The organism is Aurantimonas sp. A3-2-R12 (assembly GCF_036016755.1).
Classification (GTDB): Bacteria; Pseudomonadota; Alphaproteobacteria; order Rhizobiales; family Rhizobiaceae; genus Aurantimonas; species Aurantimonas coralicida_A.
The window spans coordinates 57,672-115,043 of the sequence record NZ_JAYXIH010000005.1 but is presented as its reverse complement, the minus strand read 5'-3'; the positions used below and the strand labels follow the sequence as shown (position 1 = coordinate 115,043).

Sequence of the window (57,372 nt, the reverse complement as noted above, 5' to 3'; positions counted from 1 at the left end):
CCCTATAAGGAGCGTCGTATCCGCAAACCTCGCCGGAGAGCGGCCACGCACCGATGCTCCGCGTTACCGTTCGATTCATAATAATTGTGAAGGCGGGGAACCAGAATGTCGCGCCAGGCCTTGTGCCCAAAAGAAAACACATTGCAGGTGGCGCACATGTTTACGAAGACCGGAATGACGATCTTGGCCCTTACCTTCGGCTCGCTGACCCTTCCCGCTTACGCTCAGGATGTGGTTGGCTCGGATCAGTTCGAGGCGCCGGTCGAAATGGCGTCGCTTCAGATCGCTCCGAGACAGCCTGGCGAGACGGCTTCGATCCCGGTTCCCATGCCGCGGCCCGATATCACCCAGGCGGCGCAACCGCAGCAGGAAATCCGCCGGACCGCCAGCGGCATTCGCATCGTCGGCCCTCGCTTCTTTCCGGCAGAATAGGACGCGTCACCGGTTTGTCGTCGGCGCGCGTCGGCCAAAGCCGAGAGTAGTCCGTTATACATCAGGGAGAGGAATGGAGGCCTCGGAGGGAATCGAACCCCCGTACAAGGATTTGCAGTCCTCTGCGTAACCACTCCGCCACGAGGCCTCACCGGCGCCGTACCTACGGATTCCGTTGGATTTCCGCAAGGCCGGAAATGCCCATTCGGGAAATCTGACCCAAGCGCCATGCTGACCGAGCGGTCGCGATACTTCGGCTCCGGTGTGCGCGTGATGTCACAGACCCCCCATCCAGCGCCATCGTATCACGCGCAGGCCGCCGTCGTATCGCACACCGGCACCAGATCCTTTGTCTCTTGGCTTGCCAACCGTCGGGATTGGGCGCACGCCTAGTCAATCCGCGGCCCAGCGTCTCGACAGACAGAAAATGATTCGGAACAATTCGCGAGCGCCTTCCGCGCCTGCCATCCCCGACGCTGCCGACATGCTCATCCGTGCGGCGCGCACGGATGATATCGATCGGCTGGTCGAGATCGAGGTGGCTGCTTTCGATGTCGATCGCATCTCGCGCCGCTCGTTTCGCAATCTCGTCAGCGCGGACAGCGCCATCGTGCTGGTCGCGGAGGATGGCGGACTTGATGCTCAAGCCTGCCGGGTCGTCGGCTACGCGGCCATCCTGCTGCGTCGCGGCACGGGGCTTGCGCGGCTCTACTCTCTTGCCATCGCACCGGATGCGTCGGGGCGTGGAACCGGCCGGAAGCTGCTCGAAGCGGCCGAATCCGCGGCCTTCGATCGCGACCGCATCGCCCTTCGACTTGAGGTTCGCGAGGATAATGCCGCCGCGATCGCGCTCTATCGCTCCCGCCATTTTCGCTCGATCGGACGCTATCTCGACTATTATGCCGACCACATGCCGGCACTTCGCTTTGAGAAGACCCTGCGCGGCGACCAGGCGATCGACACCGGTGTCCCCTATTACGAGCAGACGACGGATTTCACCTGCGGCGCCTGCTGCCTGATGATGGCGCTGGCACGGGATGTTCCCGGTTTTGTGCTGGAGCCGGTGGCTGAGATCCGCCTCTGGCGCGAGGCGACGACGATCTTCATGATGTCGGGGCCCGGCGGCTGCGAGCCCTATGGTCTGGCGGTGGCGGCGCATGAAGCCGGGCTCGGCGCCGAAATTCATGTCTCGGAACCGGGCGATCTGTTCCTGGAAGGGGTTCGCAGCGCGGAGAAGCAGCGGGTGATGGCGCTTGCCCAGGAAGATTTTCGCCGTCGCGCCGACGCCTATGCGATTTCGGTCACCATTCGCCCGTTTACCCTCGTTGAACTGCGGGCCGCGATCGCCGCGGGCAAGACCGCCGTGGTGCTGATTTCTGGCTATCACATGTTCGACAAGAAGGTGCCGCACTGGGTGCTCGCCCATGGCGACGATGGCCGCCATATCATCATCCACGATCCCTGGGTGGCGGACGAACGCGGCGAATCCGTCGCCGACGCCGCGAGTCTTCCAATTCCATACGAAACATTTGACCGGATAGCGCGTTTCGGCAAGGTCGGCCTCCGCGCGGCCGTTTTCCTCTCCCGGCGCGAGGCTTAAAAGGTCGTCCGATGTCTCAATGGGTCGTCCTCGTCGGGCGCGCGTCCGATCTCGACAACGGCGCGACGCCGCACAAGGTCATGACCAGCCGCGACTATCTTGCGCGATCCGGCCTGTTCCGGGGGCAACGGCCCAAGGTCATCAACCTGTCGCGGTCCTACGCCTATCAAAGCAGGGGATATTACGCCTCGCTCCTCGCCGAGGCCCGCGGTCACCGCATCATCCCCTCGGTCGAGACGATGATCGACCTGTCGGAAAAGAAACTTTATGAAAACGCCTTGCCCGAGCTCGATGCCGTGCTGTCGAAGGCACTCGACAAGGGCGAAGCACCGACTGCCCCGATACGCATCTATTTCGGCCACGCTGACGACCCCCGCCTTGATCGTTTCGCCAAGCTGATCTTCGACTGGTTTCGAGCGCCGGCCCTTGAAGTCCATCTGGAGCCCAAAGCAGGACGCCCGCGAATCCGGCGCATCGGTTTTGCCTCGATCGGCAAGCTCGACAGCGCCGAGACGGCGCGCCTGCTCGTCGCCATGGAGCGGTACACCGCGCGCCAATGGCGCGCAGCCAAAGCCAAGACTCCGGCGAAATATGCATTCGCCACCCTCTACGACCCCAAGGAAGACATGCCGCCGTCTTCGGTGGATACGCTGCGGCACTGGGCGCGCATCGCGGCCCGGCTCGGCGTCGATGTCGAACCGATCGGTCGCAAGGATCTGCCCCGGCTGGCCAATTTCGATGCCTTGTTCATCCGCGAGACGACCTCGATTTCCAATCACACCTACCGGTTCGCTCGCCGCGCCATGCAGGAGGGCATGCCGGTGATCGATGATCCAATCTCGATGATCCGCTGCACGAACAAGGTCTATCTCAACGAATTGATGGCGGCGAATGGTGTCGCCACCCCGTCATCGGTGATGATCGGGGGCAAGGAGGACTTCGCCAGGGCGGCGGACGAGCTCGGCTTTCCGATGGTGCTGAAGATCCCCGACGGGTCGTTCTCGCGAGGCGTGAAGAAGGTCGACGACGTCGCCGGTCTGGTGACGCTGGCGAATGCCTGGCTGGAGGATAGCGACCTTCTGATCGCCCAGAAATTTATGCCGACGACTTTCGACTGGCGGATCGGGGTGCTCGGCGGCGAGCCCTTGTTTGCGGTCCAGTACCTGATGGCCAAGAGCCATTGGCAGATCATCAACCACGACAATGGCGGGCGACCCTTGGAGGGTGGGTTCAGGGCGTTCTCGCTCGGCGATACGCCCCCGCATGTGCTGGATGCCGGACTGCGGGCAGCCCGCTGCATCGGCGACGGACTCTACGGCGTCGATCTCAAGGAGACCGACGACGGGATTTTCCTGATCGAGGTCAACGACAATCCGAACCTCGAGCATGGGGTTGAGGATTTTGCTGAGAAGGACGAGGTCTGGACTCGGCTCACCCGGTGGTTCATCGACCGCATCGAGCGTTGAGGCCGGTCGCCGAAAGTGTGCGTCGCGAGCGGGATAACCGCCGCTCCTTGGCCCGCGCCGAGCCGGAACCGCGCCGCCATCGCCCAGAGGCCGGTCCGCCTTGCGCGCGGCAAGAGCCGCGACTATGGAAACGGGGCGGCCGCAAGGCGACGATGCGGCGAGACACGAGGATTTCGACCATGGATTTCGAGACCGCCCGCACGAAGATGGTGGACAACCAGATCCGCACCACGGACGTCACCCGTCACGACATTCTGCGGGCGTTCCTGCAGGTGCCGCGGGAAGAGTTCGTGCCCGCCTCGCGCAAACCGCTTGCCTATATCGATGAGGATCTGCCGATCGGCAACGGCCGCTACATCATGGAAGCCTCGCCCTTCGCCAAGCTCCTGCAACTTGCCGCGGTCACGCCCGACGACGTCGTCCTCGATGTCGGATGTGGTTCCGGTTACTCCTCGGCGGTCCTGTCGCATCTTGCTGGCTCGGTGGTCGCTCTGGAAGAGGATGCCGACCTTGCCGCGTCCGCGGGCGACAATTTGGCGCGACTCGATTACGTCACCTGCGTCGTGGTCGAGGGAAAGCTGGAGGATGGCTACCCGTCCGAGGCTCCGTATGACGTGATCTTCTTCGAGGGGGCCGTCGAGCGCTTGCCGGACACATTCTTTCAGCAGTTGCGCGAAGGGGGGCGTCTCGTGGTCGTCGAAGGCGTCGGAAACGCCGCCTCGGCCAGGCTCTATTTCAAAGACGAGAACGGCCTCGTCTCGGACCGCTTCGGCTTCAATTGCAGCGTGAAGCCGCTGCCCGGATTCGACAAGGCGAGAGAATTCGTCTTCTGATCACATCGTCGTGGCAGATATGTTTCGTTTCACGATAAAGCCACTGGAAATTCAGGTCCGCACTTGATCAGACCGTTACAATACTGATCAAATACCGTCGGTATGGAATGGCGTAGCGGGAAACGTCTGCGAGGGATTGTTCGCGGGCATGCTTTTCTCGACCCCATCCGCGGTATGGAGTCATCGGGTTGCGTAGTATCTGGATTGTCGCCGCACTTGTCGCCGGTACGTTCTTGTCAGTTCCCGCCATGGCCGAGACCCTCACCGGGGCATTGGCCAAGGCCTACGCCAACAGCCAGGGCTTGAATTCGGCGCGGGCGCAACTGCGTGCCACCGACGAGAATGTTCCACAGGCGCGGGCTGGACTCAGGCCGTTCGTCAGCGGTGTAGGCTCTGCCAACGCGACCCGAAGCCGGACGACCTTCGGCGACGATATTTCGTCGCAGACGGCGCGGTCGGAATCAATCGGCTTTGGTATCCAGTTGAACCAGACGCTGTTCGACGGCTTTCAAACCCCCAACAACGTCGCCGCGGCGCAGGCGCAAGTTCGCGCCTCGCGGGAAAACCTCGCCAATACCGAGCAGAATACCCTGTTCGACGCGGCGACCGCCTATATGGACGTGCTACGCGACCGGCAGATCGCCGCGCTACGCCGCCAGAATCTCGGATTTCTGCAGGAGCAGGTGCGGGCGTCGCGGGCGCGCTTTGAGGTGGGCGAGGGAACGCGCACCGACGTAGCACAAGCCGAATCCCAGCAGGCCCTCGCGACGGCGCTGCTCAACAGCGCGCTGGCGCAGGTCGCTTCCAGCGAGGCGACCTATCTCGATGTGGTGGGCAATCCCCCAACGAATCTGAAGCCGGGCAGAACCCCGGCGGGTTACATTCCGAAGTCGCTCGATTCGGCCGTCGCCATATCTCAGCGCGAGCATCCGGCGATTTTAGCGACGCTGGCCGTCGTCGACGCGGCGGCCTTTCAGGTCAAGTCGGCCGAGGGCGCGCTGCTGCCGACTCTGAGCCTGACCGGCCGTGTTGATGATACCTATGCGCTGAGCGAAACCCATGGGGGCAACCTGCCCGGCGTCAATACGTCGCTCGGCCGTCCGAACGTCAATACGCAGAACCAGGTGTCGGCGACCGTGGGCGCCCAATTGACGATACCGATCTACCAGGGCGGTCGTGCGAGTTCCAAGGTCCGCCAGTCCAAGGAAGTGCTCGGCCAGCGTCGGATCGAGGTCGACGGAACCCGCGATCAGGTGAGAACGGCGGTGGCGAGCGCCTGGGCACAGTTGCAGGCCGCCCGTGCCAACGTCGCCGGCTTTCAGGCGCAATCGCGGGCCGCTCGCCTGGCCCTGGATGGTGTCATCGAGGAGCGCAACGTCGGCCAGCGGACCACGCTCGACGTCCTCAATGCTCAAGGCGAGGTGATTTCGGCGCAGATTTTGCTCGTCGGCTCGCAACGCGACGAGGTGGTGGCCGGCTATGCAGTGGTCTCGGCCACCGGCCGGCTGTCAGCCGAGCGGCTCGGCTTGGCCGGCAAGACCTACAAGCCGGAAGAGCATTACGAGCAGGTCCAGGACCAATGGTACGGTCTGAGAACGCCGGACGGGCGGTAGACACTCCGCGTACGTGTCGCGGCCGAGGCCGCCATCGCGACAGCCTCGGCCAAGAAGCTGGTGATAGTTTCCCCAAAAGGGCTCGCGGGATTCACGCCGGGGCTCTTTCCATTTAGGCTTCGCGCATGATTCGATCGATAGGGTCGACCCTTGTCGCGGAATTTGCGGGAGCGTCCCATGAGCAATGCCCTTTCGGCCCGTGAGCCGTCGATGGACGAAATCCTGGCCTCGATCAGACGGATCATCGAGAGCGGCGACGAGACCGTTATCGCGACACAAGCGCCCGATCTCGAGCCTTTGCACGGCGAGCCGGCAAACGCCGCCGGCAAGGCTGCGGAGCTGGCGGCCGATGCGGTGGTCTGGAGAGCCGAAACGCCATCCGAATCCGACGACGCGTCTGTCGCTTCGGGGGCGATTGGAGACGAGACGGCCAAGCCACCGAGCGCCGGTGCCGCCACACCCGCTGCCGACGGCACAACTGCGCCGGGACGCCCCCGGCTGGGGATCGTGCCGCCCGTCAAGCCGGTGGATTCCATGTTTGCCGAGCAGCCCGGCGAGGCTGGCGCCGAACAGTCGACCGCGGGGCTGAAGGTCGACCCCGTCGCCGAGATGGGTAGCTTGCCGGATCGGCAGACGGCCGAGGTGATGCAGGGTGAGGATGGTCTCGTTGAGTCCGGCGAGGATTCGTCACTGTCGACCGCGCGGCTGCGCGCGGTGTCGTTGGCCTCCGTATCCGAGCGCCGCATCGAGGCGGTGCGCGCCGGCGCTGTCCCGTCTGAAGCTTCGGAGCCGATCGAAGAGGGCGATGACGATTATCTTGGCGCCCTGTCAAACGCGATCGATGCAGAGGGCGACGAGGGCGAGACCGTGGACCCGCTGCCGGATGGCGACCAGACGATTGGTTTGGACGATGACGAAGATGCGGTGGGCGAGTTCGACGAGGAGGGGTTCGCGTCCGAACTGATCGAGAACGCCAGCCAGATTGCGGCTGAATCGCAGGTGGAAGGGCAATCGGGCGCGGTGGAGGTTGCGACCGCGTCGTCGCCGGCTGCCGCTACAACGGAAGCGGCCGCACTCGACCTGCCGGCAGGTTCCAAGGAGGCAAGTTCGGCGAGCGGTCCGAGCCTTCACGGAAACGCGGCCAGCGCACCGATCCACGAACTGATCTCACAGGAAACGGGCAGCCGCGTCGCCGCATCCTTCGACAATCTCGCGCGCGTCATTCGCGAGGAACATCTGGATTCCATCGACGAGACGGTGGGCGAAATCCTGCGGCCGATGCTGCAGGAGTGGCTGGACGACAATCTGCCGAGCCTGGTCGAGAAGCTGGTCCGCGAGGAAATCGAGCGGGTCGCGCGCGGCGGCCGCCGCTGATCGCGCCGACGAAGGCTGTTTTCCGGGGTCCCGGGAGTGTCGCGAGCCGCTCTTCGTTGACAGCCGCGAAAGCGAGGCTGTAACCGGAAGGCACGCTTCAACGCCCTCGGGCAATGCCCCGTGCCGGGGCCACCGGACATGTGATGATTGAAAAGACCTACGACGCCGCGGCGATCGAGCCACGCATTGCCGAACGTTGGGAGAAGGCCGACGCCTTTCGAGCCGGGGCGGGAGCTGCCGAGGGCGCGGAAGCCTATTCGATCGTGATACCGCCGCCGAACGTCACCGGCTCGCTCCATATGGGGCATGCCCTCAACGATACGCTGCAGGACATCCTGATCCGCTTCGAGCGCATGCGAGGGAAGAATGTTTTGTGGCAACCGGGCCTCGACCACGCCGGCATCGCCACGCAGATGGTGGTCGAGCGGCAATTGGCCGAACGCAAAGAGCCGGGTCGCCGCGACATGGGCCGCGACGCCTTCATCGATAGGGTCTGGCAATGGAAGGGCGAATCCGGCGGCACGATCCTCGAGCAGCTGCGCCGGCTTGGTGCCTCCTGCGACTGGTCGCGCGAGCGTTTCACCATGGACGAGGGGCTGTCGAAGGCGGTTCTCTATGTGTTCGTAGAGCTCTATCGTAAAGGGCTGATCTACAAGGATAAGCGGCTGGTCAACTGGGACCCGAAGCTGCTGACGGCGATCTCGGACCTGGAGGTCGAGCAGAAGGAGGTGGCGAGCCACCTCTGGCATTTCCGCTATCCGCTGGCTGACGGCGTGAGCTACGAGCACCCCTACAATCTGGACGATGAGGGCAACCGCGTCGCTTGGAAACCCTCCGACGGCGAGCCTGCGGGACACGAGACGCGCGATTATCTGGTGGTCGCGACGACCCGGCCCGAGACCATGCTGGGCGATACCGGCGTCGCCGTTCACCCGGACGACCCGCGCTACAAGGACCTTGTCGGCAAGCATGTCATCCTGCCGCTGGTCGGCCGCCGCGTACCGATCGTCGCCGATGAATATCCGGACCCGGAGGCCGGCACCGGCGCGGTGAAGATGACGCCTGCCCATGATTTCAACGATTTCGAGGTCGGCAAGCGGCATGATCTGCAGCAGATCAGCATCCTGACCGTCGCCGCGGCGGTCACTCTGGCCGAGAATCCGGACTTTCTCGATGGCGTCGAGCCGTCGGACGATCTCGACCGCACGATCACCGAACTCGACGGCAAGGACCGTTTTGTCGCGCGCGATATGATTGTGACGATGATGGAGGAGCGAGGCTATCTCGACCGGGTCGAGAACCACGCGCATACGGTGCCGCATGGCGACCGTGGCGGGGTGCCGATCGAGCCCTTCCTGACCGACCAGTGGTATGTCGACGCCAAGACCTTGGCCGAGCCGGCGATCGCCAGCGTGCGCGAGGGTCGCACCAAATTCGTCCCGAAGAACTGGGAAAAGACCTATTTCGACTGGATGGAGAACATCCAGCCTTGGTGCATCTCGCGTCAGCTCTGGTGGGGCCACCAGATTCCGGCTTGGTACGGGCCGGACGGCGAAATTTTCGTCGAAAAGAGCGAGGAGGAAGCGGTCGCCGCCGCGCTCGCCCACTACGTTATGAACGGTACGATCTCCGATGACGAGGCCAAGGCGATGGCGGCCGATCCGGCCCGCCGCGACGGCTTCCTGCATCGCGACGAGGACGTTCTCGACACCTGGTTCTCGTCGGCGCTGTGGCCGTTCTCGACGCTGGGCTGGCCGGAGAAGACGCCGGAGCTTGCCACCTACTATCCGACCAGCGTGCTGGTCACCGGCTTCGACATCATCTTCTTCTGGGTCGCCCGGATGATGATGATGGGGCTGGAATTCATGGACGAGGAACCGTTCCACACGGTCTATGTCCATGCGCTGGTCCGCGACAAGACCGGCGCCAAGATGTCGAAATCAAAGGGCAACGTCGTCGACCCGCTCGATCTGATCGACGAATATGGCGCCGACGCGCTGCGCTTTACGCTGGCGATCATGGCCGCGCAGGGCCGTGACGTGAAGCTCGATCCGCAGCGCATCGCCGGCTACCGCAATTTCGGCACCAAGCTCTGGAACGCTACCCGTTTCGCCGAGATGAACGGGGCGCTCCACGGTGCCGCGCTCAACCCGGCGCCACTGACGCTGCCGCTGAACCGCTGGATCGTCACCGAACTTGGCCGCACCATCGCCGAGACCGAAGCGGCAATCGGCGCCTATCGCTTCAACGACGCGGCGGCAACGCTCTATCGCTTCGTCTGGAACCTGTTCTGCGACTGGTACGTGGAACTCGCCAAGCCGACGCTCGGCGGCAGTGACGAGGCGGCGGCGAACGAAACCCGGATCGTCATGGGATCGGTGCTCGACCGCATCTACGCGCTGTTGCACCCCTTCATGCCGTTCATGACCGAGGAATTGTGGGCGACGACGGCGGAGACGCGGCCGTCGCTGCTGTGTCATGCGGCCTGGCCATCGCTCGATTTCGCCGATCCGGACGCCGCCGACGACATCAACTGGCTGATCGCCGTGGTGTCCGAGATTCGTTCGGTTCGCGCCGAAATGAACGTGCCGCCGGGCGCGCAAGCGGCGCTGCTGGCGATCACGCCCGACGCGGCGACGGCCGCGCGGCTCGACCGGCACGGCACGGCGCTGAAACGACTGGCCCGGCTTGCCTCGATCGAGACCAGCGATGGCGCCCCCGACCAATCCGCCCAGATCATCGCCGGGGGCGCCACCTTTGCCCTGCCGCTGGCCGGCATGATCGACATCGCGGCCGAGCGGAGCCGGCTGGAGAAGGCCGAGGCCAAGGCATTGGCGGAGATCGAGCGGATCGACCGCAAGCTGTCGAACCAGAAATTCGTGGCGAATGCGCCTGAAGAGGTCGTCGAGCAAGAGCGGGAGAAACGCGAGGCCTATCGGCTCGAAGCCGAAAAGCTTGCCGCCGGACTGGAGCGGCTGCGGTAGCCGCTGCGCGGCGGAGTTCTATCGCTCCGGCGACGGCGAATCGCTCTCGCGTTCGATATAAGCCAGGCTCACTTGGATCACGAAGCTTGTCACATTTTTGGCACGCTGGCAGACGGAAATCTTGCCACCAGCGGACCGAAGCAACAACGCGCATTGCGCCAGGTCGAATCACGTCCGCGGTGGATCGCGTAAATTACAGGAAATCCAACGCGTCAAGGCCAATTTCTAAAGTCGCGCCTGACCCCAGGTCATCCTGTTGCGCGACAGCCGCAAGTTGGGTCCGGATGTTAGCAGGTACGTTACGTCAAACGAATTTCTCGTTTACGTTTGCGTCAACTCCCTGGGCATAAGCTCTTTCCATACGGGAGCTTGAAACGGGGGGGGACCACGATGACATTTCGGAACCTGATGGCCTGCGCATCGATCGCCAGCGTGGCGTTGACGACGACGGCGCTGGCGGGCGGATTTCAGCGCGGCACGGCCGACACGGATATCCTGTATGAATCGGGACCGTTCTCGATGCGGACCGGTCTGATCTATGTGAATCCGATGCGTGGGTTCGAGTCGATCAACGGCCAGAGCGGCGATTTCGGTGACTACGCCCAAGCTTACAACATTCCGACCTACGCGGTCGGTTTCGGCGGCGAAAATTTCGGATGCGCCGGTACCTACATCATCTCCTTCGCAGCAGATTCGGACTACACGGGCTCGCCCGGCGGCGCGCTTCCTGCCGGGCCTACGGCTGGATCGCGCACGCTGGCCAACGAGTTCGACTCGAACGAGTTTGGTATGACCTGCCGCGTCAGCTACGCCAGCGACATGGGCCGGTTCAGCCTGCTTGGCGGCGTGTTCGCCGAAGACTTCAATTTCCAGGGCAGCAGCGCTTCTTCCGTCCCGACGGGCCGAACCACTCCGCCGTCACTCGGGTCGCTGCCCATTTTCCTCCCGGTCCAGACCACTGTGGATACGCGCGGTGACTACGAATTCGGCTATCGGGTGGGGCTTGCCTATGAAAAGCCGGAGATCGCGCTGCGCGCCCAGGTTCTCTACCGCTCGGAAGTGACCCACGACACGTTTTCCGGCACCGGTACGGTAGCCGCGGCGGGCAACGCCTATGTCATCGGTGGCGGCGGCCAGCAGGTGGTGATTCCGAATGTCGCGCCGCCTGTCGGCACGCCGCTGGCTGTCGGCACGTCGAGCTTCAACGAGGTCACGAGCCCACAGAGCCTCTACATCAATGCGCAGACCGGCATCGCCGAAGGCACGCTGTTGCTCGGATCCTTCCGCTGGACGGACTGGAGCACCAACAAGTCGGCTATCAGTTCCATCACCACCGGTGGCGTGACCCGATCGAGCGTCTCGCCCTACAACTGGCGCGACGGCTATACCGCCTCGATCGGCATCGGCCGGGCCTTCACCGACGAGATCGCCGGCGCGGTCTCCATCGGCTACGACCGCGGTGTTTCGACTGGCTCCGAGACGACCTACACCGATCTCTACACCGTGGCCGGTGGCGTCTCGTTCAAGGCCAACAAGTGGAGCGAGATCCGCGTTGGCGGCCTGGTCGGCTACTGGACCGATGGCGCGCAGTCGATCAGCGACGGCGCCTATTTCAACGGCACCGTCGGTAACGACATCGTGCTGGCTGGAAATGCTTCGATCAAGCTGAATTTCTGACGCCGGAGCGGGGCCTTCCACAGAGCTTCATGGCAAGAGCGAACGACGAAAGGCGCGTCCGATGGGCGCGCCTTTTGGCGTTTGGCGCTCACTATTCGCTGCGCGAAATCGCCGCTGTGGGATCGCGGCAACACTATTGCAGGAGTGCATCGATTATAGTCGCCGGCGACACACAACGCCCCGTTGCCGCCACAAAACGCCGTCACCTCAACGGGTGTGGCCTGGGTCTGGTCGCGCGGCGGGTAAAGAGTACGAGGGGACGATGGACGCGCACGCAATCAACAAGAACAAGCTGCCCAGCCGACACGTGACCGAAGGTCCGTCGCGGGCACCGCACCGCTCGTATCTTTATGCGATGGGCCTGACCAAAGAGGAAATCCATCAGCCGCTGGTCGGCGTCGCCTCGTGCTGGAACGAAGCCGCGCCCTGCAACATCTCGCTGATGCGCCAGGCGCAAGTGGTCAAGAAGGGCGTCACGTCCGCCAAGGGCACGCCCCGCGAATTCTGCACGATCACCGTTACCGACGGGATCGCCATGGGCCATCAGGGCATGAAAGCGTCGCTGGTCTCCCGCGACCTGATCGCCGATTCCGTCGAGTTGACCATGCGCGGTCATGCCTATGATGCGCTGGTCGGGCTGGCCGGTTGCGACAAGTCGCTGCCGGGCATGATGATGGCGATGGTGCGTCTGAACGTGCCGTCCGTCTTCATCTATGGCGGCTCGATCCTGCCCGGAACGTTCCGGGGCCAGCAGGTGACGGTGCAGGACATGTTCGAGGCGGTCGGCAAGCATTCCGTCGGTGAAATGTCCGACGCCGACCTCGACGAAATCGAGCAGGTCGCCTGTCCGTCGGCCGGTTCCTGCGGCGCGCAGTTCACCGCCAACACCATGGCGACCGTGGCCGAGGCGATCGGCCTGGCGCTGCCCTATTCCTGCGGCGCTCCGGCGCCCTACGAAATTCGCGACAAGTTCTGTTACGCCTCCGGCGAGATCGTCATGGAACTCCTCGCCCGCAACATCCGGCCGCGCGATATCGTCACGAGAAAGGCGCTGGAGAACGCCGCGGCGGTGGTCGCGGCCTCGGGCGGCTCCACCAACGCGGCGCTGCATCTGCCGGCGATCGCGCATGAATGCGGCATCGAATTCGATCTGTTCGACGTCGCCGAGATCTTCAAGAAGACCCCCTATGTGGCCGACCTGAAGCCGGGCGGCCGCTATGTCGCCAAGGACATGTTCGAGGCCGGGGGTATTCCGCTGTTGATGAAGACGCTGCTCGAGCACGGCTATCTGCATGGCGATTGCCTGACAGTCACCGGCCGCACCATCGCCGAGAACATGGCGAAAGTCGCCTGGAATCCGGATCAGGATGTCGTGCGCCCGGCCGACAAGCCGATCACGGTGACCGGCGGCGTCGTGGGCCTCAAGGGCAATCTCGCGCCCGATGGCGCGATTGTGAAGGTCGCCGGCATGAAGAACCTGAAGTTCTCCGGCCCGGCGCGCTGCTTCGATTCCGAAGAGGCCGCTTTCGAGGCCGTCTCCAAGCGCGACTACAAGGAAGGCGAGGTTCTGGTCATCCGCTACGAAGGGCCGAAGGGCGGTCCGGGTATGCGCGAGATGCTGTCGACGACGGCGGCCTTGTACGGGCAGGGCATGGGCGACAAGGTCGCGTTGATCACCGATGGGCGGTTTTCCGGCGCGACGCGCGGCTTCTGCGTCGGCCACGTCGGGCCGGAAGCGGCCGTCTGTGGTCCGATCGCGCTTCTGCGGGACGGCGACATCATCACCATCGACGCGGTCGACGGCACACTGGACGTCGGCCTGTCGGATGACGATATGAAACAGCGGGCCGAGGGCTGGCAGCCACGGGAGACCGACTTCCAGTCCGGTGCCATCTGGAAATATGCGGAGCTGGTTGGAACGGCGCGCCACGGCGCGGTGACCCATCCCGGCGGAGCCGCGGAAAAACACTGCTATGCGGACGTCTAGACTGATCCTTTCGGTTGCGCTTGTCGCCACGGCTCTGGCCGGGGGCGGCGGGCGGAGCCTTGCTCTCGATCCGGCGGCGAAGGTCGATCCCGACGCCGGATCGCTGGAGCTGTTCTCCTTCGGCTTCAAGGCCTATAAGCGCGGCGAAAAGCTGGAGGCGTTCGAGGCCCTGCGCTTCGCCGCCGACAAGGGACATCCGGGCGCGCGCTGGAAACTCGGCAAGATGTATGCCGAGGGCGACGGCGTTCCGGAAAACGATTACGAGGCCTACAAGATTTTCGAGCAGATCGTCCGCGAGCAGGACGAGGACGGGGGCTTCTCCAACGCCGCATATGTCTCGAGCGCTGTCGTGGCGTTGGCCGACTACCTTCGGCGAGGGATTGCCAACAGCCCGGTCGCGGTGGATCTGCCGCGTGCCCGCCAGTTTTATTTTCACGCCGCCTCGTTCTTCGGCGACGCCAGGGCGCAGTTCGAACTCGGCCGCATGACCCTTCGTGGCGAGGGCGGCAAGGCCAATCCGCGTCAGGCGGCGCGTTGGTTGAAGCTTTCGGCCGACAAGGGGCATGTCGGCGCGCAGGCGCTACTGGGCTATTTGCTCTTCGACGGCCAGAAGATCTCGCTTGCCGCCGCGCCGGTGCGCGGGCTCGCAATGCTGACCATCGCGCTGCGGCGGGCATCCCCGCCGGATCAGGAATGGATTCGCGGGCTCCAGGAAGAGACGTTTTCGCTGGCCTCGGAAGCCGACAGGCGCACGGCGCTGGCGTATGCCGAGCAGCAGATGGCGTCCGCCGCGGGCGTCGTCAGCACCAAGAACTGAGCGTTCCCGCGCGACCACTTAGAATCGCTGGCGCTTTTACGATCCAGGCTGGTCGGCGAGTTCGATGATGACCGGGACGTGATCGGACGGCTTTTCCCAAGCCCTGACATGCTTGTCGATGCCGACGGAGACGAGACGCTCCTGTGCCTCAGGCGACAGCAGCAGATGGTCGATGCGGATGCCGTTGTTCTTTTGCCAGGCGCCGGCCTGATAATCCCAGAACGTGTAGGTGCCGGCCGCGTCGCTCGAGGCGCGCAGAGCATCTGTCAGACCCAGATTCGTTAGGCGCCGGAAGGCGGCGCGGGTCTCCGGCTGAAACAGCGCGTCGCCGAGCCAATTGTCCGGAAACGCCGCGTCGGCGCGCTGCGCAATGACATTGTAATCGCCGGCGAGCACCAGCGGCTCCTCGCGCTCCAGCGCGGCCCGTGCATGGGCGATCAGCCGCTCCATCCACGCGAGCTTGTAGGCGAATTTTGGCGTGTCGATCGGGTTGCCGTTGGGCAGGTAGAGCGAGGCCACCCGGAGCGGGCCGCTGTCGGTCTGCCAAACGCCTTCGATGTAACGCGCGTGCTCGTCGCTGTCGTCCCCCGGCAGGCCGCGACCAACCGCGGTCGGCGCCGTCTTCGAGAGCAGCGCGACGCCGTTGAAACCCTTCTGGCCGTGGGTTTCGACGTGGTAGCCGCGCTCCTCGATGGCCTGGCGCGGGAAATTCTCGTCGACGCTCTTGATCTCCTGCAGGCAGGCGATGTCCGGCGAACGCTCGTCGAGCCAAGCGAGGAGGGCGTCGAGGCGGGCCTTGACGCCGTTGATGTTCCAGGTAGCGATCAGCATCCTGGGGCGTCAGACCGAGAAGCTGGTGCCGCAGCCGCAGGACGCGACGGCGTTGGGGTTGCGGATCTGGAAGGACTGGCCCATCAGATCGTCGACGAAATCGACGACCGCCCCTTCCATATAGGCGAGCGAGACCTGATCGATCAGAACGCGCGCGCCGTCCCGCTCCAGAACCACATCGTCCTCTTCGTGTCCGCTGGTGAGGTCGTATTTGTAGGAAAAGCCCGAGCAACCGCCGCCTTCCACCGAAATGCGAAGGGAGTCGGCATCGTCGGTCTTCGAGAGGATCGCCGCGATACGTCGGGCCGCGGCCTCGGAAACGGTGACGGTATGGGTCGCTGTTTGGCTCATCTTGGCGTCCGGCGCGGATCAAAGGACCGCACCGCTCCTTGTTCGAGAACTGCCACTTAAGTATGGACCGGGAGGAAGCCGGTCAATCGGGACGGATCGTTTCCGCATGGATGAGACAGATTTCGCGCGGATCGGAATGGGTGGCTTGGGTCGCGCCGCCTATGCTGTGCGGCCGGAAGGCTCCCGCGGCAGGCTCTTCGCCGAGCCCTCAAGCCCCACCCGCACACCTTACCAGCGGGACCGCGACCGAATCGTCCACTCCACGGCGTTTCGCCGGCTGAGCCACAAGACTCAGGTTTTCGTCGCCGATGAAGGCGATCATTTCCGCACCCGACTGACCCATACGATCGAGGTGTCGCAGATCGCCCGCGCCTTTGCCCGCGCGTTGCGGCTCGATGAGGATTTGACCGAGGCGATCGCGCTCGTCCACGATTTCGGCCACACGCCTTTTGGCCATGCCGGTGAGCGGGCACTTGATCGCCGGATGCGAGCCTATGGCGGCTTCGACCACAACGCCCAGTCGCTCAGGATCGTTACGGCGCTCGAACGCCGTTATGCCGAATTCGACGGGCTGAACCTTGCATGGGAAACGCTCGAAGGGCTGGTCAAGCACAACGGTCCGCTGGTCGGTCCGAATGCTCCCAAGCAAGCGCCAGTGCCGAAGCCGATTGCCGATTTCGATGTGCTGTTTCCGCTCGATCTCGGCGGATTCGCCAGCCTCGAGGCGCAGGCGGCGGCGATCTCCGACGACATCGCCTATAATACCCACGATCTGGACGATGGGTTACGGGCCGGTCTCATCGACATCGCCGATCTCGGTGAACTGGAATTGGCGGGATCGATCCTCGACGATGTCCGGGCGGCCTATCCCGGCCTCGACCATGGCCGAATGGCTCACGAAATCCTGCGCCGCCATATCACCCGGATGGTCGAGGACGTGATCGGGACCGCGCTCGCCGGCATTGCGGGTCTCGCGCCGGCCGATGTCGATGCGGTGCGCGCGGCCGAGCGGCCGCTCGTCACCTTTTCGCCGCCGATGGACCGGGCGGTGAAGCAGACCAGAAAGTTTCTGTTTCAGCGCGTCTACCGCAACGATCACGTCATGCGGGTCATGCAGACCGCCGAGGGGATCGTCGAGGATCTGTTCGCGCGTCTGTTCGAACGACCTGACCTGATGCCGGGTGAGTGGAGCCGCGATGCCGACCGACTGCCGGAGGAGAAGCGGGCGCGCCGGGTCGCGGATTATTTGTCCGGGATGACCGACACATACGCCTTGAGCGCGCATCGGCGCCTGTTTGACGCGACGCCGCAATTGCGTTAGCCGGCCATTCCTCTTTACACAGCAGACGGTAAGACGCCCGGGCCGCGAATGCAGTCACCGGGCGCGCGGCCATGTCGGCCCGCCGGAACCAGTCGAGGCCAAGCATGAACATCTTCGCCGATTTCGAAGATAGGGTGAGAAAAGCGGTGGAAGCGATTCTGTCGGAACGCGAAACCGCTTTACCGGATTTGTCGCGGGTTACGGTGGAGCCGCCGCGCGACGCCAGCCATGGCGATCTTGCCACCAACGCCGCGATGGTCCTGGCCAAGCCGCTCGGCGTCAAGCCGCGCGAACTGGCGACCGAGATCGCCGCGCGCCTCGCCCGCGATCCGGACGTCGCGACCGCCGAGGTCGCTGGGCCAGGCTTTATCAATCTCAGGCTGCATCCGGGATTTTGGACCGGGCATCTCGCGGCTATTCTGAAAGCCGGCGGCGATTACGGCCGGGGGCCGGGGACCGGCCGCAAGGTCAATGTCGAATATGTCTCCGCCAACCCGACCGGTCCGATGCATGTCGGCCATTGCCGCGGCGCCGTGGTCGGCGACACGATCGCCAACATCATGGCCTTTGCCGGCGACGCGGTCACGCGCGAATACTACATCAACGATGCCGGCGAGCAGGTGAACGTGCTCGCCCGTTCGACCTTCTTGCGTTACCGCGAGGCTCTGGGCGAGACGATCGGCGACATCCCGGCGGGACTGTATCCTGGCGATTATCTCAAGCCGGTCGGCGAAGCGTTGAAGGCGGAATTCTCGGACCGCCTGCTGACGATGGACGAGGCCGAGTGGCTGCCGCTCGTCCGCAATCGCGCCATCGACGCGATGATGGCGATGATCCGGGCCGATCTGAAACTGCTCGGCATCGAACACGAGGAGTTCTTTTCCGAGCGGACGCTGCACGCCGACGAGGGCGGAAAGATCGCCTCGGCGATCGAGGATCTGCGGGCCAAGGGCTACATCTACCAAGGCACGTTGCCGCCGCCCAAGGGGCAGGCGCCGGAGGATTGGGAGGATCGCGAGCAGACCTTGCTTCGCTCCACGGAGGTCGGTGACGATCAGGACCGGCCGCTGGTGAAGTCCGACGGCCGCTACACCTATTTCGCCGCCGATGTCGCCTATTTCCGCGAGAAATTCGAGCGCGGCTTCGAGGAGATGGTCTACATTCTGGGCGCCGACCACGGAGGCTACGTCAAGCGCCTCGAAGCGGTGGCGAAGGCGATTTCCGGCGGAACGGCTGAGATCGACGTGGTGTTGTGCCAACTCGTGAAGCTGTTCCGCGACGGGGAGCCGGTGCGTATGTCGAAGCGCTCGGGTGATTTCGTGACGCTCGCCGAAGTGGTCGAGGAGGTCGGCCGCGACCCGGTTCGTTTCATGATGCTATTCAGAAAGAGCGACGCGCCGCTCGACTTCGACTTCCAGAAGGTGACCGAGCAATCCAAGGACAACCCGGTCTTCTACGTGCAGTATGCCCACGCCCGCTCGGCGGCGATCTTTCGCCAGGCGGCGGAGGTGGGGCTTCCGCTGCCCGATTTCCCGACGCTCGATGCCGGCGTTCTCGCCGGGCTTTCGGACGAGGGCGAGCTGGCGCTGATTCGCAAGCTCGCCGAGTTTCCTCGCCTCGTCAAAGCCGCGGCTGAGGCCAAGGAACCACACCGTCTGGCCTTTTATCTCTACGACCTCGCTTCGGCTTTCCACAGCCAGTACAATCGCGGCAAGGACTTTCCGGCCTTACGCTTTGTTAACTCTGAGGACGGCATGATAACTCAAGCGCGACTGGCGCTGGTCAAGGCCGTGGCGGTTGTTCTCGAAACCGGACTCGGCTTGATTGGTGCCGACGCACCGGAAGAAATGCGCTGATTCATCACGCTTTGGTCAAGTTCCTCTCCTAGCGGTTGATGACAGGGGCCGGCAGCCTCCGGAATGAGGGGAAGGGCAGGGTATATGTCGATGGCGGATACGACGAGTTCCAATCACTGGAGCGATCAGCAGGTCGACAATATCGAGGATGATCCTTTCGCCGAACTGTCACGGCTGATCGATGAGCCATGGGGCACGGAGCCAGTCAGCGACCGGCCGGACCTATCGGCATCTGCGCTGCAAGGCGGGGGAAACAGCATGTCCGTCGGCGGGGAGAGTGGCTTCTCCGCGCCCGAGGCGCTGAGCCGTCCGGCCGACGATGCGGCGGATTCGCTCGATCTCGACGTGGATGACATGGTCGGCGCGCTCGATGCGGAATTGAATGCATCATTTCTGGAGGAGGACGCGCGCGAATCGATGCAGCACTCCGTCCGATCCGCTGCCGCTATCTCCAATCCGCAAGTAATCGCGCCACAGGTGGCGAATCGGCGTGTGGAAGCCAGCGCTGGCGGTTTCTCCATGCAGCCGATCGAGGCGAGACCGGCCAGCGACCTGGAGGTTGCGTTGCGCGGCCTTTCGGCGCCGGTCAATCCTCGCGGAATCGCTTTGCAGCACAGTGAAGCCTTTGCACCGGCGCGGCACGATACGTCGCCGTCGTCGGACGTCGCCGACAAGCCCTTCGACGATTTCGATGAATTGATCGCCAGCGAACTCGCCGCAATGAATCCGGCGCCTCGGCCGGTTCCGGCGACGCCTGCCCCCGTCGACGGGGCGGACGCGGATGCTGGCGCGCCCCAAGGCCATGCAACTGCGCCGGTCCGGCATTCGAAGGCAGGTGAGGATGCTCCCGTCGCCAAGGTGCCCGCCGCCAAGATGAGAGGCGGATCTGCCGCCGCCGATACGATTTCAGCAGCATTCGCCCCGGCTGCGGCCAGCCGAACACGCTTTTCGCCCCGGATGCCCGGACTCGCCGCCAGCGTTGTGGCGATCGCCGTCGTTGGTGCCGCGGCGGCCTATTGGGTTTCAGGCGATGTTGTCGTTGGCTCCGGCGATCTGTTGATCGTGCGGGCTGATACCGACCCGGTCAAAGTGGCTCCGAAGGATCCTGGTGGCCGGGCAATCCCGAACCAGAACAAGGCGGTCTACGAACGCGTGCAAAGCGCCGACGCCGACATCGTCCCGGCGCAACAGACCCTCGTCACGGCCGCCGAGGAGCCGGTCGATCTTCCAGGCGTCGATCTGAACCCGATCAGCAGCGCGCGCGCCGCGGAGCCGGAGCGCATCGCCGATGCGGCGAATGACGGCTCGCCGATCGCGGTGCTGACGCCCCGCCGCGTGCGCACCATGACGGTTCGACCGGATGGAACGCTCGTCATGGCGAATACGGTTCCCGAGACCTCCATGGACGATATGCGCGGCAATGGAGCAGCGCTGATCGAGGCGTCATCCCGCTCGGTGGTTCCGGCCGAGGCGAACGCCAGCGTCCTCGTTCAGCCGTCGTCGGGCGTGCCCGTGCCGGCCATACGACCGGGAAGCGACAATGCCGCCCCGGTCAGGGTTGCCGCGGTAACGACACCGGAACCGATGTCGTACGCGGGGGGCTCGACGGCCGTTGCCGCCGTGGAGACGAGCGCGCTTGAAACGGTGGGATCGATCGCAGCCGCTCCCGCGACGACGCCGGCCCCCGCAGCCCAGACCCCGGGCGCCGACGGCTATTTCGTCCAGATCTCGTCGCAGCCAAGCGAATCCGCCGCCAAGCAGACGTCGCAGACGCTCGGGCAGCGCTATGCCGAGGTCATCGGCCAGCGTGATCTCGTGATCCAGTCGGCGGACATCCCCGGTAAGGGGACCTACTATCGCGTGCGGATCGCGACCGGCTCGAAGTCCGAGGCGTCGACGCTATGCACCGAGTTGAAATCGGCCGGCGGCAGCTGCTTCGTGGCGCGCTGAGCGCCAGCGCTGTCACGCTTGTCGGCGGGGCGTCCAGCCCGGCCGCTTTTACCCATGACCATATCGAAGGACGGACCGGCCGCACAGCCGCGCCGTCCGCTCTTGCATCGGAGATACGGATGAGCGGATCGAAGGCCTGGATCGCAGCCCCGGCGGCGCCTCGACTGAGCGCAGACGAGCGCAGGTTCTTCGCCGACGAGAGTCCGTGGGGGTTTATCCTCTTTGCGCGAAACGTCACGGAGGCATCCCAGCTTGAGGATCTGGTCGCGGAACTGATCGAGCTTGGCGGCCGAGCGACAACGCCGATCTTCATCGATCAGGAGGGCGGGCGGATTCAGCGTTTGAAGCCGCCGCTCGCGCCACAATATCCGCCGGCGGCCACGATCGGAGAGGTTTATGCGTCCGATCCGGAGGCCGGGCAACGTGCCGCCTGGCTGCAAGGCCGTCTGCTTGCCGATGATCTGATGGCCTACGGCATCAATGCCGATTGCATTCCATGCGTCGACGTGCCGACGGCGGATGCGCACTCGGTGATCGGCGACCGCGCCTATGCGACGAACCCGGAAGCGGTGGCGACGCTTGGCGGGGCCGCCGCGGACGGCCTTCTCGCCGGTGGCCTGTTGCCGGTGATGAAACATATTCCCGGCCATGGCCGCGGCAATGCCGACAGCCATCTCGCGCTGCCGGTGGTCGCCAACACGCGCGGTGAGCTGTCACGCACCGACTTCGCCCCATTCCACGCGCTTCGAAGGCTGCCGGCGGCGATGACCGCGCACATTCTCTACAGCGCCATCGATCCGGTGCATCCGGCGACCTTGTCGTCTACGGTCATCGAAAGCGTTATCCGCGAGGAAATCGGGTTCGACGGCCTGTTGATGAGCGATGACATCTCGATGAAGGCGCTCGCGGGCGATCTCACCGACCTCAGCCGCAGGGCGCTCGAAGCCGGCTGCGACGTGGTCCTGCACTGCAATGGCGATTTCGACGAAATGCGAAAAGTCGCAGCCGCGGCGCGGCCGTTGTCCGGCGACGCCCAGCGGCGGGCCGTTGAGGCGGAATCGGCCATTTCGGCTCGCGGGACGGGCGGCGATATGCCGGCATTGCGAGCCGAATACGACGAATTGGTGGGGGCTTCCGTCTGACGCGGAACCACTGGAAGAGGCTGCGGTTGTCAGCCCGAACCTTTTTCCTGCGAAAGAAAATCGGTCACGCATAGGAAATCGGATCGCGTCGATCCTATTTCATCTGGATCTGGGCGGTAGACGTCGCAAGCGTGTCGGGTAGACCGTCGAACGCGGTTGCCGTTCCAGTGGCGACCGGTTACCGAGGTCGCGAATTAGCGGGCCTCAAGGCTTCGCTGGACGAACCGACGGACAGGCCGAAGCGTGCAGGACCACCAGAGCACAGCCACCGCTCCATCGACAAAGGGCTCCGGACGCACCAGTGCCGGCGTCAGCTTCGCCGCGCGTCTTGCCTTCGAAGACATCGTCCACACCGTTGGGTCGACCACGATCCTGTCGGGGATCAACCTGGCGGCCGAGCCTGGCGAAATTCTCTGCCTGCTCGGGCCCTCCGGCTCAGGCAAGACGACGATGCTGCGAATCGCTGCGGGAATTGAGCGCCAGAGCGCCGGCCGCCTGATGCTCAATGGCCAGGAGATTGCCGGTCCCGACGCGTTCGTGCCGCCGGAAAAACGCGGTATCGGCCTGATGTTTCAGGATTTTGCTCTGTTCCCGCACATGAGTATCGCCGAGAATGTCCGCTTCGGCCTGACGGCGCTTTCGGGTGCGGCGGCGAAGAAGGAGGCGATGGTGGCGCTCGAGCGGGTCGGGCTTGCCGACGTCGCCCGCCAATATCCGCACACCCTGTCGGGCGGCGAGCAGCAGCGGGTGGCGTTGGCCAGGGCGCTGAGCCCGCGCCCGACGGTCCTGTTGATGGACGAGCCATTTTCCGGCCTCGACAGCCGTCTCAAGGATGTCGTGCGGACCGATACGCTGCAGATCCTGCGCGAAAGCCGCGCGACGGCGATCATCGTGACGCACGACGCCGAGGAGGCGATGCGGATGGGCGACCGAATCGCGCTCCTGCGCGACGGTCGGCTCGTCCAGGTGGGGACCGCCGCGGAACTCTATAGCCGCCCGGCCGATCTTTTCACGGCCGGCTTTTTTTCCGAGCTTAACGTCATCGACGGGGAAGTCCGCGGGGGCCGTGTCGTCACGGCGCTCGGCCCGGTCGCGGATTCGCCTTTGTCTGACGGTACGCCGGTGACGGTGGCGTTGCGCCTCATGGGCTTGCGCCTGGAGGAACAGCCGAGCGGCGTCCTCGGGCGTATCGTCGCCCGCCGTTTCCTCGGCGGTGTCGACCTCATGACTGTCGCGATCGAGGGGCTCGATTATCCGCTCCGATCGCGCATGCGCGCCGGAATCGTACCGGACGGTAAACGCGATGTCGTTGTTTCCGTTGATTTGCAAGACGTTATCGTGTTTGAAAAGACCCCAGATCATCGTTAGCTTGGCGGGAGCGAACGGCTCACGCGTTCCATGGAGAATTGTTATGGGTAGCTTCAGCATTTGGCATTGGCTCATCGTCCTTGCGGTCGTGCTGCTCCTGTTCGGTCGCGGCAAGATTCCCGAGTTGATGGGCGACGTCGCCAAGGGCATCAAGAGCTTCAAGAAGGGCATGTCGGACGAGGACGCCGAAAAGGCAGAGACGGCGCAGGAGCGCCGGACACTCGATCACACCGAGGGCGACGTGGTACGGCACGAAGTGGCGACGAAGAAGACGGTCAACTGATCGTCTGATCGTTCTGCCGTCTGGCGACCGGGCCCTGTCCGTGCCCGCTCGCCATTTTTCCTGGTTGTCGCTCTCGAGGCCTTGCGATGTTTGATATTGGTTGGGCCGAACTGATGATGGTCGCCGTGGTCCTGGTGGTCGTCGTCGGCCCTAGGGATCTGCCAAAAATGTTGCGCACCTTCGGGCGCACGACCAAACAATTGCGCTCGATGGCCGGGGATTTTCGCCGGCAGTTCGACGACGCGTTGCGCGAAGCCGAACTCGATGACGTGCGTTCGACGGTGAGCGATATCCGCAAGCTCGATCCGACCAAGGACGTGCGCGCGGCGATGAACCCGATGAAGGCGGTCGGGGATGAGATTCGGTCATCGCTCAAGGCGGCGGCCAGCGCGCCGGAACCAAAGGTTCCAAGCCCGACGGCTCCGGCGATAGCGGAAAAACCCGACAAGGCTGGCGCGACCGCAAAAACCGAAGGCTCCTCGGCGACGCCTGCTTCGGACGCAAAGCCGGCTGCAACCTCCGGTGACGCAAAAATTGCCCCGGTCAAGCGCGCGACCAAAGCCAAGCCTGCCGCCAAGGCTAAGCCTGCGGCCAAGGCCAAAATCCCCGCCAAGGCCAAGCCGACTGCGAAAAAGACAACCGAGGACGTCGCGTGACACGCACTGACAGCGATATCGAGGCCTCTTCGGCTCCATTGATCGACCATCTCATCGAATTGCGAACGCGGTTGATCTGGAGCATCGCCGGATTCCTCGTAGCATTCATTTTCTGCTTCTTTTTCGCCAAGCAGATCTTCAATTTCCTCGTCGTCCCGTATCAGACGGCGACGATCTGGGCCGGGATCGACGACCGCCAGGTCGAACTGATCTACACCGCGCCGCAGGAATTCTTTTTTACCCAGGTCAAGATCGCGGCCTTCGGCGGCTTCTTCATCGCCTTCCCGCTGATCGCGGCGCAGATCTACAAATTCGTGGCACCCGGTCTTTATCGCGAGGAAAGGGGCGCTTTCCTGCCGTTTCTGGTGGCCACGCCGCTCCTGTTCCTGCTTGGCGCGGCGCTGGTCTATTACTTCTTTACCCCGATGGTGATGTGGTTCTTCCTGTCGATGGAGCAGTCCGGCACCGAGGAGGGGCAGGCGGCCATTCAACTCCTGCCGCGCGTGTCGGAATACCTGTCACTGATCATGACGCTGATCTTCGCGTTCGGATTGGTGTTCCAGCTTCCGGTGGTTGCAACCTTGCTGGTCAGGGCCGGGATCACCTCCGCCGACGGTCTCGCCTCGAAGCGCAAATACGCCATCGTGATGGCATTCATCGCCGCCGCGATCTTGACCCCGCCCGATCCGATGTCACAGATCGGCCTTGCCCTGCCGACGATCCTTCTCTACGAGGTGTCGATCTTTGCGGCGCGGATGATCGAGAAAAAGCGGGCCGAAAAACTCGGTGAGAGCGAGACGTAAGGCCGACCTCGACGTCTTGGAACCGGTCCCGTCGCTTACCGGTCGGGAACGGGGATTACATGCTCGACATCAGATGGATACGCGAGAATCCGGAAAAACTGGATGAAGCGCTCGCGCGCCGGGGTGCCGCGCCGGCTTCGGCCGAGCTGATCAAGCTCGACGAGGCCCGTCGCGAGCATCTGACGCGGCTTCAACAGCTTCAGGGCCGGCGCAACGACGCCTCGAAGGCCATTGGCAAAGCCAAGGGCTCAGGCGATTCCGGCAAGGCCGACGAACTCATTCGCGAGGTCGCCGAGATCAAGGCGGCGATCCAGGAGGGCGAGGAGACCGAGCGGCGTATCGACCAATCGCTCGATGATGCGCTTGCGCGCATTCCAAACCTGCCGGCCGACGATGTTCCGGTCGGGCTGGACGAGAGCGCCAATGTCGAGATTCGTCGGTTTGGCGACAAGCCGGAATTCGGCTTCGAGCCGAAGGAACATGACGAACTCGGCGAAGCGCTGGGCATGATGGATTTTGAACAGGCGGCGAAGATCTCCGGCGCACGCTTCACCATCCTGCGAGGCGGGCTGGCCCGTCTAGAACGGGCGCTCGGGCAATTCATGCTTGATCTCCATACCGGCGAGCACGGCTACGAGGAGGTGGCAACGCCGCTGCTGGTGCGTGACGAGGCGCTGTTCGGTACTGGCCAGCTGCCGAAATTTTCCGAAGACCTCTTCCACACGACCGCCGGGAGCTGGCTGATCCCGACCGCCGAGGTGCCGCTGACCAATCTCGTGCGGGAACAGATTATCGACGCGGCCGACCTGCCGACGCGGGTGACGGCGCTGACGCCATGCTTCCGCTCTGAAGCGGGCTCGGCCGGCCGCGACACGCGCGGCATGTTGCGCCAGCACCAGTTCTACAAGGTCGAGTTGGTATCGATCACAGCTGCCGAGACCTCCGTCGACGAGCACGAGCGTATGACGGCTTCGGCCGAGGAAGTGCTGAAGCGCCTCGGCCTGTCATACCGCGTCGTCACGCTGTGCGCGGGCGACATGGGATTCTCGGCGCGCAAGACCTACGATATCGAGGTCTGGCTGCCGGGGCAGGGCGCCTATCGGGAAATTTCCAGCTGCTCGGTCTGCGGCGATTTCCAGGCGCGGCGCATGGGAACGCGCTACCGTACGGACGGCGAAAAATCGCCGCGCTTCGTCCACACGCTGAACGGCTCCGGCGTGGCTCTCGGGCGCGCGTTGATCGCCGTGATGGAAAATTATCAGAACGCCGACGGAAGCATCACCGTGCCCGAGGTGATCCGACCGTATATGGGTGGAATCGAACGGATCGAGAGGCCGGCCTGATGCGACTCCTGCTCACCAATGACGATGGCATTCACGCCGAGGGCCTCCAGGTCCTGGAGCGGATCGCCCGGACGATGAGTGACGATGTCTGGGTCGTTGCGCCCGAGACCGACCAGAGCGGCCTGTCGCACTCGCTGACGCTTTCCTCACCGCTGCGTTTGCGCAAGATTTCAGAAAAGCGGTTCGCCCTCTCCGGCACACCGACCGACTGCGTCATCATGGCGGTCAAGCGGCTGATGGATTCTCCGCCGGACATGGTGTTGTCAGGGGTCAATGCCGGCCAGAACATTTGCGACGACGTCACGTATTCCGGTACCGTGGCCGGGGCCATGGAAGGCACGATGCTCGGGCTGAAGTCGGTGGCGCTGAGTCAGCAATTCACCCGTGGCGGCGACCGTGAGACATTATGGGAGACGGCCGAGCAGCACGCCCCGGCTGTCCTCGATTTGCTTGCGGAGTATCAGATTCCACCCGGCCATCTCGTCAACGTCAACTTTCCGGCGGTGCCGGCCGATGCGGTCCGCGGGGTGGAGGTCACCCGCCAGGGCAAGCTCGACTATTCCCTCGGCATGGAAGAGCGTCGTGACGGCCGCGGCTTTCCGTATTTCTGGCTGACCTTCGGGCGCCAGGCGGGGGAGGAAGTCGAGAGTTCCGATATCGCGGCTTTGTCTGCCGGAAAAATCTCGGTGACGCCGCTCCATCTCGATCTCACCGCCCACGCGCTGCGCGAGGGTCTCGGAGACTTGTTTCGGTGAGGTCGGAGGGCCGGGACCGCGAGGACCTCGCGGCATTTCTCCTGAGCCTGCGCACCCGGCGGATTGCCGATCCCAAGCTGCACGAGGCGATCGAAACGGTGCCCCGGCGTTTCTTCCTGCCTGACGGCATCGACAATGCTTATGAAGATCGGTCGGCGCCGCTCGATTGCGGGGAGACCATGCCCGGCGCGCTTTTCGCGGTCCGGCTGGTGTCGGCGCTGGAGATCGAGGCGGACCATCGGGTCCTAGAGATCGGAACCGGCAGCGGCTACGTCACTGCGCTGATAGCGCGTCTTTGCGCCCATGTCACCTCGTTCGATCGCTACAGGCGGCTGGTGGAAGCGGCGAGCCGGCGCTTGAAACTGGTCGGTGTGAGCAACATCTCCCTGTTTCTCGAAGACGGCAGCGACGGCTTCGCCGCCGGGGCACCCTTCGATCGGGCGATTGTTCACGCTGCCTTTCCGACCGTGCCGCGCCTGTTTCTCGACCAAATCCGTCCGCACGGGGTGCTGATCTGCGCGCTCGGCGAGGGAGGTGGAGAACAGGCGCTGGTGCGCCTGCGCAAGGTGGGCAGCCGCTTCGAGCGCGAGGATCTCGGTCCGGTCCGCTACCAGCCGCTGGTGTTCGGCACGGCCGAGATGCTGTAGCTGGGCCGTTACTTTCAAGCCGCTCGCTGGGGCTGCTCCACAAGAAATAACGTCGGCCGCCCGGTGATTTAACCCGGCAGTAATATTAACGCGCTTCAATGGTCTCGAGAGTAATCCCGCGTGCTCAAGGGACGACGATGCGAATCAATGTGCTGAAATCTCTGCGACTCCCGATGGCTCGCTCCGTTGCGGTGGTCGCCCTGGTGGGGTTTGCCGCTGGATGTAGCTCCGATGTGGCGCGCTTCGATGACGGCTTCTACACTGGAGCCGTCCCGCAGATGCCCACCCGCACGGCGGCTGTCAGCCAGCCCTATCCGGGTGATGTCGATCGGATGAATACCGCCGGTATCAGCCGCTCATCGGGATATGCGCCGTCGTCCAGCCGCGCACCCACCGCTTCTGTGCAGCGCAACACGCTGCCGCCGCCACCGCCGCCCGCCTATCAGGCCTCCACTCCCGCCTACCAAGCCTCCACTCCCGCCGCCGTGGCGCCCTCTGCGTCCCAGCCGACGACACGGGGCACGCCAGCATCGACATTGGGAGACCAGGCGGCGCGAATCGCCCAGCCCGCGCCACGGCACTCCGAGAGCGGTGCGAAAGTGACGGTCGAAAGTGGTGACACGCTGTTGTCGATCGCACGGCGCACCGGCGCTTCGGTTTCCGACATCAAGCGTGCGAACGGTCTCGACGACAGCACGATTCGCATCGGTCAGACGCTCACCGTCCCCGGTGCAAATGTCGCTGCGACGAAGGTCGCCAGCGTGGAAGCCAAAGCAGCTGCGCCAACGAAGGAGGTCGCCAAGCCGCGGACCGAGAGCGCCGCGCCCGAGCCCTATACGCCGCCGGCGACAGCCGAGAAGGCTGCCCGCCCGTCTGCCGAGACCGCCTCGAAGCAACCGCAGCCAGTGACCACCGTCAGCCAGGAAGTCGAATCCACGGTCGCGGCCATCGCGCCCGATGCGACCGGCATCAGTCAGTTTCGCTGGCCGGTCCAGGGTCGGGTGATCAGTCGTTTCGGTGAAAAGGTGGGGTCGCGACGCAACGATGGCCTCAACATTTCCGTGCCGCGCGGCACTCCAGTCAAGGCGGCCGAGAACGGTGTGGTGATCTATGCCGGCGACGGCCTCAAGGAATTCGGTAACACCGTTCTTGTGAAACACGACGACGGCCTCGTGACCGTCTATGGCCATGCCGACTCGATCTCCGTCGAGCGGGGCGCCAAGGTGAAGCGTGGCCAGGAAGTCGCCAAATCCGGCATGAGCGGTGACACGGACGTTCCGGTTCTGCATTTCGAAGTGCGCAAGAACTCCGCGCCGGTCGATCCTACGAAGTTTCTGCAATAAGCGCCGACCTCCAGGCGTTCGACGGCCCGGTCCTGCGTTTCGGCGCGCGGCCGGGCCTTTTCCGTTTCATATGGTTTGATATCGCGCGGCCAGGGACCTGTGCGCTCAAACCGTTCCGGTCATAGCGGAGCCTTGTGCGGCCAATTGTCTGCCGCACCGACGCGTCACTGAAGGTTGGTATCGTGGCCTTGCTGAACGGCCGGGCCCATTTGACCTGATAGCGGACAGACAGGAGGCCCGGTTAGGCTTGTCCGTGCAGAATCATCTCAGATGTCGATGATGAATGGCATTGATTCCAATAAGATACCGCGAGATGTGGGGGGATCGGTTCTCACCCTTTGTCATCCCGCCTCTAGCTCTTGGCGGAGACGACCCTGTTGCGGCCCGAGCGTTTGGCCTCGTAGAGGGCGGCGTCGGCGGCCGCGATCAATTCATCGGCGCTCTTGCCGGCATCGGCGCCGGCCACTCCCGCACTGAAGGTGACGTGGAACGGTTCGTCTGGACCGCGCATCGGGATGTCCGCAAAATGCTCGCGAATTCTGTTCATCACGGCATTCGAGGGTTCGATCGGCGTGTCCAGCAGGATCACGCCAAACTCCTCGCCTCCATAGCGCGCGACGACGTCGATATGGCGGAGCCCGCCGACCAGCGAGTGAGACAGCGTCTGGATGACACGATCGCCCACCTGATGGCCTTTCGTGTCGTTGACTTGCTTGAAATGATCGATGTCGAGCAGACAGACGCTGAACTGCGAACCGGTACGCCGACAGCGCTCCAACTCCACCGCGACGCGATCTTTGAACCGCGCATGGTTCAAGAGTCCGGTGAGACTGTCTCGCTCGCCGATCTGGCGCAGGGCGACAGCCCGTTCGGCGCGCATCCGCACGAGCGATGCAAGGTGATCGAAGCCGACGGATTTGTTGATGAAATCGTCGCCGCCAAGTTTGCGCGCCTGGCGCTGGCGCTCGACATCCTGCTCGGCGGACAGGAAGATGATCGGAAGCGACAGGTTGCGGCGCGATTGGCGAATGATTTGCGCGACCTCCATCCCGTCCGCGACGGGCATGTGCATGTCGAGAAGTATGAGATCGGGCGTGTTGCTGCTGATTTCTTCCAGTACGCGGCTCGGGTCCGTCAAGATCCGCGCACGCATATCGGCCGCTTCCAAGGCGAAGGCGAAAGCTTCGGCGGCGATTTCGTCGTCGTCGACGATTAGGATGGAAAGAGGCTCGGCCTCGCCAGTATCGTAGTCGTCGAGCCAGGCGCCTAGCTCGACGGTGTCGAGAGGCGTCGACAAGATGGCTTCGACGCCGGCGCGTGCCGCCGCCAGCTTGAATTCGAAGCTGGTCTCGTCAGCGAGCAGGATGACACGGTGCCTGGCCGATTGCTTGCGTGCCAAGGTCAAGTCGGGATCGACCTGCGTGTTGATGAGAACCGCGACGCACGCGTCTTCGGTCTGATCACCACGTCCGTCGACCGGTCGATAGCCCAAGCCCGAGATCATCGATGCGCATTGCTCGGTACGGGCATCCTCCTCGAAGAACCTGATGCATTTCCGAATGGCCGCACCCTGGGAGGACATTCCGCCGCGGTCCTGATCCTGCTCGTCGAGCCGCGCCACGTCGATGAGTTTACTATCCAAGAGCATCAGCCGAATACCTCAAGAACCGTCGGATCTCGGGCCATCGCTTGGCCCTTCGGGTACGTGGCATCCGGCTTCATCGCCAAGAATCACGCGTCTTATTTCGGGGACGATTGTTTCAGCGAGGTCCCTAAGATCCGCATCGCTGCGGTGAGAAAGAACAAAATGCTCCAGTTCGCTGGCTCGCGGCGTCAGGGCACTGAAGTCGAAGATGCCAGCTCTGCCCGCCATGCGATGGGCGATTTGCCCGATCTCTTGGCGAACCTCTGCCTTGTCTCCAGGTTCGGCCAGGCGACCGGCCAATCTTTCCAGTTCGGAAGTCTGAAGGAGCGTATCCTCAATGAACCGCCCCTTCAGCGCCGCCATTCTGGCTTCCATCGATGTCGCCGGAACATTCGAAGGGTTCATTCCGAGCCCTCCAGGAATTGGACGCCGATATCGTTTCCGCTCTGCCATTTCGTTTCGACGGCACGTTTGCTGCCGGATCCGACAACGAGGAGGTCGAATCGGTCGGGCGCCGCGAAATAGATGTCGACCCGCAATAGGGCGCCCGAAGCGGAGAGATTGCGAACAGTGCAGTCGATGACCGCGTCGCCTTGCCGGAGATACATCGTTCCCCGTTGAAGACCCGCTGGCGGCGTTCCGCGCGTCGCTCGTCCCGTTCGTTGATCAGTGAGGGCTCGGCACGATCGCGCTCAGGGGGATGGGGATGCATCCGGCTGGCTGGAGGCCTCCAGCGATCCCGTTGCCTCTGCAAACGCGATACCAAATGGCTTCCCATTCGCAGCGGCTGTATCGAGCGCCTGCTGCGCAGCCTGGATGAGAGCGACCGGATCGGCCCCATCGGCGGGAGACATCGCCGCGCCGATGGCTGGAATGATCTGGACGACGCTACGATCCAGATTGACCTCCAGTGTAAGCTCTTGTGCCAATCGACGGCAGCACTCGGAAATCGCTCGCGCGTTGACGTCGCGGTCGATCAGATAGAGAAAACTGTCATCACCGAGCGATCCGCAGAGGTCGCCCGCGTGGGTGGCCAGATTGAGCCGTTTGGCAAAGTTGTGCAGCAGCCGATCGCCGGCGATATGTCCCAAGCTGGCCCGGATCTGCGCCAGGTTGCGAAGCTTGATGAGAACGACGCCGAAGGCGGAAGGCGTGCCTCTGCCGGTGAATTCGCCCAAGCGCTCCTGCATGAATTGCGCGCCGTACAGGCCGGTGACGTTGTCGAACTGCAGGCGCTTTTTGATGAGATCGGCTTCGATGGTTTCCGACTGCGCCTTTTTGCGTGTGCCGACCGCCGAGCGGATCGCCGTCACCAATTCGTGCTTGTTCAGGTCGCGTTTTGAAACATAGTCGCTGAATCCACTGCGAAACGCCTTGACCGCTGTTCGCTCGCTTCCGCCACCCGTCAACATCACGATCGGCGGGGCATTGGGAATCGTCGCCCGTATCGTCTCCGCGATATTCAGCCCGTTCTCGGTGCCGAGATTATAGTCGACAAGGACACAATCGATTGGATCCCCCTTGAGGGCACGCAACAGTTGCGGACCATCGGACGTCTGGGTGATTTCCATATCTCCGTCATGACCCAGCATGGCGGAAATATACTCCAGAAAAATCGGATCATCGTCCAAAACGGCTAGCTGTATCGAACTTGCGCTTTCCATTGGTCAGCAATCCTTAAATAAAGCAAGCCGGACGAATTGGCTTTAACTTCATTCTACGGGTGGAGACCTTTTGTAGCGGTTAACGACAACAACTTTGGTTCTGACAGTTTGGTGAAGTTTCCATCTCACGCGCCGTTTAGGCCGGTGAGCGGGCGCCCCAGTCGTCCGGCCAGATCCTGCACGAACTGGTAAGCGACGCGCCCCGATCGGCTACCGCGGGTTGTCGCCCATTCGAGGGCTTCGCGGCGAACCATTTCGGGATCGGCGGCAATGTCATGCGCGGCCAGATAACCGTCGATCATCGCCAGATACTCGTCCTGGCTGCAGCGATGGAAGCCCAGCCAGAGGCCGAATCGATCCGATAGCGAGACTTTCTCCTCGACCGCTTCACCGGGATTGATCGCGGTTGACCGCTCGTTTTCGATCATGTCGCGGGGCAGAAGGTGGCGACGGTTCGATGTCGCGTAGAACAGCACATTGGGTGGCCGGCCCTCGACGCCGCCCTCCAGCGCCGCCTTCAGCGATTTATAGGCGCTGTCGCCCATGTCGAAGGAGAGATCGTCGCAGTAGAGAAGGAACGGGCAGGGCACTTCGCGTACCAGACTCATTAGCTGCGGCAAATGATCGATATCCTCGCGGTGGATCTCGATCAGCTTGAGATGGGGCGTTTCGGCGGGAAGCGCGGCGTTCACCGCGGCATGCGCGGCCTTGACCAAGGACGACTTGCCCATGCCGCGCGCCCCCCACAAAAGCGCGTTGTTGGCCGGAAGTCCGCGGGCGAAGCGCTCGGTGTTTTCCAGGAGAATGTCGCGCGAGCGGTCGATGCCCCTGAGCAGTTCAATGGGAACGCGATTCACTATCCGCACCGGCGCGAGGGCGGCTGGCGGTTCGAAGACGAAGCAATCGGCGGCAGTGAAATCCGGCGTAGGAGCCGGCGGCGGCGCAAGCCGTTCGAGACCTTGCGCGATCCGATCCATGGTCTGCATCAAGCGGGTGAACTCAGCGGAATCCATCAGGAAAACTCGTCTCTTTCGTGGCTGTCGGCTCGGTCTGGTGCCGGCTTGTTGCATTCGAGGCGACCGATCGTATATTCCGCGCTGATCGTAAAGGCCCTGTGCCCCCCATTTCCTGAGAGGTTCCTGATGTTTGTGTCCGAGGCTTTCGCCCAGACGGCTTTGCCCACTGGTGGCGGAAGCGATATCCTGATCAGTGTGCTGCCGTTCGTCGCGGTTTTCGCGATCATGTATTTCCTGATCATTCGGCCGCAGCGCACGACGATGAAAAAGCGTCAGGAAATGCTCAGCAACATCCGCCGCGGCGATACGGTCGTGACCGGCGGCGGCATCGTCGCCAAGGTGACCAAGGTGCTGGATAACGGCGAACTCGAGGTACAGATTTCCGAGCAGGTGCGCGTGCGGGTGGTACAGGCGATGGTCGCCGAGGTGCGCGTCAAGGGCGAGCCGGCTGCGGCGAACACCAAATAGCCGCTTTGCTTGAGCAAACGAGGCCACTGCCTTAAAATCGTCCGCGACACGAAACACCCGTGTCGCCGGCTGCGTCGATCGAACGCTTAATACGGATTGCGCCTCCTTTGGAGCGACCGTCGACCCTTTCGGGACCCATATGCTCTATTTCTCGCGCTGGAAAACGATCCTAATCTGGCTGACGGTCGCCCTCGGGGTCGTCTACGCTGCCCCGAACCTGTTCTCGACCCAGGCGCTCGACGAAATGCCGTCCTTCGTGCCTGACAACAAGATCACGCTCGGGCTCGATCTGCAGGGCGGGTCCTACATTCTGCTCGAGATCGACGGTCCGTCGCTGACCGGGGAGCGCCTACAGACGTTGCGCGACGACGCGCGCCAGATATTGCGCACCGAGCGCGTCGGCTATTCGGGTCTCAGCGATTCCGGCACGACGGTGACGGTGCGGCTACGCGATCCCGCGCAGGCCGATGCCGCACGCGAGGCTTTACAGCCGCTGGTCCAGCCGCTTTCGAGCGGATTGCTGAGCGGCGGTACGGTCACGGAAGTGGCGATCGCCGAACCCCAACCCGGCGTCCTGACCCTGTCGCTGACCGACCAGGGAATTGCCTACCGGATATCGACCGCCGTCGCTCAGTCGATTGAGGTCGTGCGCCGCCGGGTCGACGAACTCGGCACGACTGAACCGCTGATTCAACGCCAGGGCGATGACCGGATCATGGTGCAGGTTCCCGGCTTGCAGGATCCGCAGCGGCTGAAAGCGTTGCTCAACCAGACCGCCAAGCTCACCTTCCGTTTGGTCGACGAGACGGCCTCGGCTGACGAGGTCGCCAGGGGGGCTCGCCCGCCCGCCGGATCCGAACTGCGTTACACCAACGACCAGCCGCCCCAACCGATCCTGGTCCAGCGCCAGGTGATGGTCTCCGGCGAGAACCTCACCGACGCGCAAGCCGGCTTCGACAGCCAGACCAATGAAGCCGTTGTCAACATCCGCTTCGATACGCAGGGTGCGCAGCGCTTTGGCGCGGTGACCCAGCAGAATGTCGGGCGGCCCTTCGCTATCGTGCTCGACGACGAAGTGCTGTCGGCGCCGAATATCCGCGAGCCGATCCTTGGCGGTCAGGCGCAGATCAGCGGCAATTTCACCGTCGACAGCGCCAACGACCTCGCGGTTCTGCTGCGCGCCGGTGCGCTGCCGGCGACGCTCAATATCATCGAGGAGCGGACGGTCGGACCGGGCCTCGGAGCCGATTCGATCGCCGCGGGCGAAATCGCCGGCATCATCGGATCGATTCTCGTCGTCGCCTTTATGTTGGCGGCCTACGGGTTCCTGGGCATCATCGCCAACATCGCGCTCGTCGCCAACATCGTCATGATCGTCGCGCTTTTGTCGGTCTTCGGTTCGACCCTGACCCTGCCGGGCATTGCGGGCATCGTGCTCACCGTCGGCATGGCGGTCGATTCGAACGTGCTGATCTACGAACGCATCCGTGAGGAACGACGCGGCGGACGATCCGTGGTGCAGGCGATCGACGTCGGCTTCAAGAAGGCGCTGGCGACGATCATCGATGCCAACATCACCACGTTGATCGCCGCGGTCGTGCTGTTCTCGCTCGGCTCCGGCCCGGTCCGCGGCTTCGCCGTGACGCTTGCCTTCGGTATCGTTACGACCGTGTTCACGGCCTTTACCCTGACCCGCTGGCTGATGGCCGAATGGGTTCGCCGCAAGCGGCCGAAGGAGCTTCCGAAGGGCTTCCTCCATCTGGTTCCGGATGTGACGAAAATCCCGTTCATGGCGATCCGCAAATGGACCTTCGCGGCCAGCCTCGCGGCTTCGATCGCCGCGCTGGTCGGCTTTGCGACCCTCAGCATGAATTACGGCATCGATTTCACCGGCGGAACCCTGATCGAGGTGCAGGCAAAAGGCGAAGCGGCCGATATCGGCGGTATCCGCTCGGCCTTGACCGCCAGACCGATCGGCGACGTCTCGGTTCAGGAGTTCGGCTCGCCCAAAGAGGCGCTGATCCGGATCGGCTCGCTCAGTGTCGAGGGACAAAGCGGCGACGCCGCTCAGCAGACGACGGTCAACGAGGTGCGCGACGCGCTCTCGGCCGATTATGACTTCCGGCGAGTGGAGGTGGTCGGGCCGACGGTCTCGGGCGAGCTCGCCCTGGCCGGCACGATCGCGGTGCTTTTCGCGATGTTGGCTATCCTGGTTTATGTCTGGATTCGGTTCGAGTGGCAGTTCGCGATCGGCGCGATCGTCGCGACCCTGCACGACGTCATCATGACCATCGGCTTTTTGGTCGTCACCCAGATCGAGTTCAACCTGTCGAGTATCGCGGCGATCCTGACCATCGTCGGCTATTCGCTGAACGACACCGTGGTGGTCTACGATCGCGTGCGCGAGAATTTGCGTCGCTACAAGAAGCTGTCGCTGATCGAGCTTTTCGACAAATCGATCAACGATACATTGTCGCGCACCACTCTCACGGCATTGACCACCTTGCTGGCGCTCGCCGCGCTGGCGATCTTCGGTGGGGAGGTCATCCGCTCCTTCGTTCTGGCGATGCTGTTCGGCGTGATTATCGGCACCTATTCGTCGATCTTCGTGGCGGGTCCGATTCTCATCCTGTTCAAGCTGCGTCCTGCGGACTTCCAGGCCGATCGCGAAGAGAACGCAGCCGCGCGGACGGGTATCCCGGCACCGCGCGAAAGCTGACCGGGGGATGGCGAAGGGCATCGAAATCCGCGCAGCGCACTTTCCTGGGCGGGCGCCGATCGAGGCCTACGGCAACGGTGGGTTTCGGTTTGCCGACATGTCGCATCGCGGCTCGATCCTGTGCCTACCGTCCGGAATTTACGGTTGGGATGCGACGGTCGACGCGCCATTCGCCGGGGATCGGCTGGCCAAGGTCTTCGAAGAAGCGGACGATATCCGCTTTCTCCTATTCGGAACCGGCAGTGAGATCCGTCGGCTGCCGCCAGCGCTGGCCGACCGGATGAGGAAGGCCGGGATTTCCTGCGATCCGATGTCGACCGGCGCTGCAGTGCGGACCTTCAATGTCATGCTGGCCGAGAGCCGCCCGGTAGCCGCGGCGCTTGTCGCGGTCGACTGACGCCATGAACGAAAACGCAAAGGAATGCGTCCGTCTGGTCGAGGCGGAGGATCGCGACCGGGCGATCTCGCTGGCCTTTGCTCCGGCGGACAGGCGACCGGACCTCGCGGCGCTCTATGCTTTCGATGTCGAGACCGCAGGGATTCGCAATAAGGTCAGCCAGCCAATGCCGGGCGAGATTCGGCTGCAATGGTGGCGAGATGTTTTGTCGGGAGTCGGCGAGGGTGCAGCCGCACACCCGGTCGCGGCGGCCCTGTCGGAGACGATCGAACGCTACCAATTGCCCCGGTCCGCCTTCGATCGCCTGCTCGAGGCCCGGATTTTCGATCTCTATGACGATCCGATGCCATCGCGCGAGGCGTTCGAGGCCTATGCGGGGGAAACCGCGTCGACGCTGATCATGCTGGCGGCGATGATCCTGTCACGGGATCAGGCAGAGAATTTCACCGAGGCCGCTGGCCATGCCGGCGTCGCTCAGATGGTTGTGGGCGTCCTGCGGTCGCTGCCAATGCATCGTGCGCGGGGACAGGTTTATTTTCCGGCCGATCTGCTGGCGGCGGCCGGATGTACGGTCGACGATCTCGTCAGGGGCGAGGACGAGCCATCGTGCCGCGCCCTGGCCGCAATGGTCGCCTTCGGCCGTGAACACGATCGCGCCTGGCGGCGAGACCTGACGCACATCCCGCGGGCGCTTCGTCCCTCGTTCCTGCCGGCGGCACTGGCGGCCTCATACCTCGACCGGATCGAGCAGACAGGGATTGCGACGCTCGATAAACCCGTCGAGATCGGGCCGCTGAGAAAGACCTTCCTCTGCTGGCGGACCATGCGTATTTGATCGGGTGAGACGGCTGTCCGCTCCGTGAGAGTGGGGAAACGGCCGACCGGACGCAACGGGGATCGTCATGATCGGCAGATTGAAACGCGTCCCAAGCCGGTTCGGCCGATTGACACAATCGCTTGCGGAAGGGGCCGGCTCGGCAGCCATCCGCTTTCCTGTTGCAACGCTGCTGGTTGTCGCGATCGCAATCATCTCCAACCTCGCCGTTCGGAATGTCTATCTGCCGAACGAGGCCGATTTTGTCTGGCTCGTCGTCGCGCTTTACGGGGCTGCGGCGAGTTCTGTCGTCGCGGCGATCTTCGCCGAGGCACGGCGCTCACCCGTATCGATTCGGCTGGTCTCCCCGATCGCGACCGCATCGTTCGTCGGACTTGTGATCTGGTTTGGGCCGGAGCTTGGTGTCACCGCGCCGCCCTTGATCCTGGCGGCGACCCTTGCCGTTCCGCTGGCGCCTTATCTCGGACGCCACGACACGCGCCACTTCTGGGTCTTTACCCTGTGGACCGTCGCCGGAGTCACGCTGGCGTTTCTGTCGGTGCTGCTTTTTGTGCTCGGCCTGTCCGCAATTCTGGAAATGATCCGGTTCCTGCTCGATGTCGGACTGCCGGATGACGCCTACGAGCACATCTATGTCACTGCCTTTGCCCTGGTTGGACCGCTGTTTTCTCTTGGGCGCATCCCGCGGGATTTCGATGACGCAATGCCGGTCACGGGCGACGACCGGTTGATTTCTGGTGTGCGCATCCTGATCGACTGGGTGGCGGCGCCGCTGGTATTAGCCACGGCGATCGTGTTGCATCTCTATGCCGCCAAGATCCTCGTTACGATCGAGGTGCCGAAAAACGAGATCGGCTGGATCGTGAGCTTGTTTGCGTTCCTGCTGCTGTCGTTGCGGGTCGCCAGCGATCCCTTCATCGCAGGCGGGGCGTGGCCCACGCGGCTTCTGGCGCGAATCTGGGCGTTCGTCTTGCTCGTCCCACTCGCGCTCCTCTTTTACGCAGTCTCGCTGCGGGTCGCGGCCGAGGGCGTGACGCTGGAGCGCTACTATCTGGCCCTGGCCGCGGTCGCAGCAGTGATCGTGATCGTGCTGGAGGCCGTGCCACGCGCTCGCGGCGATATCCGTTGGATGGCCGCGGTTCCGATCGTGCTACTGGCACTGTCGTCGTTCGGGCCCTGGGGCGCGGCGAGCACGGTAGGGCGAAGCCAGACCAGCCTGATCGTGACCGAATTCGGCTGGAGCGACGAAATGGTCGGGTCCGGAATCCCCGCAGCCGATCGCCCGGCGAATGCACAGGCCCGGCTGCGCTCGCGTCTTTATGCTCTGGAAGAGGCCGGAGAACTCGACCGAATCCTGCCTTATCTCGATCCCGAGGCAGCGGCGCACTACGCCGAGGCAAAGCGCGGCAGCCCCGGCACGGAGATTGATATGGTCTTCGCGGAGTTGGGCTTGGCTGCTCCGTCGCAACTGAGCGAGTTTCGCAGCTTTACCGCCAACGCCGGGACCGCCGTCGATCTCGCCGGATTCGATCGTGCGTTGTCGGAAAGAGCTGTTGCCGCAGCCGAGGACGACGGCGGAGGAGGACGCGTGATACCGGCGCGACCTGGCGACATAGCGCTCGCAGTCTCGGGCACGGCTCTCACGATCCGGATCGGTGCCGTCGCGGATCGCGTCGATCTGGCGGATGCAATCGCCGCTCTGCCCGAAACCGTCTTTGCTACCGACCCCGATCGGTTGGCGCCGGTGGTCGTCGATGTCACGAGCGCAAGAGGGCGTCGGATCCGGATGGCGCTGCGCCAATTGTCGCTGTCCGGAGACACCGGGGCGATCCTCTCGGCGACCCTGGCGCTCTACTACCGCTCCGCCGACTGGCCGGCGGAAGCGGCAGAAGCGCCTGATGGCGCCGCGCCGGAAACCTCACTCGGCGGCGGTGGCGACCGCATCGAGCCCAAGCCACGCGGCATAGTCGGCGAGGGCGCGCGCTGACATCGCCTTCTTCTTGGCGATTGTCTTTTCCTTGCCGCGAAATCGCTTCTGCCCTTCCGGCTTCTGGATCGTGCCGGGGTCGAGCGGCGGGAACAGGCCGAAATTGACGTTCATCGGCTGGAACGAGCGCTTGCCGCCGTCTTCCTCATGGGCGAGATGTCCGCCGGTGATGTGAGCGATGAGCGCGCCCATCGCCGTGGTCTGAGGCGGTGGGCTCAATGTCTCGCCGAGACGTTCGGCGGCTGCGAAACGCCCGGTCATCAGGCCGACGGCCGCGGACTCGACGTAACCCTCGCAGCCGGTGATCTGGCCGGCAAAGCGCACATGCGGCAATGCCTTGAGGCGCAGCGTCGCGTCGAGCAGTACCGGCGAGTTGAGATAGGTATTGCGGTGCAGGCCCCCCAGTCGGGCAAACTCGGCGTTTTCGAGCCCCGGAATCATCCGGAAGATGTCGGCCTGGGCGCCGTATTTCAATTTCGTCTGGAAACCGACGATGTTGTAGAGCGTGCCGAGGGCGTTGTCCTGGCGCAATTGAACGACGGCGTACGCCTTGATGTCAGGCTGATGGGCGTTGGTCAGACCCATCGGCTTCATCGGTCCGTGCCGAAGTGTCTCGGGACCGCGCTCCGCCATCACCTCGATCGGCAGACAGCCGTCGAAATAGGGCGTGCCCTCCCACTCCTTGAACTCGGTGCGGTCGCCCTCGACCAGCGCCGCGACGAAGCGCTCGTAGGTTTCCTTGTCGAGCGGGCAGTTGATGTAATCCTTGCCGGTGCCGCCGGGGCCGACCTTGTCGTAGCGCGATTGAAACCACGCTTTGTCCATGTCGATCGAATCGAAATGGACGATCGGCGCGATCGCATCGAAGAAGGCCAGCGCATCGGATCCCGTGGCGGCACGAATGGACTCCGCCAGGGCGGGCGCCGTCAACGGACCGGTGGCGACGATGCTCGGACCCCATTCTTCGGGCGGCAAGCCTTCGACCTCGCCGCGTTCGATCCGGATCAGCGGATGATCGTCGATCGTTGCGGTGACGGCTTCCGCGAACCCTTCGCGGTCAACGGCGAGCGCGCTTCCGGCCGGCACCTGATGCGCGTCAGCCGCGCGCATGATCAGCGAGTTCGCCAGCCGCATTTCCGCGTGCAGGACGCCGACGGCGTTGGTCTCGCTATCGTCCGAGCGAAACGAGTTCGAGCACACCAGTTCCGCCAGCGAATCGGTCTGGTGCGCGTCGGTCCCGCGCAGGGGCCGCATTTCGTGGAGCACAACCGGGATACCACGCTCGGCGATCTGCCACGCGGCTTCGGAGCCGGCGAGCCCGCCGCCGACGACATGAATGGGTTTGTTCGACATGGAGAAGATTTAGCAGCCGGTGCGCCGTCCCGAAAGGGCCGGATGGATCGCCATGCCCAGAAACGACGAAACCCGCCGGGGGGAGGACCCGACGGGTTTCAAACGTACCTGCGCTGGGAGGAGGATGCGCAGGCTACAATCCGCATTCGGCCCGGGAGGAGGTGGGCCGTCAGCGAAACTCTTGCTTCTCTCATCGGCCGCCGGGGGGAGGACCCGACGGCCGACCGAGAGATGCCCGCGCTGGGAGGAGGATGCGCGGGCACTTTTCCGCCTTGGGGGTCTGGGAGGAACAACCCACGGCGAAGCTCTGATCTCTTTGGCGCCCGCCGGGGGGAGGACCCGGCGGGCGTCTTGGGAAGGTCCACCCCATTCTGGGAGGAAGATAGGTGAACCTTGATCCGCTCGGGCCCTGGGAGGAGGATGGGCCGTCGCGAAATCGAATGGGTTGGGTGGCCGTTTAGCCGACCGCGCGGCGGGCGATGCTGCTGATGTCGCCGCGGGCGATGCCGAGGTCGGACAGTTCGCGCTGCGACAGGCGGCTCAGCTCGTTGACCGTCTCGCGGTAGCGGCGCCAGTTGTTGTAAGAGCGGACGATGTTCATTGTCTTCACCTGGTTGTCTAACTTTAATCGATTGAAGCGGCCCGGCTGATCCGTCAGCGTCGCCTCGTTGACCAGGAAGTTAGGGGGCCGGATCGAAGGTTGCCAGACGTCTAAACGCATGGCAGCCTTGCAATTTGTGCAATGCAGCAAAAAATTGGTGAAAAATAGGAAAAATCAACATGTTAGCGAATAGGTTTATGCGTTCTGAATCTGAGGGGCATGCTGCAGGCGCGTCGCGTTAAGCTGTGGTTAAGCATCGTGTGAGGCCTGAGGCGCGGTCGGCCCGCGATCGGCGTCGACCAGCCCCGCCTTCGTCCCGCAAGTGCAGCGCGGCGAATTCAGGCCAAATTTGCCCTTTCGTGGCCGGAATGCCGGTGATATAGAGGCGCGCGCCTCGCGTCGCCCATTGTTCGGCGCACCATGCGGGTGTGGCGGAATTGGCAGACGCACTTGGTTTAGGTCCAAGCGCCGAGAGGCATGGGGGTTCAAGTCCCTCCACCCGCACCATTCGGGCGCTTTCACGGAATTCATAACGGGCTCGGTCGGCACAGGTCGGCCCTGGCAAGATCAAGAAGGTATCGAGAATGCAGGTAACGGAGACCAAGGCCGAGGGACTGAAGCGCGAGATCGAGATCGTCGTGCCCGCCTCGGATCTTGAAGCGCGCCTCCAGACACGGCTCTATGAGGCCAAGGACCAGGTGCGGCTGAAGGGTTTCCGGCCGGGCAAGGTTCCCGTCGCACATCTTCGCAAGATGTACGGCAAGTCGATGATGGCCGAGATCGTCAACCAGATCCTCACGGACACGCCTCGCACGGTCATTGCCGAGCGTAACGAGCGCTCCGCCATGCAGCCCGAGATCGGGATGACCGAGGACGAGGGCGAGGCTGAGAAGGTTCTTCGCGGCGAGTCGGACTTCAAGTTCACGCTCGCCTACGAGACGCTCCCGGCAATCGAGCTCAAGGAGACCACGGGCATCAAGATCGAGCGACCGATCGTCGAGGTTTCCGACGAGGAGATCGACGAGCAGGTCAAGCGGATCGCGGAGAATGCCCGAACCTACGAGCCCAAAAAGGGCAAGGCCAAGGACGGCGATCGCGTCACCATGGACTTCGTCGGCAAGATCGACGGCGAAGCGTTTGATGGCGGCGCGGCCACCGATTCCAATCTGGTGCTCGGCTCCAACCAGTTCATTCCCGGTTTCGAGGAGCAGCTTGTCGGCCTCAAGGCGGGCGACGCGAAGACCGTCGAGTTGACTTTCCCCGAGGATTACGGCGCGGCTCATCTCGCGGGCAAGGCTGCCACCTTCGACGTGACCGTCAAGGAAGTCTCGGCGCCGGTCGAGACGGCGATCGACGACGATATGGCCAAGAAGTTGGGGGTCGAATCGCTCGAGCGCCTGCGGACGGTCGTGCGCGAGCAGATCGAAAGCCAGTACGGCCTGGCCACACGCCAGAAGGTCAAGCGCCAGCTGCTCGATGCTCTCGACGAAACCTATGATTTCGCCCTGCCGGAGAAGCTCGTCGAAGCCGAGTTCACCAATATCTGGACCCAGGTCGAAAACGAGCTGAAGCAGAACGGCAAGAGCTTCGAGGACGAGGACACGACCGAGGAGGACGCCAAGGCCGAGTATCGTCGCTTGGCCGAACGTCGCGTCCGGCTTGGCCTGGTTCTCTCGGAGATCGGCGAAAAGGCCGGCGTGCAGATCACCGACGAGGAACTGCAACGCGCGATGTTCGAGCAAGTCCGTCGCTATCCCGGGCAGGAGAAGGAGGTCTACGAGTACTTCCAGAAAACTCCGGACGCCGTGGCGAGCCTCAGGGCGCCGCTCTATGAGGAGAAGGTCGTCGATCATCTCCTCTCCGAGGTCGACGTCACCGACAAGACGGTCAGCAAGGAAGAGCTGATGGCCGAGGACGAAGACGACAAGGAAGCGGCTCTCGCCTCCTGATGCGCCCCGTGTGGTGAGGCGAAATGTCACGGGGGCCGGCGAAAGTCGGCCCCTTTTTGCGTCGCGCTGCCGGCTGCGGGCCTCAGTCTCGTCAAAGCCACGGGTGATAGACCGGCGCCGAGATTGGAAGGTGGCGGCTCGCGCCAAAGGACTTAGGCTATATCCGGCATGCAGCGATTTACGACGACCGGCATCATCGCATTGTTCATCGGCATTCTCGTTTGGGCGGGAACGAGCGCGGCCCAGATTCCCGGCCTTCCGAGCACCTCGTCAGCCGCCAACGATACTGGCGGGCAGGGCGGCGATACCGCCAATCTCGATGATCTGATCAAGATCCTGGAGAATGGCGAGACCCGTGCCAAACTCGTCGAATCGCTGAAAGCCGCCGCCTACAAGGCGCCGGGAGGCGAGGGAGAGGACGGTGGGGATGCCGCCATCGTCCCAACGGGCGCGGAGGTTGTGCGGACGCTGCCCGGCGAGATCGCCGACTCCACGCGCGCACTGATCGGCGGCCTGTCGGAAACTTGGGAAACGCTGCGAACGAATACCGCCTCCGCGCTCGATATGCTGGCCGGCGTCGGCAGCATCGACCTGCCGAACGTCCTTGCGACGATACTGCCGGTCGCGCTCGTCGCCATCGTGGTGTTCCTGGTGCTGGCCGCAAGTCGGCTTGTAAAGGCACCAATTTTCCGCCGAATGGCCGAACGCGCCGAGCATTCAGGCCCGCTGCGCAAGCTGATGCTGCTGGTCGTTTCGGCCCTCGTCGACGCTGCGTCGATCATTGTCAGCTGGGCGGGCGGCTATGTGGCCGCGACGATTTTCTTCGGCGGTCGGCCCGGCATCAATCAGGCTTTGTTCCTCAACGGCTTCTTGCTGATCGAGATGATCAAGGTCACCCTCGGGACCTTCGTCGCGCCGACCTATCCCAGGCTTCGCCTGACCCCGTTCTCGGACCGTCAGGCAAGTTATTGGTATTTCTGGATTTCGCGGCTGATCTCGATCCTGGGCTACACCTTCCTCTTCGTAGCCCCGATCATGCAGCGGTCTTCCGGGGCTGCGGCGGCCGACGCGACGCGCCTTATCGGCGTGGTGCTGTCGCTGATTCTGGCAGTCTGGCTCATTCTGAAGAACCGCGGCGTCGTACGCGAGCGTCTGAAGCGCGCCAGGCAACACGGCGACAAGAGCCTTGGCGCCCGCTTCAATGCGTTTGTCGGCCAGATCTGGTGGGCGCTCGCAATCGGGTTCGTGCTGACGCTGTTCGCGGTGTGGCTGCAGAGTCCCGAGATCGGCTTGACCTTCGTCGTCGTCTCGATACTCAAGTCAATCGCGGCGATGGCCTTGGGTGGTCTCGTCGTCTCGATTCTGTCCCGGTGGATCGCCAAAGGCGTTCCGATCCCCGATGACTGGAAAGAGCGGATTCCGCTTCTGGAAAGACGGGTGAACTCATTCATTCCGAAAATGCTCACCGTCTTTCGAGTCCTGGTGATGCTCGTCGTGCTCGGCGCGATCCTGCAAGCGTGGAATCTGTTCAGCTTCTCCGATGAATTTGGTCGACTGGCAGGCCAACGCTTCGTCGGCAGCCTCATCGGCGCTGGTGTGATCCTTGCCGTTGGCGTGGCGATCTATATCGGCATCTCGTCCTGGATCGAATATCGGATGAACCCGAATTTCGGCACCGTTCCGACGGCACGCGAACGCACCCTCCTGTCGCTGTTTCGCAACGCCTTCACCATCACCATGGTGGTGATCGTGTCGATGCTGGTCCTGTCGCAGGTCGGCATTGATATCGCGCCGCTTCTCGCCGGTGCCGGCGTCGTCGGGCTGGCGATCGGTTTTGGTGCCCAGAAGTTCGTTCAGGACATCATCACCGGTGCCTTCATCCAGATCCAGAATGCGATGAACGAGGGCGATATCGTCGAGCTCAACGGCGTCTCCGGCGTCGTCGAACAACTGACCGTGCGCTCGGTCGGGCTCAGGTCCGTCGATGGGACCTGGTATCTGATCCCATTCTCTTCGGTCGATCAGGTCGCCAACTACTCCAAGGACTTCGCCTATTACGTCGCGGATATCGGGGTCGCGTATCGGGAGAATGTCGAGGACGTTAAACAGATGATGCACGACGCCTTCGAGGAGCTGAAGGAAAGTTCGGTCGGTCCCAACCTGATCAGTGATCTCGACATGTGGGGCGTGCAGGAATTGGGGGATTCAGCTGTCGTCGTGCGTGCCCGTGTCATGACCAAGCCCAGCACCCAATGGGGCGTCGGCCGCGCCTATCGCGAGATCGTGAAGCGCCTTGCCGACGAACGCGGTATTGAAATCCCGTTCCCGCATATGACCGTCTGGTTCGGCGAGGATCGGGGTGGCAAGGCACCGCCCGTTCGCCTCGCAGGCGAGGAACCGACGGTGCCGCAGAGCCGCGTGATCGACGAGGCCGCCACGCCGAGCGAGGCGACGCGGGCGACGCGCGAAACAAGCGGCTCGGACTACGGCTCCACCGACGCGACCGGGCGGCCAATTCCCCCCAGCGGCGGCGACATTGATAGCGCCGGCGGAGACCGCGGCTGACGCCGGCAACGGCAGTGGCGAAACGGAATTCGGTCATATCCGTGGCGTCGGCGGACCGAACTGCGACAATGCCGTCGGCGGATGGCTTGCATAGGCCCTTTGCCAAGCCCTATCTACGGCGTCAGAAACGAGCATCGATTCTCACAGGCGGAGCCGTCCGGCACCGCTCCACCCGAACAAGCAGCGAGACGACGACTGATGAAGCACCCCTTGGAAACCGCGATGAATCTCGTCCCGATGGTGGTTGAGCAGACCAATCGCGGCGAGCGCGCCTATGACATCTTCTCGCGTCTCCTCAAGGAGCGGGTGATCTTCATCACCGGTCCGATCGAGGATTCGATGGCGACGCTGGTTTGCGCCCAGCTGCTGTTCCTCGAGGCCGAGAACCCGAAAAAGGAGATCGCGCTCTACATTAACTCGCCGGGCGGCGTCGTCACCAGCGGCATGGCGATCTACGACACCATGCAGTTCATCCGGCCCGCGGTCTCGACTCTGTGTATCGGCCAGGCGGCCTCGATGGGCTCGTTGCTGCTTTGCGCCGGTCAGAAAGATATGCGGTTCGCGACGCCAAACGCGCGCATCATGGTGCATCAGCCCTCAGGCGGCTTCTCCGGGCAGGCCTCCGACATCGAGCGTCATGCGCAGGACATCATCAAGCTGAAGCGCCGGCTCAACGAGGTCTACGTAGAGCATACCGGCCAGGACTACGAGACCATTGACCGCACCCTCGACCGTGACCATTTCATGACGGCAGAAGAAGCCAAGGAATTCGGCCTGATCGACACGGTGTATTCGTCGCGGGCCTCGCTTGAAGCCGATGTAACTAAGTAGCGCATAGCATTTGCCACGTCGCGGCCACAGTCGGCGGTCGATAGTGGGAGGCGCCGCGTTAAGCGCTGCTCAAGCAATCGACGTTATGTCGGATGATGTGCATAGGTGCGTAGGACGCCTCTTCCGCGACCCGTGAGGGCCGAAGTCGCTTTGCCGACAGGCCTTATTGGGTTTACGCTCGGCGGAGATATCAAGAAACGGATCCCTGGAGGGGACCGGATCGGAAGGAAAGACGAATGAGCAAAACGAGCGGCGGCGATTCCAAGAACACGCTCTATTGCTCTTTCTGCGGAAAGAGCCAGCACGAAGTCCGTAAGCTGATCGCCGGGCCGACGGTATTCATTTGCGACGAATGCGTCGAATTGTGCATGGACATCATCCGGGAGGAAAACAAATCCTCCATGGTGAAGTCCCGCGAGGGCGTGCCGACTCCTCAGGAGATCATTGCGGTCCTGGACGACTACGTCATCGGTCAGGCTTTCGCCAAGAAGGTCCTGTCGGTCGCGGTGCATAACCACTACAAGCGCCTGGCCCACGCGGCCAAGAACAACGACGTCGAGCTGGCCAAGTCGAACATCCTGCTGATCGGTCCGACCGGCTGCGGCAAGACGTTGCTGGCCCAGACTCTGGCCCGCATCATCGACGTGCCGTTCACGATGGCGGACGCAACGACGCTGACCGAAGCCGGTTATGTCGGTGAGGATGTCGAGAACATCATCCTGAAGCTGCTGCAGTCGGCCGACTATAATGTCGAGCGGGCGCAGCGCGGCATCGTCTATATCGACGAGATCGACAAGATCAGCCGCAAGTCCGACAACCCCTCGATCACCCGCGATGTGTCGGGCGAGGGCGTGCAGCAGGCGCTGTTGAAGATCATGGAGGGCACGGTGGCTTCCGTGCCGCCGCAGGGCGGACGCAAGCATCCTCAGCAGGAATTCCTGCAGGTCGATACGGCGAACATTCTGTTCATCTGCGGTGGCGCCTTTGCCGGCCTCGACAAGATCATCTCCGATCGCGGCCGCAAGACCTCCATCGGCTTTGCCGCGAATGTCGCCGCGCCGGACGAGCGGCGCACCGGCGACGTGTTCCGCCAGGTGGAGCCCGCGGATCTGCTGAAATTCGGTCTGATCCCGGAATTCGTCGGCCGTCTGCCGGTTCTGGCCACGCTGGAGGACCTCGATGAGGTTGCCCTCGTCCAGATTCTGGAACAGCCGAAGAACGCTCTGGTCAAGCAGTACCAACGCTTGTTCGAGATGGAGAACGTCGAGCTGTCGTTCCATGAGGACGCGCTGAAGGCGATTGCCCGCAAGGCGATCGAGCGCAAGACCGGCGCGCGCGGACTGCGCTCGATCATGGAGGCAATGCTGCTCGACACGATGTTCGATCTGCCGACGCTGGAAGGCGTGCAGGAGGTCGTGATCTCCGAGGACGTGATCGATGGCAACGCGCGTCCGCTCTATATCTACGCCGAGCGTAACGGCGAGAAGGAAAACGTCAGCGCGTAACAGTCTCGATTTTCGGGGAATTGACGGACGGCATCAGAGCCCGTCCCGGCTTCCCGCCGGGGCGGGCTTTTTGTTATCGGGCGGGAATGTCGGGCAACCGCATTGCGGCTCGGTTGCAGTCCGAATCGCTTGAATTGCCGGACATTGACGCCCACATTGACGATCGATGAAGGCGTCGGCACCGAGTGCTTGAACAAGGCTCGAAGCGGACGGCCGTAGACGGCATATGCCGTGGAAAGGAATCTCATGACCCAGACGCCAGAACGCCAAGGAGCCGGAGAGGCTTTGCTGTATCCGGTCCTGCCGTTGCGCGATATCGTCGTGTTCCCGCACATGATCGTTCCGCTGTTCGTCGGTCGGGAAAAATCGATCAAGGCGCTTGAAGAGGTGATGGGCGCCGACAAGCAGATCCTGCTTGCGACGCAGAAGAATGCCAGCGACGAAGATCCGGCGCCCGACGCAATCTATGACGTCGGCACCGTCGCCAACGTCCTGCAGCTGCTGAAGCTGCCGGACGGGACGGTCAAGGTTCTCGTCGAGGGCATCGGCCGCGCGCACATCGACACCTTCACTCCCCGCACCGAGTGGCACGAGGCCTCCGCGCGCATCATTGAGGAGGCCGAGGAGGACCCCGTCGAGATCGAGGCGCTGGCGCGTTCGGTCGTGTCGGAGTTCGAGAACTACGTCAAACTGAACAAGAAAATCTCGCCCGAGGTCGTCGGAGCGGCCGGCCAGATCGAGGACTACTCGAAGCTCGCCGATACGGTGGCGTCGCATCTGGCGATCAAGATTTCCGAAAAGCAGGACATGCTGACCCTGGTCAGCGTGCGCGAGCGGCTGGAAAAAGCGCTCGGTTTCATGGAATCGGAAATTTCGGTGCTGCAGGTCGAAAAACGCATCCGCTCGCGCGTCAAGCGCCAGATGGAGAAGACCCAGCGCGAATATTACCTTAACGAGCAGATGAAGGCGATCCAGAAGGAGCTCGGCGACGGCGAGGAAGGCCGCGACGAGATGGCCGAACTGGAGGAGCGGATCAAGAAGACCAAGCTCTCCAAGGAGGCGCGCGAAAAAGCCAACGCCGAGATGAAGAAGCTCAAGCAGATGTCGCCGATGTCTGCCGAGTCGACCGTCGTGCGCAATTATCTCGACTGGCTGCTCGGTCTTCCGTGGGGCATCAAGTCGCGGGCCAAGATCGACCTGAAGAAGGCCGAGGAAATCCTCGACGGCGATCATTACGGGCTCGAAAAGGTCAAGGAGCGGATCGTCGAGTATCTCGCTGTGCAAAGCCGGCAGTCGAAGCTGAAGGGACCGATCCTTTGTCTCGTCGGCCCTCCGGGCGTCGGCAAGACCTCGCTCGCCAAGTCCATCGCCAAGGCGACTGGGCGCGAATATGTGCGCATGGCGCTCGGCGGCGTGCGCGACGAGGCCGAGATTCGCGGTCATCGGCGCACCTACATCGGCTCGATGCCCGGCAAGGTTATCCAGTCGATGAAGAAGGCCAAGAAGACCAATCCGCTGTTCCTCTTCGACGAAATCGACAAGATGGGCACCGATTTCCGCGGCGATCCGTCGTCGGCGCTTCTGGAGGTGCTCGATCCGGAGCAGAACTCGACCTTCATGGATCACTATCTCGAGGTGGAATATGACCTGTCCTCGACGATGTTCGTGACCACGGCGAACACGATGAATATTCCCGGTCCCCTGCTGGATCGCATGGAGGTCATCCGGATCGCCGGTTATACCGAGGACGAGAAGGTCGAGATCGCCCGGCGGCACCTGTTGCCGAAGGCGATTCGCGATCACGCGTTGAAGGAGGAGGAATTCTCCGTCAGCGCGGACGCCCTGCACGAGATCGCCAGGCGCTACACCCGTGAGGCCGGCGTTCGTAATTTCGAGCGCGAGCTGATGACGCTTGCCCGCAAGGCCGTGACGCAGATTCTCAAGGGCGAAGCCACCAAGGTGGAGGTCACCGCGGCCAACATCGGCGACTTCCTCGGCGTGCCGCGGTATCGTTACGGCGAAGCCGAGCTCGAGGATCAGGTCGGTGTGGTCACGGGGCTTGCCTGGACGGAGGTCGGTGGCGAATTGCTGACGATTGAGGGCGTGATGATGCCCGGCAAGGGCAAGATGACCGTGACCGGCAACCTCAAGGAGGTGATGAAGGAATCGATCTCCGCAGCCGCCTCCTATGTCCGCTCGCGGGCGCTGGATTACGGCATCAAGCCGCCCTTGTTCGAAAAGCGCGACATCCACGTCCACGTGCCGGAAGGCGCTACGCCGAAGGATGGCCCGTCGGCTGGCACGGCGATGGCGACCGCGATCGTCTCAGTGATGACCGGCATACCGGTTCGCAGGGATATCGCCATGACCGGCGAAATCACCCTGCGCGGCAGGGTGTTGCCGATCGGCGGCCTGAAGGAGAAGCTGTTGGCGGCGCTGCGCGGCGGCATCAAGAAGGTCTTGATACCGGAGGAGAACGCCAAAGACCTCGCGGAGATCCCGGACAACGTCAAGAATCAGCTCGAGATCGTGCCGGTTGCGCGGATGGGCGAGGTGCTGAAGCACGCGCTCGTCAGGGAGTTGACGCCGGTCGAATGGTCGGAGGTCGACGAGCCCATGACGGGCCGCGCCGACGTCGAGGACGGCGCCACGGCTGTTGCCCACTAGGCGCACCGTTAAGATTTGTTGAAAATGCCGCCAATTTTGGCGGCATTTTTTTTGCAAAGCCCGCGAAATCGGGCATCTTGCCGTTGCCGAAGGCGTTTCGATCCGCGAAGGTCGCGCACCGTGCTCACGGAGTCGTTATTGCCAAAGAATCAGGAGGGTATCCTAATGAACAAAAATGAGCTCGTTTCTGCTGTCGCGGAAAAGTCTGAACTGTCTAAACAGCAGGCTAGCTCCGCAGTGGACGCTGTCTTCGAAGCTATTCAGGGGACGATGGCCAAAGGCGATGATATTCGTCTGGTCGGCTTCGGGACGTTTTCCGTGTCCCACCGCGCCGCATCGAAGGGGCGCAACCCGTCGACTGGCGCCGAGGTCGACATCCCGGCGCGCAACGTGCCGAAATTCGCGGCCGGCAAGGGTCTCAAGGACGCCGTCAACAACCGCTAACAATTACATCTCGAGATGTCTCAAATGTCGGCCGGGCGTCAGCGCCCGGCCGAAATGCGTTCGGGCCGTCGTGTGCGGTTGACGGACCAGTCCGATATTCAGGAATCGCGGGATGTGACTAAAGCGCTGCCGGTCATGCGGCGAGTCCGTCATCGCGTGACGATCGGGCTTCGCCTCAATCCTCGATCTCTCGGCGGAGCAGGGCAGGGGGCTCGCGACGGCGAAGCGGTGGGGGCCATGCCCGAATCGGACGGCTGCGTCTTGACGCGTCGGGAACCATGGTGGGCGATGAGAGACTCGAACTCCCGACATCCTCGGTGTAAACGAGGCGCTCTACCAACTGAGCTAATCGCCCGCCGACGCTTCGTCTAAGCGTTCGAGGTCTCGCTGGCAAGCAGGTCGGTGTGCGCGAACAGGCAAACGAGCCCGATAAAAGGGGTGATTTGACCTGTTCGTGGCCTGAGGCCGCAACAGCGGGAATGACCAGTATTGCGAGCGTCCCGAACTTCCTGCGAACTGCCCGAGAAACTTTGCCCGGTTCTGCTTGACAGCATAGGGGGATGCCCGTAAACGACCGCCTCACAAGCCGCATCGAGCGGCCGAGCGCGGGTGTAGCTCAGTCGGTTAGAGTGCCGGCCTGTCACGCCGGAGGTCGCGGGTTCGAGTCCCGTCACTCGCGCCATTTTTATTCAGAACAATCGAGATCGATGCCGAATCCCCTGATGGGAAATCGGCATTATGCTCGCCGCAGCGGTTCGCGCCGCCTCGGCGCTCAAATCCCCGATCCGGCCTCCTCCTGAAAATCGCTTTCGAGGGCCGGCTCCGGCCAGTCGACAGCGGGATCGCTTGCGGTTTTTCCAGACGGCGGCGCCGGCATCGGCATCCAGGCCAAGAGTTCGTCGTCCTGATAGGTGACCGGGAACTGGGGATCGCAATCCGTAGCGATCCAGCATTTTTCCGAGGCGTTGCGGGGCGTCGTCCAGCGCACCGTGTCGACTTCCGCCGGGCCTTGTTCGCTCGCCCGAAGCGTCACGAGAATGCGGTTGCCATCGCGTTGCGCGCTTCGCATCGACTGCCATTGCGGCGTCTCACCGGGGGTCATCGCTCTCTCCGTCGTTGCTGCGCCAGAAGTTTGCCGACGCACCTCGCATTCGGCCAGCCGCGCACCGCGACCGCCGGCCCGATCGCCAATCTAGCTTCTGCCTGGGCGTGAACACCAGAGGCCACACGCCCGCGCTTTCCACGCCTCAAGCGTTGATCGCCGGTTGCATCGCGATCGGTCCTCGACCATCGGGTCCAGAAGCCTTGCCTCGACAGAAGGAAGGCGATAATCCTCGCCGCAATGCGAAGAAGCGCCCGGTCTCTTCGCCGCATTGAACAGCGATCGGGAGGCATGATGCCGTGTGCCGCGGTGGCATCATGCGGTGGCGGTCGTCGTCAGGACCGTCGCGATTTTCAAGCTGTCCGTCAGGGATTGGAATATCGAGATGCCGGAGTTGCTTGCATCCTACCTGCCGATCGTCATCTTCGTCGGTGTCGCCCTCGTCATCGGTCTGGCGCTTCTGGTGTCGCCGTTTTTGCTCGCCTTCAAGGCGCCTGACGACGAAAAGCTCTCCGCCTACGAGTGCGGCTTCGACGCTTTCGATGATTCGCGAATGAAATTCGACGTGCGATTCTACCTCGTATCGATCCTTTTCATCATCTTCGACCTGGAGGTCGCGTTCCTGTTTCCCTGGGCCGCGAGCTTCGGGACCCTCGGCTGGTTCGGCTTCTGGTCGATGATGGTCTTCCTCGGGGTGCTGACGGTTGGCTTCATTTACGAGTGGAAGAAAGGGGCCCTGGAATGGGATTGAGTGACGGTTTCCGGCCGCTCGTGGCGCACGCGCCCTCGACCGGGGTTGCGAGCGCGGGCGCCGTCGCCCCCACGCATGACCCGTTTGTCACCGACATCAACAATGAGCTGGCCGACAAGGGCTTCCTGGTCACCTCGACCGACGATCTCATCCAGTGGGCCCGGACCGGCTCGCTGATGTGGATGACCTTCGGTCTCGCCTGCTGCGCCGTCGAGATGATGCAGATGTCGATGCCGCGCTACGACGCCGAACGATTTGGCTTCGCGCCGCGGGCCTCGCCGCGCCAATCCGATGTGATGATCGTTGCCGGCACGTTGACCAACAAGATGGCGCCCGCGCTGCGCAAGGTCTACGACCAGATGCCGGAGCCGCGTTATGTCATCTCCATGGGCTCCTGCGCCAATGGCGGGGGCTATTATCACTACTCCTATTCCGTGGTCCGCGGCTGCGACCGGATCGTGCCGGTCGACATTTACGTTCCCGGTTGTCCGCCGACCGCCGAGGCGCTGCTTTACGGAGTGCTTCTGCTGCAAAAGAAAATCCGCCGCACCGGCACCATCGAGCGCTGAGGTTGACGATTGTGATGCGCGAATTCGCGACCGAGGATTTGGCCGACTACGTGGTCGAAACGCTGGGCGAAAGCCTCATCGAGCACCAGATGGCGTATGGTGAGCTGACGCTGGTCGTCGCGCCCGGGGCTATCTTGAGCGTGCTGACATTCCTGCGCGACGATCCGCAGACCCAGTTCGTCAATCTCACGGATATTTGCGGGGTGGATTATCTGGAGCGGGAGAAGCGTTTCGATGTCGTCTACCACTTGCTGTCGCCGCGGCAGAATCAGCGCATCCGGGTAAAGGTGCGGGTCGGGGAGGACGATCCCGTCCCGTCTATCTGCGACGTTTTCGCCGGGTCCGACTGGTTCGAGCGCGAGGCCTATGATTTCTACGGCATTCTGTTCACCGGTCATCCCGACCTTCGCCGCATCCTCACCGATTACGGCTTCGAGGGGCATCCGCTGCGCAAGGACTTCCCGCTGACCGGCTTCGTCGAGGTGCGTTACGACGAGGAGAAGAAGCAGGTGGTCTACGAGCCGGTCGAACTCAGGCAGGAGTTTCGCAATTTCGACTTCCTCTCTCCGTGGGAGGGAACGGAATACGTCTTGCCGGGCGACGAGAAGGCTAAACCGAGCTGAGGCCGAAGATATGAGTGAGGCATTACCCGGCGGATGTCTGTGCGGCGCGGCGCGATTCTCGGCGGTTCCGCAAAAAATGGAAATGGATGTCTGTCATTGCCGCATGTGCCAGAAGTGGAGCGGTGGTGTTTTTATGGCCGTTCCTTGCACGGATGTGGCGATCGAGGACACGACGCAATTCGGCGTCTATGTTTCGTCGGACTGGGCCGAGCGTCTGTTCTGCAAGAGCTGCGGGTCGAGTCTCCTCTGGCGACTGCGGGACGGCGGTCACGTGGCCGTTTCCATGCAGAGCTTCGACGATGCATCGCGCTTTGCGTTCACCGAGGAAATCTTTATCGACGAGAAGCCTGAGACTTACCGCTTCGCCGACGCGACGCGTAAGATGACCGGGGCGGAAGTCGTGGCAGCCTTCGCTGCCGGGCAGGATAGCTAGACATGGCCGAGATCGACGTCCGCAATTTCAACATCAATTTCGGGCCGCAGCACCCGGCCGCCCACGGCGTTCTTCGGCTGGTCCTGGAACTCGACGGCGAGGTGGTGAAGCGGGTCGATCCGCATATCGGGCTTTTGCATCGCGGCACCGAGAAGCTGATCGAACACAAGACCTATCTCCAGGCGATTCCCTATTTCGACCGGCTCGACTATGTCGCGCCGATGAACCAGGAGCATGCCTTCTGTCTCGCCATCGAGCGGCTGGCGGAGGTCAGTGTGCCCCGGCGCGGTCAGCTGATTCGGGTGCTCTATAGCGAAATCGGCCGCATTCTCTCGCATCTTCTCAACGTGACGACCCAGGCCATGGACGTCGGCGCACTGACGCCGCCGCTCTGGGGTTTCGAGGAGCGCGAGAAGCTGATGGTGTTCTATGAACGCGCGTCCGGCTCGCGCATGCATGCGGCCTATTTCCGGCCGGGCGGCGTGCACCAGGACTTGCCGCAGCAGCTCGTCGACGACATTGGTGCCTGGTGCGATCCGTTCCTGAAGGTCTGCGACGACATCGAAGGCCTGCTGACCGACAACCGCATCTTCAAGCAGCGCAATGTCGACATCGGCGTCATCGGCCTCGACGATGCCTGGGCGCTCGGCTTCTCTGGCGTGATGGTACGCGGCTCGGGCGCGGCTTGGGATTTGCGCAAGTCGCAGCCCTACGAGTGCTACGACGAGATGGATTTCGACATCCCCATCGGCAAGAACGGCGACTGCTACGACCGCTATCTCATTCGTATGGTCGAGATGCGCGAATCGGTGAAGATCATGAAGCAGTGCATCGAGCTGCTGTCGGGTCCCGAGCGAGTCGGCCCGGTCTCGTCGGCCGAAGGCAAAGTCGTCCCGCCGTCGCGTGGCCAGATGAAGCGTTCGATGGAAGCGCTCATCCATCACTTCAAGCTCTACACCGAGGGCTTTCATGTGCCGGCGGGCGAGGTCTATGCCGCAGTCGAGGCGCCAAAGGGCGAATTCGGCGTCTATCTGGTCGCGGACGGGACCAACAAGCCGCATCGCTGCAAGATCAAGGCGCCGGGCTTCGCCCACCTCCAGGCGATGGACGTGATGTGCAGGGGGCACATGCTCGCCGATGTCTCGGCTATTCTCGGCTCGCTTGATATCGTCTTTGGTGAGGTCGACCGCTGATCACGATCGGGCACCGCCGATTGTCAGCGTCGAGCCACTTCTGGACATCTGAATCGTCGCCGCCCGGACAATCGGGCGACGGAGGAATCATACGGCTTAAAGCCACTGGCCTTTTGCCGATCGTGTGATAGAACGCACCGCAATATCGCATGTAGAACCGCTTCTAGAGCCGAGGTCCGATGTCTGTCAGACGTCTCGCGGAAGATGCCATCCAGCCCAAGAGCTTCGCCTTCAACGACGAAAACACGGCTTGGGCACAGGCGACGATCCGTAAATATCCGGAGGGTCGTCAGCAGTCGGCAGTGATTCCTCTTCTGATGCGCGCACAGGAACAAGAAGGCTGGGTCACCAAGTCCGCGATCGTCCATATCGCCGACATGCTGGCGATGCCCTTGATCCGCGTGCTCGAGGTCGCGACCTTCTACACTCAGTTTCAGTTGAAGCCGGTCGGAACAAGGGCGCATGTCCAGGTTTGCGGTACGACGCCCTGCATGTTGCGCGGCGCGGAGGATTTGAAAGCCGTCTGCCGGTCGAAGATCCATCCCGAACCCTTCCATGCCAACGAGTCGGGAACGCTGTCGTGGGAAGAGGTCGAGTGCCTCGGCGCCTGCGTCAACGCGCCG

The 57,372-nt window shown here is 63.2% G+C and carries 49 protein-coding genes and 4 tRNA genes (1 of these 53 cut by a window edge); 41 read left to right on the top strand and 12 right to left on the bottom strand.

Translation table 11 applies throughout. The features are described 5' to 3' along the window. The first annotated feature begins 105 nt into the window (after window positions 1-105). Window positions 106-432 (top strand): hypothetical protein, encoded by a 327-nt coding sequence (locus VSX60_RS04430; RefSeq protein ID WP_327622938.1) that lies wholly within the window; start codon window positions 106-108, stop codon window positions 430-432. 74 nt (window positions 433-506) lie between these two features. Here the strand turns inward: VSX60_RS04430 and VSX60_RS04425 are convergent. Next, window positions 507-580: transfer RNA gene (locus tag VSX60_RS04425), tRNA-Cys, on the bottom strand. Window positions 581-916: 336 nt separating this feature from the next. Here VSX60_RS04425 and VSX60_RS04420 point away from each other — a divergent pair. The 9 genes from VSX60_RS04420 (at window position 917) to VSX60_RS04380 (ending at window position 14,783) form a co-directional block, all read left to right on the top strand. Then, on the top strand, window positions 917-2,032 hold the full coding sequence (locus VSX60_RS04420; RefSeq protein ID WP_327622937.1) for a GNAT family N-acetyltransferase/peptidase C39 family protein: 1,116 nt from the start codon (window positions 917-919) through the stop codon (window positions 2,030-2,032). 11 nt (window positions 2,033-2,043) lie between these two features. Further along, the gene (locus tag VSX60_RS04415; RefSeq protein ID WP_327622936.1) at window positions 2,044-3,498 is read left to right on the top strand and encodes a RimK family protein; all 1,455 of its coding nucleotides are present in this window, start codon (window positions 2,044-2,046) and stop codon (window positions 3,496-3,498) included. Window positions 3,499-3,677: 179 nt separating this feature from the next. Then, window positions 3,678-4,331: a protein-L-isoaspartate O-methyltransferase family protein gene (locus VSX60_RS04410; RefSeq protein ID WP_327622935.1), complete on the top strand. Its 654-nt coding sequence runs from the start codon at window positions 3,678-3,680 to the stop codon at window positions 4,329-4,331. 248 nt (window positions 4,332-4,579) lie between these two features. After that, window positions 4,580-5,944, top strand: a complete 1,365-nt coding sequence (locus tag VSX60_RS04405) for a TolC family outer membrane protein (protein ID WP_327622984.1) — start codon at window positions 4,580-4,582, stop codon at window positions 5,942-5,944. Between the two features lie 177 nt (window positions 5,945-6,121). Then, window positions 6,122-7,318, top strand: coding sequence for a PopZ family protein (locus tag VSX60_RS04400; RefSeq protein WP_327622934.1), 1,197 nt, complete (start codon window positions 6,122-6,124; stop codon window positions 7,316-7,318). 143 nt (window positions 7,319-7,461) lie between these two features. Continuing rightward, window positions 7,462-10,302 (top strand): valine--tRNA ligase, encoded by a 2,841-nt coding sequence (locus VSX60_RS04395; protein ID WP_327622933.1) that lies wholly within the window; start codon window positions 7,462-7,464, stop codon window positions 10,300-10,302. A gap of 390 nt (window positions 10,303-10,692) precedes the next feature. Continuing rightward, window positions 10,693-11,979 carry a long-chain fatty acid transporter gene (locus VSX60_RS04390; RefSeq protein WP_327622932.1) on the top strand — a complete coding sequence of 429 codons (1,287 nt, stop codon included), beginning with the start codon at window positions 10,693-10,695 and terminating at the stop codon, window positions 11,977-11,979. A gap of 262 nt (window positions 11,980-12,241) precedes the next feature. Then, a complete protein-coding gene (gene ilvD / locus VSX60_RS04385) occupies window positions 12,242-13,966 on the top strand; it encodes a dihydroxy-acid dehydratase (RefSeq protein WP_327622931.1) in 1,725 nt (574 codons plus the stop codon). Next, the gene (locus tag VSX60_RS04380; protein WP_327622930.1) at window positions 13,953-14,783 is read left to right on the top strand and encodes a tetratricopeptide repeat protein; all 831 of its coding nucleotides are present in this window, start codon (window positions 13,953-13,955) and stop codon (window positions 14,781-14,783) included. Before ilvD ends, VSX60_RS04380 begins: the two co-directional genes overlap by 14 nt. Window positions 14,784-14,819: 36 nt before the next feature. Here VSX60_RS04380 and xth read toward each other — a convergent pair whose 3' ends face one another. After that, on the bottom strand, window positions 14,820-15,614 hold the full coding sequence (xth, locus tag VSX60_RS04375) for an exodeoxyribonuclease III (RefSeq protein ID WP_327622929.1): 795 nt from the start codon (window positions 15,612-15,614) through the stop codon (window positions 14,820-14,822). Between the two features lie 9 nt (window positions 15,615-15,623). Beyond that, window positions 15,624-15,965: an iron-sulfur cluster insertion protein ErpA gene (erpA, locus tag VSX60_RS04370; RefSeq protein ID WP_327622928.1), complete on the bottom strand. Its 342-nt coding sequence runs from the start codon at window positions 15,963-15,965 to the stop codon at window positions 15,624-15,626. Window positions 15,966-16,071: 106 nt separating this feature from the next. On the opposite strand from erpA, the gene VSX60_RS04365 reads away from it, so the two are divergent. The 12 genes from VSX60_RS04365 to VSX60_RS04310 all read left to right on the top strand — a co-directional run bounded on the left by VSX60_RS04365 (window position 16,072) and on the right by VSX60_RS04310 (window position 29,432). Next, window positions 16,072-17,286 carry a deoxyguanosinetriphosphate triphosphohydrolase gene (locus VSX60_RS04365; RefSeq protein ID WP_327622927.1) on the top strand — a complete coding sequence of 405 codons (1,215 nt, stop codon included), beginning with the start codon at window positions 16,072-16,074 and terminating at the stop codon, window positions 17,284-17,286. A 104-nt stretch (window positions 17,287-17,390) separates the two neighbouring features. Continuing rightward, window positions 17,391-19,142, top strand: coding sequence for an arginine--tRNA ligase (gene argS / locus VSX60_RS04360; RefSeq protein WP_327622926.1), 1,752 nt, complete (start codon window positions 17,391-17,393; stop codon window positions 19,140-19,142). Window positions 19,143-19,232: 90 nt separating this feature from the next. Further along, window positions 19,233-21,092 (top strand): SPOR domain-containing protein, encoded by a 1,860-nt coding sequence (locus VSX60_RS04355; protein WP_327622925.1) that lies wholly within the window; start codon window positions 19,233-19,235, stop codon window positions 21,090-21,092. Window positions 21,093-21,211: 119 nt separating this feature from the next. Next, on the top strand, window positions 21,212-22,234 hold the full coding sequence (nagZ, locus tag VSX60_RS04350; protein ID WP_327622924.1) for a beta-N-acetylhexosaminidase: 1,023 nt from the start codon (window positions 21,212-21,214) through the stop codon (window positions 22,232-22,234). Between the two features lie 243 nt (window positions 22,235-22,477). Further along, the gene (locus VSX60_RS04345; protein WP_327622923.1) at window positions 22,478-23,602 is read left to right on the top strand and encodes an ABC transporter ATP-binding protein; all 1,125 of its coding nucleotides are present in this window, start codon (window positions 22,478-22,480) and stop codon (window positions 23,600-23,602) included. A gap of 43 nt (window positions 23,603-23,645) precedes the next feature. Further along, complete coding sequence (locus VSX60_RS04340) at window positions 23,646-23,885, top strand: twin-arginine translocase TatA/TatE family subunit (RefSeq protein ID WP_327622922.1); 240 nt, start codon at window positions 23,646-23,648, stop codon at window positions 23,883-23,885. Window positions 23,886-23,971: 86 nt separating this feature from the next. Further along, the gene (tatB, locus tag VSX60_RS04335; protein ID WP_327622921.1) at window positions 23,972-24,541 is read left to right on the top strand and encodes a Sec-independent protein translocase protein TatB; all 570 of its coding nucleotides are present in this window, start codon (window positions 23,972-23,974) and stop codon (window positions 24,539-24,541) included. Beyond that, entirely contained in the window at window positions 24,538-25,344 is an 807-nt protein-coding gene (gene tatC / locus VSX60_RS04330; protein ID WP_327622920.1) for a twin-arginine translocase subunit TatC, read from the top strand. The genes tatB and tatC overlap by 4 nt, the downstream gene beginning before the upstream one ends. A 59-nt stretch (window positions 25,345-25,403) precedes the next feature. Beyond that, window positions 25,404-26,687: a serine--tRNA ligase gene (gene serS / locus VSX60_RS04325; RefSeq protein ID WP_327622919.1), complete on the top strand. Its 1,284-nt coding sequence runs from the start codon at window positions 25,404-25,406 to the stop codon at window positions 26,685-26,687. Further along, on the top strand, window positions 26,687-27,442 hold the full coding sequence (gene surE / locus VSX60_RS04320; protein WP_327622918.1) for a 5'/3'-nucleotidase SurE: 756 nt from the start codon (window positions 26,687-26,689) through the stop codon (window positions 27,440-27,442). Before serS ends, surE begins: the two co-directional genes overlap by 1 nt. Continuing rightward, window positions 27,439-28,089, top strand: coding sequence for a protein-L-isoaspartate(D-aspartate) O-methyltransferase (locus tag VSX60_RS04315; protein WP_327622917.1), 651 nt, complete (start codon window positions 27,439-27,441; stop codon window positions 28,087-28,089). Before surE ends, VSX60_RS04315 begins: the two co-directional genes overlap by 4 nt. Window positions 28,090-28,262: 173 nt before the next feature. Further along, window positions 28,263-29,432 carry a peptidoglycan DD-metalloendopeptidase family protein gene (locus VSX60_RS04310; RefSeq protein WP_327622916.1) on the top strand — a complete coding sequence of 390 codons (1,170 nt, stop codon included), beginning with the start codon at window positions 28,263-28,265 and terminating at the stop codon, window positions 29,430-29,432. 352 nt (window positions 29,433-29,784) lie between these two features. On the opposite strand, the gene VSX60_RS04305 is transcribed toward VSX60_RS04310, so the two are convergent. The 5 genes from VSX60_RS04305 to VSX60_RS04285 form a co-directional block, all read right to left on the bottom strand. Beyond that, the gene (locus tag VSX60_RS04305; RefSeq protein ID WP_327622915.1) at window positions 29,785-31,074 is read right to left on the bottom strand and encodes a GGDEF domain-containing protein; all 1,290 of its coding nucleotides are present in this window, start codon (window positions 31,072-31,074) and stop codon (window positions 29,785-29,787) included. A gap of 18 nt (window positions 31,075-31,092) precedes the next feature. After that, window positions 31,093-31,482, bottom strand: a complete 390-nt coding sequence (locus VSX60_RS04300; protein WP_327622914.1) for an Hpt domain-containing protein — start codon at window positions 31,480-31,482, stop codon at window positions 31,093-31,095. Then, a complete protein-coding gene (locus VSX60_RS04295) occupies window positions 31,479-31,685 on the bottom strand; it encodes a PilZ domain-containing protein (RefSeq protein WP_327622913.1) in 207 nt (68 codons plus the stop codon). The genes VSX60_RS04300 and VSX60_RS04295 overlap by 4 nt, the downstream gene beginning before the upstream one ends. A gap of 84 nt (window positions 31,686-31,769) precedes the next feature. Beyond that, complete coding sequence (locus tag VSX60_RS04290; protein ID WP_327622912.1) at window positions 31,770-32,741, bottom strand: GGDEF domain-containing response regulator; 972 nt, start codon at window positions 32,739-32,741, stop codon at window positions 31,770-31,772. 125 nt (window positions 32,742-32,866) lie between these two features. Further along, a complete protein-coding gene (locus VSX60_RS04285) occupies window positions 32,867-33,754 on the bottom strand; it encodes an ATP-binding protein (protein ID WP_327622911.1) in 888 nt (295 codons plus the stop codon). A gap of 129 nt (window positions 33,755-33,883) precedes the next feature. Here VSX60_RS04285 and yajC point away from each other — a divergent pair, with 129 nt between their 5' ends. From yajC to VSX60_RS04260, 5 genes are all read left to right on the top strand, one after another. After that, window positions 33,884-34,225, top strand: a complete 342-nt coding sequence (gene yajC, locus VSX60_RS04280) for a preprotein translocase subunit YajC (protein ID WP_327622910.1) — start codon at window positions 33,884-33,886, stop codon at window positions 34,223-34,225. Window positions 34,226-34,364: 139 nt separating this feature from the next. Continuing rightward, window positions 34,365-36,944, top strand: a complete 2,580-nt coding sequence (secDF, locus tag VSX60_RS04275) for a protein translocase subunit SecDF (protein WP_327622909.1) — start codon at window positions 34,365-34,367, stop codon at window positions 36,942-36,944. Between the two features lie 7 nt (window positions 36,945-36,951). Then, the gene (locus VSX60_RS04270) at window positions 36,952-37,341 is read left to right on the top strand and encodes an Mth938-like domain-containing protein (protein ID WP_327622908.1); all 390 of its coding nucleotides are present in this window, start codon (window positions 36,952-36,954) and stop codon (window positions 37,339-37,341) included. Window positions 37,342-37,345: 4 nt separating this feature from the next. Beyond that, window positions 37,346-38,176: a phytoene/squalene synthase family protein gene (locus VSX60_RS04265; protein ID WP_327622907.1), complete on the top strand. Its 831-nt coding sequence runs from the start codon at window positions 37,346-37,348 to the stop codon at window positions 38,174-38,176. A 109-nt stretch (window positions 38,177-38,285) separates the two neighbouring features. Then, window positions 38,286-40,163 (top strand): DUF4153 domain-containing protein, encoded by a 1,878-nt coding sequence (locus VSX60_RS04260; protein WP_327622906.1) that lies wholly within the window; start codon window positions 38,286-38,288, stop codon window positions 40,161-40,163. Here VSX60_RS04260 and trmFO read toward each other — a convergent pair. Continuing rightward, complete coding sequence (trmFO, locus tag VSX60_RS04255) at window positions 40,095-41,516, bottom strand: methylenetetrahydrofolate--tRNA-(uracil(54)-C(5))-methyltransferase (FADH(2)-oxidizing) TrmFO (RefSeq protein ID WP_327622905.1); 1,422 nt, start codon at window positions 41,514-41,516, stop codon at window positions 40,095-40,097. The two genes, VSX60_RS04260 and trmFO, sit on opposite strands and share 69 nt — an antisense overlap. Window positions 41,517-41,973: 457 nt before the next feature. Then, on the bottom strand, window positions 41,974-42,117 hold the full coding sequence (locus tag VSX60_RS04250) for a DUF1127 domain-containing protein (RefSeq protein ID WP_327622983.1): 144 nt from the start codon (window positions 42,115-42,117) through the stop codon (window positions 41,974-41,976). A gap of 422 nt (window positions 42,118-42,539) precedes the next feature. Between VSX60_RS04250 and VSX60_RS04245 the strand changes: the two genes are divergently transcribed. From VSX60_RS04245 to VSX60_RS04215, 7 genes are all read left to right on the top strand, one after another. Further along, a tRNA-Leu gene (locus VSX60_RS04245) sits at window positions 42,540-42,624 on the top strand. Window positions 42,625-42,701: 77 nt separating this feature from the next. Further along, window positions 42,702-44,066: a trigger factor gene (gene tig / locus VSX60_RS04240; protein ID WP_327622904.1), complete on the top strand. Its 1,365-nt coding sequence runs from the start codon at window positions 42,702-42,704 to the stop codon at window positions 44,064-44,066. Between the two features lie 168 nt (window positions 44,067-44,234). After that, a complete protein-coding gene (locus VSX60_RS04235) occupies window positions 44,235-46,631 on the top strand; it encodes a mechanosensitive ion channel domain-containing protein (RefSeq protein WP_327622903.1) in 2,397 nt (798 codons plus the stop codon). Window positions 46,632-46,829: 198 nt separating this feature from the next. Next, window positions 46,830-47,462 (top strand): ATP-dependent Clp protease proteolytic subunit, encoded by a 633-nt coding sequence (locus tag VSX60_RS04230; RefSeq protein ID WP_327622902.1) that lies wholly within the window; start codon window positions 46,830-46,832, stop codon window positions 47,460-47,462. A 236-nt stretch (window positions 47,463-47,698) separates the two neighbouring features. Continuing rightward, complete coding sequence (clpX, locus tag VSX60_RS04225; protein WP_327622901.1) at window positions 47,699-48,967, top strand: ATP-dependent Clp protease ATP-binding subunit ClpX; 1,269 nt, start codon at window positions 47,699-47,701, stop codon at window positions 48,965-48,967. Between the two features lie 246 nt (window positions 48,968-49,213). Then, window positions 49,214-51,634, top strand: coding sequence for an endopeptidase La (gene lon, locus VSX60_RS04220; protein WP_327622900.1), 2,421 nt, complete (start codon window positions 49,214-49,216; stop codon window positions 51,632-51,634). A gap of 24 nt (window positions 51,635-51,658) precedes the next feature. Continuing rightward, the gene (locus VSX60_RS04215) at window positions 51,659-52,078 is read left to right on the top strand and encodes an HU family DNA-binding protein (protein WP_327622899.1); all 420 of its coding nucleotides are present in this window, start codon (window positions 51,659-51,661) and stop codon (window positions 52,076-52,078) included. Window positions 52,079-52,357: 279 nt separating this feature from the next. Here VSX60_RS04215 and VSX60_RS04210 read toward each other — a convergent pair. Then, window positions 52,358-52,433: transfer RNA gene (locus VSX60_RS04210), tRNA-Val, on the bottom strand. A gap of 250 nt (window positions 52,434-52,683) precedes the next feature. Between VSX60_RS04210 and VSX60_RS04205 the strand changes: the two genes are divergently transcribed. Then, a tRNA-Asp gene (locus VSX60_RS04205) sits at window positions 52,684-52,760 on the top strand. Between the two features lie 90 nt (window positions 52,761-52,850). Here VSX60_RS04205 and VSX60_RS04200 read toward each other — a convergent pair. After that, a complete protein-coding gene (locus VSX60_RS04200) occupies window positions 52,851-53,180 on the bottom strand; it encodes a hypothetical protein (RefSeq protein WP_327622898.1) in 330 nt (109 codons plus the stop codon). Window positions 53,181-53,565: 385 nt separating this feature from the next. On the opposite strand from VSX60_RS04200, the gene VSX60_RS04195 reads away from it, so the two are divergent. From VSX60_RS04195 to nuoE, 6 genes are all read left to right on the top strand, one after another. Beyond that, window positions 53,566-53,931: an NADH-quinone oxidoreductase subunit A gene (locus VSX60_RS04195; protein ID WP_206454294.1), complete on the top strand. Its 366-nt coding sequence runs from the start codon at window positions 53,566-53,568 to the stop codon at window positions 53,929-53,931. Then, on the top strand, window positions 53,922-54,500 hold the full coding sequence (locus VSX60_RS04190) for a NuoB/complex I 20 kDa subunit family protein (protein WP_327622897.1): 579 nt from the start codon (window positions 53,922-53,924) through the stop codon (window positions 54,498-54,500). The genes VSX60_RS04195 and VSX60_RS04190 overlap by 10 nt, the downstream gene beginning before the upstream one ends. A 14-nt stretch (window positions 54,501-54,514) precedes the next feature. Next, window positions 54,515-55,123: an NADH-quinone oxidoreductase subunit C gene (locus tag VSX60_RS04185; protein ID WP_327622982.1), complete on the top strand. Its 609-nt coding sequence runs from the start codon at window positions 54,515-54,517 to the stop codon at window positions 55,121-55,123. Between the two features lie 10 nt (window positions 55,124-55,133). Further along, the gene (locus VSX60_RS04180; RefSeq protein WP_327622896.1) at window positions 55,134-55,556 is read left to right on the top strand and encodes a GFA family protein; all 423 of its coding nucleotides are present in this window, start codon (window positions 55,134-55,136) and stop codon (window positions 55,554-55,556) included. Between the two features lie 2 nt (window positions 55,557-55,558). Beyond that, window positions 55,559-56,749, top strand: a complete 1,191-nt coding sequence (locus VSX60_RS04175) for an NADH-quinone oxidoreductase subunit D (protein ID WP_327622895.1) — start codon at window positions 55,559-55,561, stop codon at window positions 56,747-56,749. Between the two features lie 179 nt (window positions 56,750-56,928). After that, window positions 56,929-57,372, top strand: the 5' end (the start) of a protein-coding gene (gene nuoE / locus VSX60_RS04170) for an NADH-quinone oxidoreductase subunit NuoE (protein WP_327622894.1). 1,017 nt of this gene lie beyond the right edge of the window; 444 of the gene's 1,461 nt are visible here — the first part of the coding sequence; its start codon is at window positions 56,929-56,931; the stop codon falls past the right edge of the window.

Coding starts and splice junctions, on each gene's coding strand:
- lon (WP_327622900.1), top strand. CDS start 49,214: ATGACCCAGACGCCAGAACGCCAAGGAGCCGGAGAGGCTTTGCTGTAT.
- VSX60_RS04365 (WP_327622927.1), top strand. CDS start 16,072: ATGGATGAGACAGATTTCGCGCGGATCGGAATGGGTGGCTTGGGTCGC.
- VSX60_RS04400 (WP_327622934.1), top strand. CDS start 6,122: ATGAGCAATGCCCTTTCGGCCCGTGAGCCGTCGATGGACGAAATCCTG.
- VSX60_RS04285 (WP_327622911.1), bottom strand. CDS start 33,754: ATGGATTCCGCTGAGTTCACCCGCTTGATGCAGACCATGGATCGGATC.
- trmFO (WP_327622905.1), bottom strand. CDS start 41,516: ATGTCGAACAAACCCATTCATGTCGTCGGCGGCGGGCTCGCCGGCTCC.
- VSX60_RS04420 (WP_327622937.1), top strand. CDS start 917: ATGCTCATCCGTGCGGCGCGCACGGATGATATCGATCGGCTGGTCGAG.
- VSX60_RS04185 (WP_327622982.1), top strand. CDS start 54,515: ATGCGCGAATTCGCGACCGAGGATTTGGCCGACTACGTGGTCGAAACG.
- VSX60_RS04395 (WP_327622933.1), top strand. CDS start 7,462: ATGATTGAAAAGACCTACGACGCCGCGGCGATCGAGCCACGCATTGCC.
- VSX60_RS04230 (WP_327622902.1), top strand. CDS start 46,830: ATGAAGCACCCCTTGGAAACCGCGATGAATCTCGTCCCGATGGTGGTT.
- VSX60_RS04190 (WP_327622897.1), top strand. CDS start 53,922: ATGGGATTGAGTGACGGTTTCCGGCCGCTCGTGGCGCACGCGCCCTCG.
- VSX60_RS04295 (WP_327622913.1), bottom strand. CDS start 31,685: ATGTATCTCCGGCAAGGCGACGCGGTCATCGACTGCACTGTTCGCAAT.
- erpA (WP_327622928.1), bottom strand. CDS start 15,965: ATGAGCCAAACAGCGACCCATACCGTCACCGTTTCCGAGGCCGCGGCC.
- VSX60_RS04175 (WP_327622895.1), top strand. CDS start 55,559: ATGGCCGAGATCGACGTCCGCAATTTCAACATCAATTTCGGGCCGCAG.
- VSX60_RS04235 (WP_327622903.1), top strand. CDS start 44,235: ATGCAGCGATTTACGACGACCGGCATCATCGCATTGTTCATCGGCATT.
- VSX60_RS04265 (WP_327622907.1), top strand. CDS start 37,346: ATGAACGAAAACGCAAAGGAATGCGTCCGTCTGGTCGAGGCGGAGGAT.
- nagZ (WP_327622924.1), top strand. CDS start 21,212: ATGAGCGGATCGAAGGCCTGGATCGCAGCCCCGGCGGCGCCTCGACTG.
- clpX (WP_327622901.1), top strand. CDS start 47,699: ATGAGCAAAACGAGCGGCGGCGATTCCAAGAACACGCTCTATTGCTCT.
- yajC (WP_327622910.1), top strand. CDS start 33,884: ATGTTTGTGTCCGAGGCTTTCGCCCAGACGGCTTTGCCCACTGGTGGC.
- VSX60_RS04300 (WP_327622914.1), bottom strand. CDS start 31,482: ATGAACCCTTCGAATGTTCCGGCGACATCGATGGAAGCCAGAATGGCG.
- tatB (WP_327622921.1), top strand. CDS start 23,972: ATGTTTGATATTGGTTGGGCCGAACTGATGATGGTCGCCGTGGTCCTG.
- serS (WP_327622919.1), top strand. CDS start 25,404: ATGCTCGACATCAGATGGATACGCGAGAATCCGGAAAAACTGGATGAA.
- VSX60_RS04415 (WP_327622936.1), top strand. CDS start 2,044: ATGTCTCAATGGGTCGTCCTCGTCGGGCGCGCGTCCGATCTCGACAAC.
- VSX60_RS04340 (WP_327622922.1), top strand. CDS start 23,646: ATGGGTAGCTTCAGCATTTGGCATTGGCTCATCGTCCTTGCGGTCGTG.
- VSX60_RS04405 (WP_327622984.1), top strand. CDS start 4,580: ATGGCCGAGACCCTCACCGGGGCATTGGCCAAGGCCTACGCCAACAGC.
- tig (WP_327622904.1), top strand. CDS start 42,702: ATGCAGGTAACGGAGACCAAGGCCGAGGGACTGAAGCGCGAGATCGAG.
- VSX60_RS04195 (WP_206454294.1), top strand. CDS start 53,566: ATGCCGGAGTTGCTTGCATCCTACCTGCCGATCGTCATCTTCGTCGGT.
- xth (WP_327622929.1), bottom strand. CDS start 15,614: ATGCTGATCGCTACCTGGAACATCAACGGCGTCAAGGCCCGCCTCGAC.
- VSX60_RS04380 (WP_327622930.1), top strand. CDS start 13,953: ATGCGGACGTCTAGACTGATCCTTTCGGTTGCGCTTGTCGCCACGGCT.
- ilvD (WP_327622931.1), top strand. CDS start 12,242: ATGGACGCGCACGCAATCAACAAGAACAAGCTGCCCAGCCGACACGTG.
- secDF (WP_327622909.1), top strand. CDS start 34,365: ATGCTCTATTTCTCGCGCTGGAAAACGATCCTAATCTGGCTGACGGTC.
- VSX60_RS04215 (WP_327622899.1), top strand. CDS start 51,659: ATGCCGCCAATTTTGGCGGCATTTTTTTTGCAAAGCCCGCGAAATCGG.
- VSX60_RS04180 (WP_327622896.1), top strand. CDS start 55,134: ATGAGTGAGGCATTACCCGGCGGATGTCTGTGCGGCGCGGCGCGATTC.
- surE (WP_327622918.1), top strand. CDS start 26,687: ATGCGACTCCTGCTCACCAATGACGATGGCATTCACGCCGAGGGCCTC.
- VSX60_RS04310 (WP_327622916.1), top strand. CDS start 28,263: ATGGCTCGCTCCGTTGCGGTGGTCGCCCTGGTGGGGTTTGCCGCTGGA.
- VSX60_RS04430 (WP_327622938.1), top strand. CDS start 106: ATGTCGCGCCAGGCCTTGTGCCCAAAAGAAAACACATTGCAGGTGGCG.
- VSX60_RS04200 (WP_327622898.1), bottom strand. CDS start 53,180: ATGACCCCCGGTGAGACGCCGCAATGGCAGTCGATGCGAAGCGCGCAA.
- VSX60_RS04250 (WP_327622983.1), bottom strand. CDS start 42,117: ATGAACATCGTCCGCTCTTACAACAACTGGCGCCGCTACCGCGAGACG.
- VSX60_RS04355 (WP_327622925.1), top strand. CDS start 19,233: ATGGCGGATACGACGAGTTCCAATCACTGGAGCGATCAGCAGGTCGAC.
- VSX60_RS04290 (WP_327622912.1), bottom strand. CDS start 32,741: ATGGAAAGCGCAAGTTCGATACAGCTAGCCGTTTTGGACGATGATCCG.
- argS (WP_327622926.1), top strand. CDS start 17,391: ATGAACATCTTCGCCGATTTCGAAGATAGGGTGAGAAAAGCGGTGGAA.
- VSX60_RS04390 (WP_327622932.1), top strand. CDS start 10,693: ATGACATTTCGGAACCTGATGGCCTGCGCATCGATCGCCAGCGTGGCG.
- VSX60_RS04410 (WP_327622935.1), top strand. CDS start 3,678: ATGGATTTCGAGACCGCCCGCACGAAGATGGTGGACAACCAGATCCGC.
- VSX60_RS04270 (WP_327622908.1), top strand. CDS start 36,952: ATGGCGAAGGGCATCGAAATCCGCGCAGCGCACTTTCCTGGGCGGGCG.